This is a genomic window from Pseudomonas sp. PB101 (assembly GCF_009764265.1).
GTDB lineage: Bacteria > Pseudomonadota > Gammaproteobacteria > Pseudomonadales > Pseudomonadaceae > Aquipseudomonas.
On the sequence record NZ_RWIR01000041.1, the window covers coordinates 1 to 55,792 of the forward strand.

58 protein-coding genes and 1 pseudogene are annotated in these 55,792 nt (G+C 58.2%); 28 read left to right on the plus strand and 31 right to left on the minus strand.

The window, feature by feature from the left end:
- The 3 genes and pseudogenes from EI969_RS12075 to EI969_RS12085 form a co-directional block, all read right to left on the minus strand.
- A pseudogene (locus tag EI969_RS12075) lies at positions 1-158 on the minus strand (peptide ABC transporter permease); the annotation flags it as partial.
- Between the two features lie 74 nt (positions 159-232).
- Complete coding sequence (locus EI969_RS12080) at positions 233-1,834, minus strand: ABC transporter substrate-binding protein (protein ID WP_160388008.1); 1,602 nt, start codon at positions 1,832-1,834, stop codon at positions 233-235.
- A 265-nt stretch (positions 1,835-2,099) separates the two neighbouring features.
- Positions 2,100-2,666, minus strand: a complete 567-nt coding sequence (locus tag EI969_RS12085; protein WP_160388009.1) for a helix-turn-helix domain-containing protein — start codon at positions 2,664-2,666, stop codon at positions 2,100-2,102.
- 160 nt (positions 2,667-2,826) lie between these two features.
- Between EI969_RS12085 and EI969_RS12090 the strand changes: the two genes are divergently transcribed.
- Together EI969_RS12090 and EI969_RS12095 are read left to right on the plus strand one after the other, a co-directional pair.
- Positions 2,827-4,044 (plus strand): Xaa-Pro peptidase family protein, encoded by a 1,218-nt coding sequence (locus EI969_RS12090; protein ID WP_160388010.1) that lies wholly within the window; start codon positions 2,827-2,829, stop codon positions 4,042-4,044.
- 104 nt (positions 4,045-4,148) lie between these two features.
- Complete coding sequence (locus tag EI969_RS12095; protein WP_160388011.1) at positions 4,149-5,282, plus strand: aminotransferase class V-fold PLP-dependent enzyme; 1,134 nt, start codon at positions 4,149-4,151, stop codon at positions 5,280-5,282.
- A 121-nt stretch (positions 5,283-5,403) separates the two neighbouring features.
- Here the strand turns inward: EI969_RS12095 and arsH are convergent, their stop codons facing one another.
- Positions 5,404-6,102 carry an arsenical resistance protein ArsH gene (gene arsH, locus EI969_RS12100; protein WP_160388012.1) on the minus strand — a complete coding sequence of 233 codons (699 nt, stop codon included), beginning with the start codon at positions 6,100-6,102 and terminating at the stop codon, positions 5,404-5,406.
- Positions 6,103-6,194: 92 nt separating this feature from the next.
- Positions 6,195-6,542 (minus strand): metalloregulator ArsR/SmtB family transcription factor, encoded by a 348-nt coding sequence (locus tag EI969_RS12105; RefSeq protein WP_160388013.1) that lies wholly within the window; start codon positions 6,540-6,542, stop codon positions 6,195-6,197.
- 147 nt (positions 6,543-6,689) lie between these two features.
- Here EI969_RS12105 and EI969_RS12110 point away from each other — a divergent pair, with 147 nt between their 5' ends.
- A complete protein-coding gene (locus EI969_RS12110) occupies positions 6,690-6,890 on the plus strand; it encodes a MerR family DNA-binding transcriptional regulator (protein WP_160388082.1) in 201 nt (66 codons plus the stop codon).
- On the opposite strand, the gene EI969_RS12115 is transcribed toward EI969_RS12110, so the two are convergent.
- The 5 genes from EI969_RS12115 to EI969_RS12135 form a co-directional block, all read right to left on the minus strand.
- Positions 6,871-7,248, minus strand: a complete 378-nt coding sequence (locus EI969_RS12115; protein WP_160388014.1) for a c-type cytochrome — start codon at positions 7,246-7,248, stop codon at positions 6,871-6,873. The two genes, EI969_RS12110 and EI969_RS12115, sit on opposite strands and share 20 nt — an antisense overlap.
- Before the next feature lie 144 nt (positions 7,249-7,392).
- Positions 7,393-8,199, minus strand: coding sequence for a lytic transglycosylase domain-containing protein (locus EI969_RS12120; protein WP_160388015.1), 807 nt, complete (start codon positions 8,197-8,199; stop codon positions 7,393-7,395).
- 176 nt (positions 8,200-8,375) lie between these two features.
- Positions 8,376-9,776 carry a GABA permease gene (gene gabP / locus EI969_RS12125; RefSeq protein ID WP_160388016.1) on the minus strand — a complete coding sequence of 467 codons (1,401 nt, stop codon included), beginning with the start codon at positions 9,774-9,776 and terminating at the stop codon, positions 8,376-8,378.
- 611 nt (positions 9,777-10,387) lie between these two features.
- Positions 10,388-10,936, minus strand: a complete 549-nt coding sequence (locus tag EI969_RS12130) for an adenylate kinase (protein WP_160388083.1) — start codon at positions 10,934-10,936, stop codon at positions 10,388-10,390.
- Positions 10,937-11,017: 81 nt separating this feature from the next.
- On the minus strand, positions 11,018-11,554 hold the full coding sequence (locus tag EI969_RS12135) for an AAA family ATPase (RefSeq protein ID WP_160388017.1): 537 nt from the start codon (positions 11,552-11,554) through the stop codon (positions 11,018-11,020).
- Between the two features lie 178 nt (positions 11,555-11,732).
- Here EI969_RS12135 and EI969_RS12140 point away from each other — a divergent pair, with 178 nt between their 5' ends.
- Entirely contained in the window at positions 11,733-12,080 is a 348-nt protein-coding gene (locus EI969_RS12140; protein WP_160388018.1) for a YciI family protein, read from the plus strand.
- Positions 12,081-12,173: 93 nt separating this feature from the next.
- On the opposite strand, the gene EI969_RS12145 is transcribed toward EI969_RS12140, so the two are convergent.
- The 3 genes from EI969_RS12145 to EI969_RS12155 form a co-directional block, all read right to left on the minus strand.
- Entirely contained in the window at positions 12,174-13,469 is a 1,296-nt protein-coding gene (locus EI969_RS12145; protein WP_160388019.1) for an OprD family porin, read from the minus strand.
- Positions 13,470-13,600: 131 nt separating this feature from the next.
- Complete coding sequence (locus EI969_RS12150) at positions 13,601-14,056, minus strand: type II 3-dehydroquinate dehydratase (RefSeq protein ID WP_160388020.1); 456 nt, start codon at positions 14,054-14,056, stop codon at positions 13,601-13,603.
- A gap of 15 nt (positions 14,057-14,071) precedes the next feature.
- On the minus strand, positions 14,072-15,427 hold the full coding sequence (locus EI969_RS12155) for an MFS transporter (RefSeq protein WP_160388021.1): 1,356 nt from the start codon (positions 15,425-15,427) through the stop codon (positions 14,072-14,074).
- A 165-nt stretch (positions 15,428-15,592) separates the two neighbouring features.
- Between EI969_RS12155 and EI969_RS12160 the strand changes: the two genes are divergently transcribed.
- Together EI969_RS12160 and EI969_RS12165 are read left to right on the plus strand one after the other, a co-directional pair.
- Positions 15,593-16,477 carry a LysR family transcriptional regulator gene (locus EI969_RS12160; RefSeq protein WP_160388022.1) on the plus strand — a complete coding sequence of 295 codons (885 nt, stop codon included), beginning with the start codon at positions 15,593-15,595 and terminating at the stop codon, positions 16,475-16,477.
- Between the two features lie 77 nt (positions 16,478-16,554).
- Complete coding sequence (locus tag EI969_RS12165) at positions 16,555-17,946, plus strand: MFS transporter (RefSeq protein ID WP_160388023.1); 1,392 nt, start codon at positions 16,555-16,557, stop codon at positions 17,944-17,946.
- Between the two features lie 54 nt (positions 17,947-18,000).
- Here EI969_RS12165 and pcaG read toward each other — a convergent pair whose 3' ends face one another.
- From pcaG to EI969_RS12205, 8 genes are all read right to left on the minus strand, one after another.
- Positions 18,001-18,603: a protocatechuate 3,4-dioxygenase subunit alpha gene (pcaG, locus tag EI969_RS12170; protein WP_160388024.1), complete on the minus strand. Its 603-nt coding sequence runs from the start codon at positions 18,601-18,603 to the stop codon at positions 18,001-18,003.
- A gap of 12 nt (positions 18,604-18,615) precedes the next feature.
- Complete coding sequence (gene pcaH / locus EI969_RS12175; protein ID WP_160388025.1) at positions 18,616-19,335, minus strand: protocatechuate 3,4-dioxygenase subunit beta; 720 nt, start codon at positions 19,333-19,335, stop codon at positions 18,616-18,618.
- A gap of 126 nt (positions 19,336-19,461) precedes the next feature.
- Positions 19,462-20,391, minus strand: coding sequence for a pca operon transcription factor PcaQ (gene pcaQ / locus EI969_RS12180; RefSeq protein ID WP_150700821.1), 930 nt, complete (start codon positions 20,389-20,391; stop codon positions 19,462-19,464).
- Between the two features lie 229 nt (positions 20,392-20,620).
- Complete coding sequence (locus EI969_RS12185; RefSeq protein WP_160388026.1) at positions 20,621-21,133, minus strand: hypothetical protein; 513 nt, start codon at positions 21,131-21,133, stop codon at positions 20,621-20,623.
- 188 nt (positions 21,134-21,321) lie between these two features.
- Positions 21,322-21,987 (minus strand): DUF3313 family protein, encoded by a 666-nt coding sequence (locus tag EI969_RS12190; RefSeq protein ID WP_160388027.1) that lies wholly within the window; start codon positions 21,985-21,987, stop codon positions 21,322-21,324.
- A 98-nt stretch (positions 21,988-22,085) separates the two neighbouring features.
- The gene (locus tag EI969_RS12195; protein WP_256678304.1) at positions 22,086-24,116 is read right to left on the minus strand and encodes an alkyl/aryl-sulfatase; all 2,031 of its coding nucleotides are present in this window, start codon (positions 24,114-24,116) and stop codon (positions 22,086-22,088) included.
- Between the two features lie 277 nt (positions 24,117-24,393).
- Positions 24,394-25,770 carry a diguanylate cyclase gene (locus tag EI969_RS12200; protein ID WP_160388028.1) on the minus strand — a complete coding sequence of 459 codons (1,377 nt, stop codon included), beginning with the start codon at positions 25,768-25,770 and terminating at the stop codon, positions 24,394-24,396.
- Positions 25,771-26,109: 339 nt separating this feature from the next.
- Entirely contained in the window at positions 26,110-27,174 is a 1,065-nt protein-coding gene (locus EI969_RS12205; RefSeq protein ID WP_160388029.1) for an AraC family transcriptional regulator, read from the minus strand.
- Between the two features lie 156 nt (positions 27,175-27,330).
- Between EI969_RS12205 and EI969_RS12210 the strand changes: the two genes are divergently transcribed.
- The 7 genes from EI969_RS12210 (at position 27,331) to tnpB (ending at position 34,486) form a co-directional block, all read left to right on the plus strand.
- Positions 27,331-28,086, plus strand: a complete 756-nt coding sequence (locus EI969_RS12210) for an SDR family NAD(P)-dependent oxidoreductase (protein ID WP_160388030.1) — start codon at positions 27,331-27,333, stop codon at positions 28,084-28,086.
- Between the two features lie 123 nt (positions 28,087-28,209).
- The gene (locus tag EI969_RS12215) at positions 28,210-29,520 is read left to right on the plus strand and encodes an amino acid permease (RefSeq protein ID WP_160388031.1); all 1,311 of its coding nucleotides are present in this window, start codon (positions 28,210-28,212) and stop codon (positions 29,518-29,520) included.
- Positions 29,513-30,802 (plus strand): aspartate aminotransferase family protein, encoded by a 1,290-nt coding sequence (locus EI969_RS12220; RefSeq protein ID WP_160388032.1) that lies wholly within the window; start codon positions 29,513-29,515, stop codon positions 30,800-30,802. The genes EI969_RS12215 and EI969_RS12220 overlap by 8 nt, the downstream gene beginning before the upstream one ends.
- Positions 30,799-31,824 (plus strand): phosphotransferase enzyme family protein, encoded by a 1,026-nt coding sequence (locus EI969_RS12225; RefSeq protein WP_160388033.1) that lies wholly within the window; start codon positions 30,799-30,801, stop codon positions 31,822-31,824. The genes EI969_RS12220 and EI969_RS12225 overlap by 4 nt, the downstream gene beginning before the upstream one ends.
- Positions 31,825-31,965: 141 nt before the next feature.
- Entirely contained in the window at positions 31,966-33,288 is a 1,323-nt protein-coding gene (locus EI969_RS12230; protein ID WP_160388034.1) for a hypothetical protein, read from the plus strand.
- A 427-nt stretch (positions 33,289-33,715) separates the two neighbouring features.
- The gene (locus tag EI969_RS12235) at positions 33,716-34,162 is read left to right on the plus strand and encodes a hypothetical protein (protein WP_178120644.1); all 447 of its coding nucleotides are present in this window, start codon (positions 33,716-33,718) and stop codon (positions 34,160-34,162) included.
- A 120-nt stretch (positions 34,163-34,282) separates the two neighbouring features.
- Positions 34,283-34,486 (plus strand): IS66 family insertion sequence element accessory protein TnpB, encoded by a 204-nt coding sequence (tnpB, locus tag EI969_RS30980; protein WP_160388035.1) that lies wholly within the window; start codon positions 34,283-34,285, stop codon positions 34,484-34,486.
- Positions 34,487-34,866: 380 nt separating this feature from the next.
- Here the strand turns inward: tnpB and EI969_RS12245 are convergent, their stop codons facing one another.
- Positions 34,867-35,340, minus strand: coding sequence for a lytic transglycosylase (locus EI969_RS12245; RefSeq protein WP_160388036.1), 474 nt, complete (start codon positions 35,338-35,340; stop codon positions 34,867-34,869).
- A gap of 548 nt (positions 35,341-35,888) precedes the next feature.
- Here EI969_RS12245 and EI969_RS12250 point away from each other — a divergent pair.
- Positions 35,889-36,299, plus strand: a complete 411-nt coding sequence (locus tag EI969_RS12250) for a response regulator (protein WP_160388037.1) — start codon at positions 35,889-35,891, stop codon at positions 36,297-36,299.
- On the opposite strand, the gene EI969_RS12255 is transcribed toward EI969_RS12250, so the two are convergent.
- The 5 genes from EI969_RS12255 to EI969_RS30525 form a co-directional block, all read right to left on the minus strand.
- Positions 36,300-36,482, minus strand: coding sequence for a DUF1289 domain-containing protein (locus EI969_RS12255; RefSeq protein WP_160388038.1), 183 nt, complete (start codon positions 36,480-36,482; stop codon positions 36,300-36,302). It lies immediately after the preceding gene.
- Positions 36,483-36,484: 2 nt separating this feature from the next.
- Positions 36,485-36,856 carry a hypothetical protein gene (locus EI969_RS12260; RefSeq protein ID WP_160388039.1) on the minus strand — a complete coding sequence of 124 codons (372 nt, stop codon included), beginning with the start codon at positions 36,854-36,856 and terminating at the stop codon, positions 36,485-36,487.
- A 39-nt stretch (positions 36,857-36,895) separates the two neighbouring features.
- Complete coding sequence (gene dmeF, locus EI969_RS12265; protein ID WP_160388040.1) at positions 36,896-37,819, minus strand: CDF family Co(II)/Ni(II) efflux transporter DmeF; 924 nt, start codon at positions 37,817-37,819, stop codon at positions 36,896-36,898.
- A gap of 20 nt (positions 37,820-37,839) precedes the next feature.
- A complete protein-coding gene (locus EI969_RS12270) occupies positions 37,840-38,115 on the minus strand; it encodes a metal/formaldehyde-sensitive transcriptional repressor (RefSeq protein WP_160388041.1) in 276 nt (91 codons plus the stop codon).
- Positions 38,116-38,520: 405 nt separating this feature from the next.
- Entirely contained in the window at positions 38,521-38,808 is a 288-nt protein-coding gene (locus tag EI969_RS30525; RefSeq protein ID WP_256678305.1) for a hypothetical protein, read from the minus strand.
- 193 nt (positions 38,809-39,001) lie between these two features.
- Between EI969_RS30525 and EI969_RS12280 the strand changes: the two genes are divergently transcribed.
- From EI969_RS12280 to EI969_RS12325, 10 genes are all read left to right on the plus strand, one after another.
- On the plus strand, positions 39,002-39,811 hold the full coding sequence (locus tag EI969_RS12280) for a transporter substrate-binding domain-containing protein (RefSeq protein WP_256678307.1): 810 nt from the start codon (positions 39,002-39,004) through the stop codon (positions 39,809-39,811).
- 52 nt (positions 39,812-39,863) lie between these two features.
- Positions 39,864-40,685 carry an amino acid ABC transporter ATP-binding protein gene (locus EI969_RS12285; protein WP_371925930.1) on the plus strand — a complete coding sequence of 274 codons (822 nt, stop codon included), beginning with the start codon at positions 39,864-39,866 and terminating at the stop codon, positions 40,683-40,685.
- Between the two features lie 11 nt (positions 40,686-40,696).
- Entirely contained in the window at positions 40,697-41,368 is a 672-nt protein-coding gene (locus EI969_RS12290; RefSeq protein ID WP_160388043.1) for an amino acid ABC transporter permease, read from the plus strand.
- A gap of 10 nt (positions 41,369-41,378) precedes the next feature.
- A complete protein-coding gene (locus EI969_RS12295; protein ID WP_160388044.1) occupies positions 41,379-42,044 on the plus strand; it encodes an amino acid ABC transporter permease in 666 nt (221 codons plus the stop codon).
- 37 nt (positions 42,045-42,081) lie between these two features.
- Complete coding sequence (locus EI969_RS12300; protein ID WP_160388045.1) at positions 42,082-42,963, plus strand: dihydrodipicolinate synthase family protein; 882 nt, start codon at positions 42,082-42,084, stop codon at positions 42,961-42,963.
- A 59-nt stretch (positions 42,964-43,022) separates the two neighbouring features.
- A complete protein-coding gene (locus tag EI969_RS12305) occupies positions 43,023-44,066 on the plus strand; it encodes a 4-hydroxyproline epimerase (RefSeq protein ID WP_160388046.1) in 1,044 nt (347 codons plus the stop codon).
- Entirely contained in the window at positions 44,063-45,361 is a 1,299-nt protein-coding gene (locus EI969_RS12310) for an FAD-binding oxidoreductase (RefSeq protein ID WP_160388047.1), read from the plus strand. Before EI969_RS12305 ends, EI969_RS12310 begins: the two co-directional genes overlap by 4 nt.
- A complete protein-coding gene (locus EI969_RS12315) occupies positions 45,358-46,839 on the plus strand; it encodes an aldehyde dehydrogenase family protein (protein WP_160388048.1) in 1,482 nt (493 codons plus the stop codon). The genes EI969_RS12310 and EI969_RS12315 overlap by 4 nt, the downstream gene beginning before the upstream one ends.
- 11 nt (positions 46,840-46,850) lie before the next feature.
- Complete coding sequence (locus tag EI969_RS12320) at positions 46,851-47,873, plus strand: proline racemase family protein (protein WP_160388049.1); 1,023 nt, start codon at positions 46,851-46,853, stop codon at positions 47,871-47,873.
- A 71-nt stretch (positions 47,874-47,944) separates the two neighbouring features.
- A complete protein-coding gene (locus EI969_RS12325; protein WP_160388050.1) occupies positions 47,945-48,655 on the plus strand; it encodes a GntR family transcriptional regulator in 711 nt (236 codons plus the stop codon).
- Between the two features lie 111 nt (positions 48,656-48,766).
- On the opposite strand, the gene EI969_RS12330 is transcribed toward EI969_RS12325, so the two are convergent.
- Positions 48,767-49,720 carry a DMT family transporter gene (locus EI969_RS12330; protein ID WP_160388051.1) on the minus strand — a complete coding sequence of 318 codons (954 nt, stop codon included), beginning with the start codon at positions 49,718-49,720 and terminating at the stop codon, positions 48,767-48,769.
- A gap of 343 nt (positions 49,721-50,063) precedes the next feature.
- Here EI969_RS12330 and EI969_RS12335 point away from each other — a divergent pair, with 343 nt between their 5' ends.
- Both EI969_RS12335 and EI969_RS12340 read left to right on the plus strand, forming a co-directional pair.
- Complete coding sequence (locus EI969_RS12335) at positions 50,064-50,501, plus strand: NUDIX domain-containing protein (protein ID WP_160388052.1); 438 nt, start codon at positions 50,064-50,066, stop codon at positions 50,499-50,501.
- A 228-nt stretch (positions 50,502-50,729) separates the two neighbouring features.
- Positions 50,730-51,401: a tetratricopeptide repeat protein gene (locus EI969_RS12340; protein WP_160388053.1), complete on the plus strand. Its 672-nt coding sequence runs from the start codon at positions 50,730-50,732 to the stop codon at positions 51,399-51,401.
- Between the two features lie 64 nt (positions 51,402-51,465).
- Here EI969_RS12340 and EI969_RS12345 read toward each other — a convergent pair whose 3' ends face one another.
- Positions 51,466-52,080, minus strand: coding sequence for a LysE family translocator (locus EI969_RS12345; RefSeq protein WP_160388054.1), 615 nt, complete (start codon positions 52,078-52,080; stop codon positions 51,466-51,468).
- Positions 52,081-52,341: 261 nt separating this feature from the next.
- On the minus strand, positions 52,342-53,274 hold the full coding sequence (argP, locus tag EI969_RS12350) for an HTH-type transcriptional regulator ArgP (protein ID WP_160388055.1): 933 nt from the start codon (positions 53,272-53,274) through the stop codon (positions 52,342-52,344).
- Between the two features lie 188 nt (positions 53,275-53,462).
- Here argP and EI969_RS12355 point away from each other — a divergent pair, with 188 nt between their 5' ends.
- Both EI969_RS12355 and EI969_RS12360 read left to right on the plus strand, forming a co-directional pair.
- Positions 53,463-53,762: a hypothetical protein gene (locus EI969_RS12355; RefSeq protein WP_160388056.1), complete on the plus strand. Its 300-nt coding sequence runs from the start codon at positions 53,463-53,465 to the stop codon at positions 53,760-53,762.
- A 400-nt stretch (positions 53,763-54,162) separates the two neighbouring features.
- Positions 54,163-54,747, plus strand: coding sequence for a hypothetical protein (locus tag EI969_RS12360; RefSeq protein ID WP_160388057.1), 585 nt, complete (start codon positions 54,163-54,165; stop codon positions 54,745-54,747).
- Between the two features lie 92 nt (positions 54,748-54,839).
- On the opposite strand, the gene EI969_RS12365 is transcribed toward EI969_RS12360, so the two are convergent.
- Positions 54,840-55,733 carry a LysR family transcriptional regulator gene (locus EI969_RS12365; protein WP_160388058.1) on the minus strand — a complete coding sequence of 298 codons (894 nt, stop codon included), beginning with the start codon at positions 55,731-55,733 and terminating at the stop codon, positions 54,840-54,842.
- Positions 55,734-55,792: the final 59 nt, after the last annotated feature.

Consider the following 55,792-nt stretch of genomic DNA (forward strand, 5'->3'; position numbering starts at 1 on the left):
ATTGCCTGAGCGTGCATTTCGGGGTCGACTCTGCGTTCGCCCATCATGACTTCCACGGGGTCGCCAGGGATCATGCGAATCAACGCGAATGTCAGCAAGGTGATGCCGAAAAACGTGGGGATCAACAACCCCAGTCGGCGGGTAATAAAACTCAGCATTTGGGCTTATCACTCGTTATTGTTTTTGTAATGCCGGTCTGCGTGCCGGGGGCCGCTTGAGCGGCCCCTGTCACTCACTGTTCGTTGTGGACGCCGTAGAAGCTGCTGAGTCCGAAGGGGCTGATCTGGAAGTCCTGCACACTGGCGCGCATCGGCTGATAGACCGTGGAGTGGGCGATCGGGGTCATCGGCACCTGCGCTTTGAGGACATGCTGCGCTTCTTTGTACAGCGCGGTGCGCTGTTCCACATCGGCGGTGGCCTCGGCGGCGTTCACCAGCTTGTCGTAGCCAGCATCGCACCACTTGGAGAAGTTGTTGCCGTTGACCGCGTTGCAGCTGTAGAGGGTGCCCAGCCAGTTGTCCGGGTCACCGTTGTCGCCAGTGAAGCCGATCAGCATGGCGTCGTGCTCGCCGGCGTGGGCGCGCTTGATGTACTCGCCCCATTCGTAGCTGACGATGTTGGCCTTGATGCCGATTTTGGCCCAGTCGGCCTGGAGCATTTCAGCCATCAGCCTGGCGTTGGGGTTGTAGGGGCGCTGCACCGGCATGGCCCAGAGGGTGATTTGCGTGCCTTCTTTCACGCCTGCAGCCTTCAGCAATTCCTTGGCCTTCTCCGGGTTGTAGGCGGCGTCCTTGATGGTCTCGTCGTAGGACCATTGGGTCGGCGGCAGGCCGTTGACGGCCAACTGGCCGGCGCCCTGGTAAACGGCTTCGATGATGGCTTTCTTGTTTACCGCCATGTCCAGCGCCTGGCGTACTTCGAGTTTGTCGAACGGCTTGTGGGTGAAGTTGTAGGCGATATAGCCAAGGTTGAAGCCGGGTTGACTAGGCATCTTGAGCTGCTTGTCTTCCTGCAGCGGCTTGATATCGGCCGGGCGCGGGAAGGAGGTGATCTGGCACTCGTTCTTTTTCAGTTTTTGCATGCGCACCGAGGCATCGGTGGTGATGGCGAAGATCAGGTTGTCGATCTTCACGTCTTCAGGCTTCCAGTAATCCTTGTTGCCCTTGTAGCGAATCTGGGCGTCTTTCTGGTACTTGCTGAACACGAACGGGCCCGTGCCGATCGGCTTTTGGTTGATGTCCTGGGCCTTGCCTTCCTTGAGCAACTGGCCGGCGTATTCGGCCGACTGGATCGAGGCGAAGCTCATGGCCAGGTTCTGGATGAAGGCGGCGTCGACACCCTTGAGGGTGAACTTGACGGTATGGTCGTCGACTTTTTCGACCTTGGTGATGTTTTCGTTCATCCCCATGTCGGTGAAGTAAGGGAATTCGGTGGGGTAGGCCTTGCGGAACGGCATGTCCTTGTCGAGCATGCGGTCGAAGGTGAACAGCACGTCGTCGGCGTTGAAGTCGCGGGTCGGCTTGAAGTAGTCGGTGGTGTGGAACTTGACCCCTTCACGCAGGTGGAAGGTGTAGCTCAGGCCATCGGGAGAAAGCTCCCAACTGGTTGCCAGGCCCGGGATGACCTTGGTGCCGCCACGTTCGAACTGCGAGAGACGGTTGAACACGGTTTCGGCCGAGGCGTCGAAGTCGGTCCCGGTGGTGTATTGGCCGGGGTCGAAACCGGCCGGGCTGCCTTCGGAGCAGAACACCAGATTGCTGGCCGCGTGTGTGAAGCCGGAGCCGAGGATCAGGCTGGCGGCAATCATGGTCTTGAGCGTGGTCTTTTTGCGCATGCGAACCTCATTGTTGTTATTTTTGAGGGCGGCAGATCAGGTAGTCCATTCCTGGGGGGATGCACCTGATCCTGCGGCTTTACGGACTGCAGGCTGCCCGTCATTTACGAACGGGGAGCCGAAGGCCGACATCCTGGCTCGGGCGCTAGCGCTGAAGGGGGGAAGAGGGATGCTCGCGCCGCCACCGGCCGAGGCAAAACTTAAGTGATTCTAAAATTAAATACAACTTAAATTCAGTGGTACTTACTTTTTTGAGTGCGGACGGTCAGGCCGTGGGGTGGTCGTCGAGCAGGCCGCCCATGGTGGTGACGACCAGCACTTCGGCAACATCGTCGCCGGAGTTGGCGATGGAATGCTGCTTGGTGGAGTCGAAATGCACCGATCCCCCCGGGCCGAGCGGGTAGGTGTGGCCTTCGATGGTGTAGATGATTTGCCCGGAGAGCACATAGGTGAACTCTGCGCCTTCGTGGGAGATGAGTTCGGACTGGTAGCCCACCGCCATGGTCATCTTCATCGCGTTGATCAGGTTGCCGGGGAAGTTGCTGGACAGACGCTCGTAGACCAGCGGCTGGCTGCCGATGGAGTACCGCACGCGCTGGCCCTGATGGGAGTCGGGCTGGGGCTGGGCGGGCTGGTCGAACAGAGTGTTGAGCGGAACGCCCAAGGCACTTGCGATTCTCGCCAGCGAGGAGATGGACACGCCAGTGAGGTTACGCTCCGCCTGGGACAGGAAGCTGGCTGTGAGGCCTGTTTCAGTGGCGACCTGGTTCAGGGTCTTGTTGGCGGCGCGGCGGTGGCGGCGCAACCGTTCCCCGATCTGTTCTACGGTCATTGGCGTGGCTCGTATTCTGAAAGGCGCCAGTATAGCGGGCGGCGCACTGCAGAAAAGGCTTTTCGCCTCATTGAAATTAAGTACCACTGAAAATATGCGTTGACGATGATTTAAGCCTGACTTAAATTTCGGGTGCCAAAACATAATTCGGGAGAACGAGATGACAGTGGGTGTAGGTGGCAAAACTCCGCAACAGGCGCTGGCCGGCCTGGTGAAGATGACCGCGGGCATGCAGCCCATCGGCCTCGACGAATACCAGTCACGCATTGCCAAGGCCCAGAGCCTGATGCTCGAGCAGGGCATCGCTGCCCTCTACCTGAACGCTGGCAGCAACCTGTACTACTTCACCGGAGTGAAGTGGAGCCCGAGCGAACGCATGGTCGGCGCCGTGCTGCCCGCCAACGGTCCGCTGGCCTATATCGCCCCGGCTTTCGAAGAGGGCACCATCCGCGACTTGCGCGAGGTGGATGGGGTTATCCATGGTTGGCATGAGCACGAGAGTCCGTACCTCCTGCTGCTCGACATGCTCGCTGGAATGGGCATCGCCGCCGACGCCGTGGTGGGCCTGTGCCCGTCCCTGGCGTTCTTCATGTTCGACGCCATCCGCCGCCTCGGATCGGGCTACGCGTTCGTAGACGCTTCTTGCGTGACAAACCTGTGTCGCTATCAAAAATCCGCAACTGAACTGGCGCTGATGCAGCGCGCCAAAGACATGACCCTGCAAGTGCACAAGGCTGCCGCCAGCATCCTGCACGCAGGCATCAGCACCACCGAGGTTGCCGAGTTCATCCGCGAGGCGCACCGCAAGGTGGGTGCGCCGGGTTCGACCTTCTGCATCGTGCTGTTCGGCGAGGCCAGCGCCTTCCCCCATGGGGTGAAGCACGCACAGGTGCTCAAGGACGGCGATATGGTGCTGATCGACACGGGCTGCCTGCTCCACGGCTACCAGTCGGATATCACTCGCAGTTACGTGTTCGGCACCCCCAGCGACCGCCAGCGCGCCATGTGGAATCTGGAAAAGGCCGCCCAACTGGCCGCCTTCGACGCCGCCCGCTTGGGCGAACCCTGCCAGGTGGTGGATGCCGCCGCGCGGCTTGGCCTGGAAGCCGCCGGTCTCGGCCCGGACTACCAGTTGCCCGGCCTGCCGCACCGCACCGGACATGGCATCGGCCTGGACATTCACGAAGGGCCTTACCTGGTGCGTGGTGACCAGACGCCGCTGGCCGAGGGCATGTGCTTCTCCAATGAGCCGATGATTTGTGTGCCGGGCGAGTTCGGCATTCGCCTGGAAGATCATTTCTACATGACCGCCACTGGCCCGCGCTGGTTTACCCAACCGAGCCATTGCGTAGACGACCCGTTCGGGTTGGAGGCCTGAGGGCAGGCGACAGGCGTCGTCATTCAATCCCGGGCAATCTTGTCATTTGCCAAGGTTTGGGGCAGGGTCGATACCACTGACATCTCTGCCAAAGGAGTCACCCCATGTCAAAGCTATATCCCGGTATCGATCCTGAGGGGCTGGTCGAGTACTCAGTGGTCTACACCGACCGCTCGCTCAACCACATGTCGCAGTCGTTTCAAGCGGTGATGAAGAACATTTCCGCGACCCTCAAACAGGTCTACAACGCCCAGGCCGTTGCGGTGGTCCCGGGCAGCGGCACATTCGGCATGGAAGCGGTGGCGCGACAGTTTGCCACCGGCCAGCAATGCCTGGTGATACGCAACGGCTGGTTCAGTTATCGCTGGAGCCAGATCCTCGAGATGGGCAACATCCCGGCGGCCACCACGGTGCTCAAGGCCCGACCGGTCGACACGGGTCGCCAGGCTGCCTACGCACCACCTCCTCTGGACGAAGTGCTGGCAGCCATCGCGGCTTCGAGGCCGCAGATTGTCTTCGCTCCCCACGTTGAAACCTCATCCGGGATAATCCTGCCCGACGAGTACCTGCGGGCCGTCGGCGACGCCGTGCATGCGGTGGGTGGCCTGTTCGTGCTGGACTGCATCGCCTCGGGCACGATTTGGGTCGATATGCACAAATGCGCGGTCGACCTGCTGATCAGCGCACCGCAGAAAGGCTGGAGCGCCTCCCCGTGCTGCGCCCTGGTGATGCTCAGTGCTTTGGCCCTCGGGCGCATCGAACAGACGCAAAGCAGCAGCTTCGCCTGCGACCTGAAAAAGTGGCTGCAGATCATGCAAGCCTACGAACAGGGCGGACATGCCTACCACGCGACCATGCCCAGCGATTCCCTCGCGCGGTTCAACGAAGTGATGAGCGAGACGCAAGCCTACGGTTTCGACAAGGTCCGCGACGAACAACAGGCCCTGGGCGATCGGGTACGCGCAATGTTGACCGGCAAAGGCTTCAAGAGCGTGGCCGCCGCCGGCTTCCAGGCCCCAGGCGTAGTGGTGAGCTACACCGATGATGCCGACATCAAGAACGGCAGGAAATTTGCCGACCAAGGCCTGCAGATCGCCGCCGGAGTGCCGTTGCAATGCGACGAGCCGGCCGACTTCCAGACTTTCCGCATCGGTCTGTTCGGGCTCGAAAAGCTGCACAATATCGAGCGCACGGTCAGCACCCTCGAGCAGGCACTGGACGAGGTGATGGTCAGCTGAGCCCTCATCCTGCCCTCGAACCACAAGGGAAAACCCGCGCACGTGTCTTGCTGACACGTGCGCGGCGGCAGCATGACAGGCAGACGTCGGCCAGGAGCAGACATTCGTTGAATGACCGCTCTCAAATAGAACGTTGGTTTACACGTGCCATCAGTTGCTCAGCGCTTTCCTTGCGTTCGGAATAGCGATCCACCAGGAATTCCTGCCGATCGCGCAGCAACACGGTGAACTTCACCAGCTCTTCCATCACATCGACTACGCGGTCATAGAACGGTGATGGTTTCATGCGTCCTGCTTCGTCGAATTCCATGTAGGCCTTCGGCACAGAGGATTGGTTGGGGATGGTGAACATGCGCATCCAGCGTCCCAGCACTCGCAGTTGATTGACCACGTTGAACGACTGCGAGCCACCACATACCTGCATCACCGCCAGCGTTTTGCCCTGGGTCGGGCGTACCGCGCCGAGCTCCAGAGGAACCCAGTCGATCTGTGCCTTGAACACCGCCGACATCGCGCCATGGCGTTCTGGCGAGCACCAAACCTGGCCTTCCGACCACAGCACCAGATCGCGCAGCTCCTGCACTTTGGGATGATCGACCGGAACATCGTCCGGCAACGGCAAACCGCAAGGGTTGAAGATGCGTGTTTCGGCACCGAAGTGTTCCAGCAGGCGCGCGGCCTCTTCAACCAGCAGGCGGCTGAAAGAGCGCTCGCGGGTCGATCCGTAGAGCAGCAGGATGCGTGGTCTGTGATGATCCGGCGTCGACGCTTGCACATTATCGAACAGGGTCAGATCGAGGTTAGGGAGATGTTGAGACATGAATCCTCCTTAGGGAGCGCCAATTCGATCCAGCTCGGTTTTTGAGCTCATCGCGACTGAGAGTATTGAGGGGCAGTTTGAAGAGGGCGGGTTCAGCAGCAGGTTGTTTCACGCACGGGGCGGCCATCCATGTCTTGCAGGCGGCCGACGTTGTCCTTAAGCCAATCGGCGTTGGCCCTGGACGCCACTTGCAGAATGTCGCGGACCCAATCGGGCAGCTCTGGATCAAGCCGGTAATAAACCCACTGGCCCTGGCGACGATCCAGCAACAAACCGTTGCTGCGCAATTGCGCCAGGTGACGGCTGATTTTTGGCTGGCTGTCGTCGAGAGCACACATCAGCTCGCAGACACACAGCTCTCCCTGATCTGCGATCAACAGGGTGGCGCGAACTCGGGTTTCGTCGGCCAGGCTCTTGAAGATTTCTGGAGGCGTGATCATGTAAGCTCCTCACATATGGAAAATCGAATATACGGATATCCATATGTTTTGAGCAAGAAGAAAATTTGACGACTGTCTGCTTTTGGCTGTGGATTCAACCGGTCGATGCAACACAACAAAATTCTGTGTAAGCAGAAGGAGCGTTACATGTACATAGGTGAACTGGCCAGGTTGTCGGGGTGCACTCCCAAAGCCATTCATTTGTATGAGCAACTGGGCCTGCTGACCCCTCAGCGCCATGGCAGTTACGGGTTGCCCCAAGGGACAGAGTCAAGCGCTGGCGTCAGGCCAATCGAAGGTGACAGCGCAGGACCAGGCATTTTCAATATCATCGGTTTTGTGCAATGACGCCGCCCATGTATTGATTCAAATCGCGCAGATCTTGAATGCTCCATGAGTGCGGCGACAGCTTTACACCGTTCTCACGCAAGGTTCTTGGAATCAGGTCTCCATTTGGGCGAAGTATTATCGAGGACACAATCACGCCCGGATAATCAGTCAATCGTTTTTTGAAAGCGGACGTTGTCAGATCAGGCGTGGGCGGATTGCTTTTATTGGCCAGTGGTCCTGTTGCCTTGAGATCCATTCCGTGGCACATGCTGCATCGCTGTAGATAGAGGTTTTTTCCATTGGCATTATCCGCGAAGGATAGTGATGTTTGAGTCAGCGATAAAATTCCTAGCGTAACGATGAATAATGTTTTCATTTTTTTATCTTCCTTGATGGGATCAGCGTTGATTGGACGCGATTTGGAGCGCGGGAAAGATATCAGCCAGCGCGTTGGCACTCACAGTCATTTCTGATGCCCGCCCGGCGTATTACCTGTTCCGGGTTATGCCGCCCTACGGTACTAGCGCTGGTTGCGATAGCGTTCGGTCAAGGACTGCACGAGGGTGACGTAGGATTGCGTCTCGGCGTAGGGAGGCACCCCATTGTGTTCGACCACGGACGCTTCGCCGGCGTTGTAACCTGCCAACGCCAGCATCTGGTTGCCGTTGAAGCGCTTGAGCAGCCAGGCCAGGTAGCGCACGCCGCCACGAATGTTCTGTCGTGCGTCGAACGGGTTGTCCACGGCGAAGCGTTCGGCGGTGGCGGGCATCAACTGCATCAGCCCCTGGGCGCCGGCTTCGGAAATGGCGTTGGGGCGAAACGCCGATTCGGCATGTATCACTGCGCGGACCAGCGCCTTGTCGACACCATAATGACCCGAAGCGGCCTCGATCTCCTGCCGATAGGAATGGGTGTCCAGGCGCAGTGCGGTGACCTTGAAATCCTTCGGCGCCATGCACAGATAGCAGCCCTTGATGTAGTAGAGCTCAAGGACATCGACCCGCGCGGAGATCCCGACGGGGCGCCGGCTCACATATTGACGTTTACCCTTGTGGATGAAGGTGAACACCCGGACCCGCACCGCGCCTGAGTCGTCGGCCTGCACAACCCGTGGCAGGGCCTGTGCCTTGGCGCCGCCAGCGGCACCCGCGATGTCATTCAGGCGGGTGCAGCGGGCGTTGGCGATGGCCTGGCTGGTGTAGCTGATGGCTCCGTCCATGGCCTGGCACTTGAACGTGGCGCTGGCGCACAGTGGCGCGACCAGCAATGCCAGTCCGATGCTGCCAGGAAGGCTCTTGCGAGCCCATTGCCATGCTCTGGAACTCATCACATCGCTCCGCGCCGCAGGCGCCGATCAGGTCTGGGGCGCCTGGCCCGGGCGCTGCCTTTGGAGAGCCTGTTCCGGGTGATGCGCCTTTTGTTCTGATAGTTATACCCCTTGTAACCGGCCGTGGAACTTACGTTGACGTACGGGCCAGGTTCGGCGCAAATGCCGCCGTGTTTTTATCCCGCGGAGGTCACCCTCGCAGCCTGCGCAGGGTGACGCGACGTCACCAGGCCAATAAAGGAAATTGCCAGCGCCAGGCCAATGGTCGTGCTCACTTCGGTACGGTGCTCCGGGGTGATCATCATGACCGCCAGCGCTGCGCAAATGAACACGATCACCAGCCACGTCAGCCATGGAAACAACCACATGCGAAAGGTCAGCTCGACGTTCTGCCGACGCAACATCCGGCGCATGCGCAGCTGTGACACCGCAATGGCCAGGTACACCAGCAGGGCAATGGCGCCGGAGCTGGCCAGCAGGAAGTCAAACAGCCCGGCGGGCATGAAGTAGCTCCACACGGTGATCGCCGCGCCCAGCACGGTGCTGGCGATGACGGCCGCCCGCGGCACGCCTTCGGAGGACGTTGCCTTCAACGCCTTCGGCGCATCGCCACGACGGCCCAGCGAATACAACATGCGCGAAGCGATGTAGATCGAGGAATTCATGCAACTGGCCACGGCGATCAGCACCACCACGTCGACCATGAACTTGGCGTGGGGAATGTTCATGATTTCCAGTGCCCGCTGGTAGGAGCCGACCTGGGCGAGCAGCGGATCGTTCCAGGGCACCACGGAGATGACCACGAAAATCGACAACAGGTAGAACACGCCGATGCGCCAGATCACCGAGCGCGTGGCCTTGGCAATGTTCTGCGAGGGATTGTCGGATTCGGCGGCGGCGATGGTCACGGCCTCGGTCCCGATGAAGCTGAACATGATGGTGATGAAGGCGCCCACCACCGCCGACAGGCCGTTGGGGGCGAACCCGCCGTGTTCGGCCATCAGGCCGCTCAAGCCGCTGACTTCCCGTTCGGGCACCCAGCCCATCAGCACGGCAAAACCCACGCCGATGAAACCGATGATCGCCACGACCTTGGCCATCGCGAACCAGAACTCGAATTCACCATATTTGGACACGCTGAACAGGTTGGTCACCACCAATGCAATGATCGACACCAAAGCGAACAGCCAGGCATCGATCCCGGGAAACCACTGATTCAACACATGACCTGCGGCCAGTGCTTCGATGGGAATCACCAGCACCCAGAACCACCAATAGAGCCAACCGATGGTGAAGCCCGCCCAACGGCCGATTGCCTGGTCGGCATAGGTCGAGAACGAGCCGGTGTCCGGGTTGGCCACCGCCATTTCACCGAGCATGCGCATGACCAGAACGACGAGCAAGCCTGAAAACAGATAGGCCAGGAGGACTGCTGGGCCGGCGGCTGCAATGGCATGTCCCGAGCCAACGAACAAACCGGCGCCGATAATACCGGCGATTGACAGCATCGTTACGTGACGAGGCTTGAAGCCCTGCGCCAATTGGCCACTCGAATCCTTGGAGCTCGGGCTAATCATTGGTTTTTTTTCTCTGCTGATCGACATTTAAGCGAGTTGGCAGGGGCAACGGGTCATCACTGTTGCCTGCCGGGATTCCTGCAAGAGGGACCCTTCAAACGCTGCAGTTCTTATCAAACCCATCATCGCGATGTGGTTATTTAGGATGAAAAGATGCGCCACCTTACCCGGCCTGCCCGACGATTCAGTTACCTGTTCGCGTCACCTCCTTGTCTGATATCGACACCTGCAGATTCAGTGTTCACGATGAGCACCAATAAGTCATGAAATGGCCTGGCGCAGGCATTGTGTTTTGTTGAGGATTCTGCGAGGGCTGGATGTTGATCAGTTAAAGGGTGGGGTCGCGCGGACGTCGAGCTGCGTATGCTTGCGGGGGCTGCTGTTCTGACCGTACCTGGCCTTTCGGATGTGACGACGTTTGACACGAGCTGCATGCCCTGGCTAGTCGGCGCATGTCAGCTCGATGGAAGGGTTAGGTAGTAGCCTGAGGTCAAGAGTAGCATCGCTGAAGGTCAGCTCTTGGCCGATCGCTGCCTGTCACTACAGACTGCAATCGACCCAAAGCAAACATCATTAAACTGCGTTGATCACCGTGCCAATCGCATCCTGGTTCAGGGCTGTTGCGAGTCTTGCGACAACGCATGAATTACACCCGCAACCATTTTTTCAGCACTGTTCATCCCGTCGATGCGCAAGACTGACGCCGTTTGCTCTGATAGCCACGCCTCGTGCCACGCTCGGTTGCGTCCTGAGAAGTTCGGATCATCATACTGCGAGGCCCATTCCCTAAAGGCCACATGTATCCCATGCATGCCCCCTCCAGGCGCTATGCGATCGCCAAAACGTTCCTTTTCACGCCTGGCCAGTCGCTCTAGGCGAACAGGAGTTGGTGTCACAACGAACACAATCAGATCAACAGAGGCAATCAGCGCTTCTCCCCACCCCATACAAGAACCGGTCAGCACCCAGTCTTCGTCGCCGAATGTTTGCTGGATCATTGACACACGCTCACCGGAAGGGCGCTTAGTCGTAAAAGGCGGGTTGGTGGGCATCCAGAAATAATCATCGACATCGACGTGTCGTACGCCGAGCAGAGTTGCGAGGTTTTGACCCAACGTGGTCACGCCTGCACACGATGCACCAGTAATGTAAATCCGCAATTTTTCCTCCATGAATACAAATCGGTTTCAAGGTTCGCGAGAGATCCGTGCCGATGGATCATCGTCCTGCGAACGACTGATCTACTCAAGACAGGCTTCAGGCGCGGCGGGCAAGCTATTGAGAAACTCGGCGATCTGCCGGCTACTGCGCAAGTGCAGCGTAGGAATCTGCGGACCTATGGCCAAGCGCACCGCCTCGATGCCAGGACGGTAGCCGCGATCAAAATTCCATACGAATTTCAGGAAAGTCAGGAATTCCCGATCAAGCTTCTCTGAGCAACCGGCTGCAAGGTCAGCGCGAGGACGGTTCATGACACTGCGCAGGATCACCCTGGTGAAACAGGTGAGTCGCGGTGTGTCGAGCCAGATAATCAGATCGGCACGGGGTAAGCGAAGATCAAAGGTACGCCGCGCATAGTTGCCTTCACAAACCCAGGCATCAGCAGTGATCGCTTCGGTGACCCGTGTGCGGAACTGCTCGGCGTCGGGTTCGACCCAACCGGGCTCCCAGAACAGTTTGTCCAAGTGCACCACGGGCAAGCCAAGGCGTTTGTCGAGGGCGCGGGCGAGCGTCGATTTGCCGCTGCCGGCATTACCCAAAATTACAATCCGTTGCATGGAGACGTCCTGTCGCGAAAAAAGCCGGCAATTGTGCAGTCTTTGGAGGATCAGTCAAAGGCTTATGGGCGCCTGCAACTCAGGAATGTTTTTTATGCTGTGCTATTTGTTGGTAGGCGCAATACGGTCGCCGCACACTCGCTCCACGTCTGATATCAATCTCCAAAGGATTAATGCCATGGCCAAGTACCTGATCTCCTTTCCAAGCGCCGCGATGGTTGTGCCCAAAGGCGAGTTGGAGGCAGTAGGGCACGACGCACACGCCGTAATCGAAGAGGCGAAAGCCGCCGGCGTCTACGTCTTCGGTGGGGGGATCGACGAAGGCGTACCCCCTGTCCTCGTCGCAGCAGATGGTGCAGTAGCCGAGGGCGGCTATCCGTGGGCGCCCACGCTCGATGGCGGCTTCACTGTGCTCGAACTGCCTTCACGCGTAGAGGCGGTCGCGTGGGCCGCGCGCCTCGCGAAGGCCTGTCGTTGTGATCAGGAGTTACGCGTCTTCGGGTTCGACCCGCGGTCTTTGGCGTGAAGGGTTAACGTAATGGGGACTCGACAAAGCGATTCGTCTACGTCCCCACTTTCAGATCACGCGAGTTCCTTCGCGATAACGATGTGATTCGAATTACAGCAACGAAATCGGGTAACTGATGAACAGCCGGTTCTCGTCAAACTCGTTGGTGCTGAAGTCTCTTCGGATGCTGGAGTTGCGCCATTTGACGCTCAGGTTTTTCAGGGTGCCAGACTGAATCACATACGCCAGTTCCGATTCGCGGCCCCATTCCTTGCCATCCGTGATAGCGCCCGTGTGCACGTTATCGCCGCTCAAGTAGCGGTTCATCATCGTCAACCCCGGGACACCGACGGTTGCGAAATTGAAGTCGTGACGAACCTGCCAGGAGCGTTCCTGCGCGTTATCGAAACTGGAGTTGTAGCTGTCGTTCGCCAACGTGCCGCCACTGGCACCGTTAACCCGCATCCACGCGGTATCGCCGGTGAGCTTTTGCAAGCCGACATAAAAGGTGTTGCCCCCCAGTTTTGCGGAGAACAAACCGAAAGCGGTCTTGTTGTCCATATCGCCGGCCAGGCTGGCACCGTTTTCCTTGCCAACGAAGTAGCCCATGTTGGCGCCCAATGTCCAGTCGCCCACCGGTTGGCTGTGATTGAGGCTGAAGTATTGTTGCTGGTAGATGTCTTGAAGTTCGTCGTACCAGAGTCCAACGGTAGTGCGCTTTTCGTTGAACGTGTATTCGCCGCCGCCGAAGTTGAAACGGTCAGAGGTGAACGCCGCTTTGCCGTTCATGGACATGTCTTCCATGCTGGCATCGTTGCGCGGGCTGTTTTGCCTGATTTGACCGCCATACAAGGTCAACCCGCCGATCTCCTGGGAAGTGATCTGCGCACCACGAAAGGTCTGCGGCAACGAACGGCCGTCATCAGAACGGAGAATCGGCAGCGTGCTGACCCATTCGCCGACTTTCACCACCGTTTTTGAAACCTTGGCCTTGGCGGCAACGCCTAGCCGTCCAAAGTTGTCCGCTGGACGCCCATCGTCATGGATCGGCAGCAGTTGCGTGCCGCCCGTGCCTTTGCCCCCGTCGAGCTTCTGCGAATAAAGCCCCAGCACATCAACGCCGAACCCTATCGGACCTTGGGTATATCCGGAACGGGTATCGAGGATGAAGTTTTGCGTCCACTCTTCAGCTTTGCCTTGTGGTGCGGCTGGACGCGGGTAGGCGGGGTTGACGAAGTTGCGGTTGATGTAAGCGTTGCGCAGGTTGAGCGTGCTGGTAGCGCCCTCGAGAAAGCCGCTATTTTCATCGGCATGAACGGCCGTTGCCAGGCCGGCACCGAGTGCTGCGGTCAGGCCGATCAATGCGTAATGCGCGGGAACGTTACGGCGAAAAACAGAGTGATGCATGAGGGGGATCTCGCTGTGAATTATTATTTTTTTGGCGTTTTTTTACAGTTGGCGACTGAATTTCAGGCGCAGGCGGCCCTGGCAAGCATCTGCCGAGGGACCGCCGAGTCAGCGTTGAGCGAAGAGGGGTGTCAGCTGTTGGTTACTTGACGACGCAGCAAGTCGTCGATGGCCCTGATTGCCAGCGGGTAGCCGTCGGCGCCCATGCCGCAGATCACCGCATTGGCCGCGCCAGACATGATGGAATGACGATGCAGCTCATCCCGTGCATGGATGTTCGACAGATGCAGCTCAATCAGCGGTGTGCTGAGCAGCTTCAGGGCATCGAGCACCGGAATCGAATGAAACGACAAGCCGGCCGGGTTGATGATCAAGGCTGCGCCTTGCTCGAAGGCTTCTTGAATCCAGTCGACCATCACGCCTTCGTGGTTGGTCTGGCGAAAGTCGCAAACCAGGTCAAGTTCCTCGGCCAGCCGTTCACTGCGTTGACGAATCTGATCGAGCGTTGTGTGGCCATAGATGTGCGGCTCACGACGACCCAGCAGGTTCAAGTTAGGGCCGTTAAGGATGAAGACGGTGCGGTTCATGATCGTCCTGTTGCGTTATTTGGAAAGAAGGGCTGGAGCGGCAGTCGCGTCCGCGTCAGGTGCTGCGACGGCGTTCAGGTCGATGCCGCGGGTTTCCGGGCCGATCAGGATCATGGCCAGCGAGATCAGGTTGATCACGGCGCACAGCGTCACCAGAGGCCACGGCGAGTTGTTCGACTGACTCATCAGGTAAACCGCGATCATCGGCATCGGACCGCCAATCACCAGGTTGGCGCCGGTGTAGGCCAGTGCCGAGCCCGAGTAACGAACCTGGGTCGGGAAGGCTTCGGCAAATGCCACCGGCTGGATGCCGCTTTGAAACTGGGTGAAGCCCAAAAACAGCCCCATGATTGCCATGATGGCGGCGACGTTCAGCGTGTTGAGAATCGGGAAGTAGACGAACAGGATCAGCAAGGTCATGCACGAACCAAACGCCAGCGCCTTTTTACGCCCCCAACGATCGGACAGATAACCACCGGCCAGTGCACCGAAGATTGCGCACATGTTCGCCACCATCAGCGACATAAAGCCTGTCGACTGGCTGAAGCCCAAGTGCTTGGTCAGGTAGCTGAGGGAGAAAATCACGATCAGGTAGAACAGCGCAGCGGGGGAGCAGAAGAAAAACATCAGGCGCAGGATGGTCTTGTAGTGGCTGCCCACGGCGGATTTGAGCGGACTTTTTTCCTGCTTGACCGGGGTCTTTTTCAGCGCGACGAAGGCTGGGGTTTCATCGACTTTCAGGCGGATGTAGATCGCAACCACCACCAGTACGAAACTCATCAGGAACGGGATTCGCCAGCCAAAGCTTTCGAACCGCTCGCTTGAAAGGGTTGCTGCCAGGCCCATCAGCACCCCGTTGGCCAATATCTGACTCAATGGTGAGCACAATCCGAGCATGCCGGAATAACGCCCGCGGCGGTCGGGTGTGGCGTGCTCCAGCGCCATCAGCTGCGCCCCGGTGGACTCACCGCCCAACGCGAAGCCCTGAATGATCCGCAGCAGTACCAACAGGATCGGCGCCCAGACACCCACCTGACCATAAGTCGGCAGCAGCCCCATCAGCACCGAGGCCAGACCCATCAGGGTGACGGTGGCGAGCATCAGGTTGCGGCGGCCCAGTTTGTCGCCGAGGTAGCCACAGGTAATGGCGCCCAAGGGGCGAGCGGCAAGGCCCACGCCAAAGGTGGCCAGCGAGGCGAGCAGGCCGGCCGTCGGCTCCATGGCCGGGAAAAACAGCTTGGGCAGAATGGTCGCAGACACCGCGCCATACAGGGTGAAGTCAAACCATTCCAGGGCAGTGCCAATGGTCGCGGCGGTCACCGCTTTGCGAGGCATGCGCAAATCATGAGTCTCGTGACTGGTTGTGCTCATTGAGGTGCTCGTCATTGTTTTTATGGTTACGGGTTACCCCTGCGGTTCCGTTCGGCATAGGCGCGGGCAGGAAGCGTCGAAGTGAGTAGACATTAGCGCATCCCGTGCGCAGAATAATTATCGAAATCCAGACAAATAGATAAGCTGGCCTTATAGGTAGGGTTCATGGAACTGCGTCACCTGAAAGCCTTTGTGGTCGCCGCCGACTTGCAGCACTTCAGTCGGGCAGCGGAACAACTGGGTATTGCGCAACCGGCGCTGAGCCAATTGATGCGTACGCTTGAGTCCGAACTGGGGCTGGCATTGTTCCGCCGGGAAAACCGCGGTGTCGCGTTGACCGCGGCCGGTGAGGCGTTTTTGCCCCATGCGCGGCAGTCAATCGAGTCCAGCGAACTGGCGATTGCCGCCGCCCGGCGTGCTCGGCGCGGCGAGGTGGGCGAGATCAACATCGGCTACCACTCAGCGTTGTTCGAGGCCAACCTGCCGCAATTGCTGCGGCATTACTTCAGCACGTTCCCCGAAGTCAAAGTGTCGCTGGTGGACGCGGGGATCCGCGCGCAGTTCGATATGTTGCTGGACCACAAACTGGACCTGGCCTTCGCCAGGGTGTTCAAGGATCACCTGCCGGATCGTCTGCGCACCCATCACTTCAGTCAATCGAGGCTGGTTTTACTGATCCCGGACAACCATGAACTGGCCGACTGCTTCACCGGAGAACTGGCGACGCTGCGCCACGAGAAATTTGTGTTTTTGCAGGACAGTGCCGGCATCGGCCTGACGTCGCACACCCTTCAGGCGTGCCGGCAAAACCAGTTGCACCCCGAGAACATCATGCATGTGCCGTCACTGATGAGCATCCCCGGGTTGGTGGCTGCGGGTATCGGCCTGAGCATCGTGCCGGAAACGATGACCCGGCTGACCATGCCCGGCATCCGCATTGTGCCGCTGGTTCAGCCGGAAATGGTCAGTGAACTGTCGCTGATTTCACGCATCGATGAGCGTTCCAGTGCGGTGCTGCACTTCATCGAGGAGGCACATGGATGGGGATGATCGCGATCCGTCCGATGATGCGCGCCTCTGTCGATAGTAAAGTGGCAGTCGAAGTCTTGACTCAACAGGGATGACCTATGTCTCAACGCCGTTCGATGTGGATTGCCCTGTTGGTCGCCGTCACGTTTTTCATGGAGAACCTTGATGCCACCGTGATCGCCACGGCGCTGCCGGACATGGCCAAAACGTTTGGCGTGCCGGTGGTGGATGTGAACATCGGGATGAGCGTCTACATGCTCGCGGTGGCGGTGTTCATCCCCATCAGCGGCTGGTTGGCGGATCGCTTTGGCTCACGGCTGGTCTTCAGTTCGGCGATCGTGCTGTTCAGCCTGTCCTCGCTGATGTGCGCAATGAGTGGCAGCCTCGAAACCTTTGTCGCAGCCCGCGTGCTGCAAGGGATCAGCGGCGCGATGATGGTCCCGGTCGGGCGCCTGGCCGTGCTTCGCAGCACCGAGAAGAAAGACCTCGTGCGGGCGATATCCTTCATTACCTGGCCCGGTCTGGTGGCGCCGGTGCTCGGCCCGCCCTTGGGCGGTTTCATCGTCACCCACGCTTCCTGGCCGTGGATTTTCTACCTCAATTTGCCGTTGGGCGTGCTGGCGTTGGTGGCCGCGCTCTGCCTGATTCCCAAGCAAGAAAACGTCGTCCCGCGAACCTTCGATTTCAGTGGTTTTCTGCTGGCGGGCAGTGCCAGTGCCGCGTTGCTGTTTGGCGTAGAGATGCTGGGGCAGGGCCAGGCCAATCTGCTCCACGCACTGCTACTCAGTGGTGCAGGTCTGGTGCTCGGCGTGCTGGCATGGCGGCATATGCGTCGACATGCGCAGCCGTTGCTGGCGCTGGGTGTTTTGGGTATCCGTACTTTCAGCGTGTGCCTGTGCGGCGGGTCGATTTTTCGGATCGCCATCAGCGCCTTGCCGTTTCTCCTGCCGCTGATGTTTCAACTGGCCTTTGGTCTTTGCGCGTTGGATGCGGGCTTGTTGGTGCTGGCAGTCTTTGCAGGCAATCTGGCGATGAAACCGTTCACCACAGCGGTGATGCAACGCTGGGGTTTTCGCCCGGTGTTGATGGTCAATGGTGTCCTTGGCGTTATGGCGATTGCAGCCTGCGCCTTGCTCGATGAACAGATGAGCAGGGCGCTTATCCTGGTGATTTTGTTTGTCGGTGGCTTGTCCCGCTCGATGCAGTTCACCGCTTTCAACACATTGGGATTTGCGGACGTGCCCAAAGAGCAGATGAGCGATGCTTCAACCCTGTTCAGCATGTTCTTCCAATTGAGCATGGCAATGGGGGTTGCCGTGGGCGCGTTGCTGTTGCGCCTGGCCATGAGCATCCATGGCAATACCGGGCAAGCGGCGACGGGGGACTTTCAGCTGGCGTTCCTGTGTGTGGCGGCGATTGGTGCGATTGCACTGCTGGACAACCTGCGATTGCCGCCGAAAGCGGGCGAGTCGGTCTTGCAGCGGGCATGAGAAAACGCAGGGCCGGGTGTTGAGCGCGAAAGTCTCAACACCCGGCCCACTCGTTTAGAAGTCGAAGAACACGGTTTCCGATGCGCCTTGTACATGTATATCGAAACGGTAGGCCAGCTTACCGTCGACCGTGCAGCGCTTGGCTACCAAGGATTCGCGTCGATGGGGTTGTTCGATCAGATTCAACACGGGATCCACGGCATTCGCCTCGGGTTCGTCGTCGAAATACAGTCGCGTCTGCAAGTGAATGTTGATGCCCCGGGCAAACAGCGAGACGTTGATGTGCGCGGCCATGGGAACGCCCGATGCGTTTTTCACCACGCCCGGCTTCACAGTATTGATCGTCCATTCGCCGACATCGGTCGTGGCGGTACGGCCGAAGCAGTTGAAGGGTTTTTCCAGATCGAAACCACTGTCGTAGAGACCGTCGTGATTGGCCTGCCAGAACTCCAGAAACGCATCGCGAATCAAGTGGCCGTTACCGTCATAAACGTGGCCCGTCAATAGGATGTGCTCGCCTGGCGCTCCAGGTTTTGCCATCCGGTTCCAGATCTCCTGTTCGCGTGGCGCGTTGCCGGCTGCCTCCAGTGCCAGTCCGATATGAACATAGGGGCCGGCGGTTTGCGATGGCGTTTCGGGCAGAAGTTGAATGGGCATGTGCAGGCCTCCTCAGCGGTTTTCGAAGTGGGTTTTGCGCTGACCGCGCAGGACGATATCAAAGCGATACGCCAGGCAATCCATAGGATTGGCCATGCTCATATCAAGCTTGGCGATCAGGCTATGCACCGCTTCCTGATTGGCGATCGACTTGACGATCGGGCACATGGGGATCAACGGATCGCCTTCGAAATACAACTGGGTAATCAAGCGCGTGGCAATCGACGGGCCACTGATGGACACATGGATATGCGCCGGCCGCCAATCGTTGGGACCATTGCGCCATGGGTAGGGACCGGGTTTGACGGTGCGGAAACTGTAGTTGCCATCGCGGTCCGTCAAGGCACGGCCGACGCCGCCGAAATTCGGATCGAGAGGGGCCAGGTAACTGTCTTTTTTATGGCGGTAGCGGCCACCGGCATTGGCCTGCCACATCTCCACCAGAGTGTGGGGAATTGGCTTGCCGTACTGATCACAGACACGACCGGCAACGATGATGCGTTCGCCGACGGGCAGGCCGCCGTGGTTGAAGTTCAGCAGCAGGTCGTTGTCGTACTGGCCCATCTTCAGGTGAGAAAAATCCGGGCCACTGCTTTCCGAGACGGACTGGGGGATGCTTACCAAGGCCTGGCGTGGGGATCGCAGGATGGAGGTCTTGTAGTCGGGCGTCAGGGCTTTGGGATGCCAATTACGGTCACGAATGACGAAGCGGCTGTCGTGCGCATCAGACATGTCGTTTTTCCTGTTCTTATGGTTGGACGGAGGCGGGCGCTGCGTTGGCAGCGACGTGACACCCAGTTTCCGCTTGTGCGGCCCAACCAAAAATTGAAAAAACCGACTTGATCCATATCCAAATGGTTATGGATATGTTCCCTCGCGATATTCCTCTCCGACCTCGCGCAGTGCTTCTACGCACCACTGGGCCGCCGTGGTCACGGGCAACACAGGGTTGGTGCAGAGCCCCACTGAGCCGCCAGGTTCACGCATCCCCAGATCCAGTTCCACCAAATCGCCTTGCCTCAAATCCAGTCTGACCGCATCAAAAGGCGCAACCCAGACGGCCTGACTGCATTGCACGTAACGTCGGCTCAGGGCCACCGAAAGGGTTTCCAGGCGTTGCCGTGAGGGCGTTATCCCGTGCTGCACAAACAGACTGTCGGCGAATTTGCGGATCGTCGTCCCTGCCGACGGCAGTACCAGCGGATAGTCTTCGAGGTTTTTATGCCCCAGTGGATCAGCCAGCAAGGGATGGCCGTTACGCACCACCAGGGTCATGGATTCGCTGTAGAGATGTTCGAACGCCAGCCCGAGAATCGCTGGGCTATCGGTCATTCTGCCCACCACCAGATCCAGTTCCCCGACCCGCAATCGGGACAGCAAATAGGCACTCGGCCCGGTCACAACACTGACCACCAACGCCGGATGTCGCTGGTGCAGACGGGCGACCACCTCAGGCACCAACAGGCTTTCGACCGTAGACAGCGCCCCGAGCTGAACAGTAATCGGCTCATGCGCCCCGGAGCGCAAGCTGTTAACCCCTTCGCGCAACGACTGCACGCTCGGCCCTGCATAACGCAAAAAGGCCACCCCGGCCTCGGTCAGCGTCGAACCCTTTTTACCGCGTTCAAACAGCGTGGCTTGCAGCAGGGACTCCAGCTCTTTGAGCGTTTTGGAAAGCGCCGGCTGGCTGATGGCCAACGTGTCGCAAGCACGCGCCAGACTGCCCTGGCGCGCCACTTCGAGAAAACACACCAGATGACGGAATTTGATTCGGGTATCGATATTCAATCGGCTGCTCTGCGTTTTTTGTGTGGGGTCTATTGTTGTTGATTGCGATGAGTTTGGGCAGTTGTAGGGTACTGCGTGGAATATTTTTTTGCGTTTGATGTTGCCCGTCGGGTTATGAGTGACGGCTAAAGCCCAAAGCGGACGGAGGTAGCAGGCAACATTCAGCCGAGTGCTGCATGTCTCTGTCAGCGAAAATTGGCCGAGATTAGTTTCGGATACTTTTCGGACTTCAGTTTATAGGGGGAGGAAGTGGACCCAGGAACATTTTTTTCAAGCGATCATGCCCCAAGGCACGTGCCAGTTCCGAAATGACGCAATACATGAATATCAACGTAATGAGCAAAATCTGCACTGCCCAGAATTGCGGCCAGTTCATGGAGGTCCATAGCTGGGTGTTGGCATCCATGAAGCTGTGTGCTTCTTTCCAGTATTCGTACAGCCGTTCCAGGTAATGAACGACAAGCGCGACCAGGGCATACATGAGCGTCTTCCAGCTGACGTTCCAGATCAACGGTTTTTCCGGAAATCGGTTGATGAAGGGCAACATGTCAGCAACCAATACAGATTTGCCGAGCACCAGCGAGGCTATCAGCACCGATGCGGACACCGGCATCGAAATACCTGTGCCCTTGATCATCAGCGCACGAATGAAAGCGACTATGTGCAGGATGATAAAAAAGAACAGGGTTGGCGGGATTGCCTTGAGGGCTTCCTCTTTTATCGTGTGCATGACAGCTTTCATATTGATCCCCTGAGAAAGTACAGCGCAAAGTTTCGCATTCCTGATGCGAAACCCTCTGGCACGAAGGAAAGGTTGAACACCTGGTTGTCCAAGGGAAACAACCAACAGTACTGCGCTTGTTTCAGCCTGGCTGCATCATACCTCGCAGTGAGCTTACGTAAGGCAATCCTGTTGGCTGTATCAGGGTGCTACTTGGTTTTAAGCTCTTTGTAGGATTTGACGATGTCTTGTGCCCAAATATCGAGTACTCCCCTGAAGTCTTTGGCTTGCACGACTTCTGAGGAGTTTGCCAATTCAGCCCCAGCGCCTTTACGAACCAATTGGGCCACTACTTTATTGTCGCCTCCATCAATAAATGCCGCTTCCGTGGCCAGCGTGGTGTCCTGGTCGCGAATGCCGGTCGCCGCACTGACGCCGGCGGCGACCAAGGCAATCGGGATGATCTCGTAAGGTTGCAGTCCCTTGGTTTTGGCACTCACGGCCGTAATGGCCGGACGCACGACCAGCACGCCCGGGCCTGGGCCGGTAGCCAATGGAAGCTCCCTGGCAAAGGCATTTTTCAAGGCTTGATCGTAGAACTGAGTAATGCCGTTGAGGGCAGTCTGCGGGATTTTCTCGGTCGGTTGCGGTGGGGGATACAGCTGGCTGTGTTCGACGAACACGCTGGTGTAGCGGTCCGCGTCAACGTCCGGGTCGATCCAGCGCATGACGGGTTCGCCCGACGGCGATTTTTCCTCTTTAAGCGCGCTGTAATCCTTGAGAAACCCCGAGTATTGGTCAGGATCGACATAAGGGCTGGCACAACCCGCGAGCGCCAGGGTCAATACACATGCTGCGAGCGGTTTGATCTGCATGAAAAAGCTCCAGAGTGATTGCTTGAAGCGAAACACTTCGCCGAATCAAGAAGGACGGCAACGCCTTTGAACGTTGCCGTCTGCTGAAAGTTGAACCGTTATGGCGTCACGATATTGAACCAGAAGTCAAAGTCATCCATATAGGACACCAGTTCCTCCAGCTTGCCCTTCGTCCCGTCTTCTTTGATGTCACCCGAAGCCAGCGCATCTTTCAGCGTGGTTTCCTTCAACACGATCTTGTTCAGCGTGTCGCGGGTCAAACTGATCGTCGCATCGGCGTCTTTTGCTGCAACGCCCTCCGTGTGGTTGAGCACGCCATTGACCATCTCCACGGAATATTTTTGCTTTAGATCGGTGAAATCAAAGTTGAGCGACAGATGTTTATCTTCCGCTTTCGGGCCATTCAGACGCATGGCCAGGAAGTCGAAGAACAGATCCAGATCCATGGCCCGCACCGTGTCCGGGCTGGCAGTGTCTGGAGTCGGCAGTTTCATCACACCATCGCGCAGTTCCTTGGCGCCGGTGAGGTAGAAGTTACGCCACGGCCCGCTTTCGGCCTGGTAACCCAGTTGCTCCAGGGCATCGGCTTGCAGGTTCTTCGCCGCCTGGCTGCTCGGATTGGCGAATACAGCGTGGTTGACCACCTCGGCGACCCAGCGGAACTCGCCTTTGTCGTAATACTCCTTGGCTTTCTTCAGGAGCGCCTCTTCCCCGCCCATCATCTCCACGTAATGCTTGGCACCTTCTTCCGGTGGTAGTTCGTTCAGCGTGGCAGGGTTGCCGGTGAACCAACCCAGGTACAAGACATATGTGGCTTTGACGTTGTGGTTCACCGAACCGTAATAGCCACGGTTGGAGAACTTGGTCGCGATCCCTTTCGGCAGTTTGAACTGCTCGGCGATCTCGACCATGGTGTAGCCCTTGTTGGCCAGACGCAGGGTTTCGTCATTGATATAGCGGTACATGTCGCGCTGGGAAGACAATTGCTCGCGCACCTCTTTATTGCCCCAGACCGGCCAATGGTGCATGGCATACATCACCTGCACGTCATCGCCCCAGAGCTTGAGTGTTTCGTTCAGGTACTTTGACCAGGCCAGCGGGTCACGGATCTTGGCGCCCCGCAGGGAATAGGTGTTGTGCAAGGTGTGGGTAGAATCTTCTGCGGTGTTGAGCGCTTTCTTTTCCTTGATGTAATAGAGCATCTCGGCCGGTGCTTCACTGCCGGGCGCATACAGGAACTGATAGGTCAGGCCGTCAATGACATGGGTTTCACCGGTGGTCTTGATGATGTCGGTGGGCGGGATCAACGTCACCGTACCGGCCGAGGTGGTGGTACCCAAACCTGCGCCCAACTGGCCGGTCGGCGAAGGCGGAAGCAGGTTGCCATACTGGTAGCTGGCGCGGCGACTCATGGCTGTGCCAGCCATCACGTTTTCGGCCACGGCATGCTCAATGAAGCCCAGGGGCGCATAGATCTTCACCTTGCCGGCTTTCACATCTTCTTCGTTCACCACGCCGCGTACACCACCGTAGTGGTCGATATGGCTGTGGGTATAGATCACGGCCACCACCGGTTTTTTCGGCCGATGCTGGTAGTAGAGATCGAGTGCGGCCTTGGCGGTTTCGGTGGAAATCAGCGGGTCGAAGACAGTGATGCCGTCCTTGCCTTCGACGATGGTCATGTTCGACAGGTCATAGTTGCGAACCTGGTAGATACCGTCAGTTACCTCGAACAAGCCAGAGATGTTGATTAGCTGCGACTGCCGCCAAAGGCTGGGGTTGGTTGTGTCCGGTGCAACCTCGCCTTCCTTGATAAATCCGTATTTCGTTGGATCCCAGATTACATTCCCGGAGGCGCCTTTAATGACCGTCGACGGCAGAGGGGCAATGAAGCCTTTATGCGCCAGTTCAAAGGATGTCTTGTCGTTGAACGGCAACTCTTTGAGCAGCGCATTGTTGGCCGCCTTGGTGGCCTCGGAGGCGGGTTTCGCTTTCTCTGCATCGGCTGCAACCGCCTGGGTGGCCAATGCAATTGCTGCCACAAGTGAGCAAAGGGTTCCCGCTACTTTGAAGGGACGCCAGTCGCTTTTTGTTTCGGCAGACATTTTCGATTGAATGTGTTGATTCATTCTCCAGCTCCTTCTAGTGGCAATGCGCTATACCCGACGAGGTAAAAGCGGATCCAAATAAAGGTAGTAGGAATCGAGGAGATTTCGAGTATTACAGTTTGTGTCAGATAACAGAGGCGAGAGGACGTTTGAACTAAATCAGTTGCAACGGTAGCCGCGAATGAGCGTCCGCTATTGGCCGATTTCTGCCTGTCGCGATAGGCTGGAAACGACCCTTTGCAGCCTGTCGCGGTAAACGGCAATTTTCACCAGAAACTGAGGGGCTGGGGAGTCCGTCTCAATCGCTAATGTATCGGTCACGCCCTTGTTGTTTAGCTTGGTAAAGCAGCGAGTCAGCCCGGATCAGCATGTCCTGAAACGTGTCATCAGCGCCCCTCCAAGCGGTGACGCCCAGGCTGCAAGTGACCTTGATACGGGAAGTGGCGTAGTCGAGCGACAAAGTGTGCAGGGTCTGTATCACACGTTCGGCCATTAGTCGTGCGCCGGAGATTTCCGTGTCTGGCAGCAAAATGAGGAACTCTTCCCCGCCAAAACGAGCGGCCAGATCCTGTTGGCGAATAGTCCGGATAAGTAGCTGCGCGAAGAATTTCAATACCTCATCACCTCCGTCATGCCCGTAGGTGTCATTGACCTTTTTGAAGTGGTCGATATCCAGCATCAGCATGCACAACGAACCGTGTCTACGCGACGTTCTCGCCAACTCGGCGCCGGCTAATGTCATCGCTTCCCTACGATTGTACAAGCCAGTAAGAAAATCGCGGGTAGCGGCTCGATACTGCAACAGATAGGCATCGATCAGTTGTGCAACAAGCCAGTTGATGAGAAACAAGCAAGCCAGTATGCCAACCAACAGTAACAATCCGAGACCATTCCAGCTCAGGAATAGAGCGTTGAACGTCGGTATGAGTGGTTCGCTATAGAACTGCACCCGTAGAGCAAGCTGCGGATCGACGAAGTCTCGGACAAAACGCTCCTCGTCCTGCTTATTCGAGGCAGAAGTCGAACGCCAACCGGCGGCTGTGCCAGGAAACAGGTCAGCTTTGTCGTCGGTGAAACGAACATCGACATATAAGGGAGGAGTCTGACCCTGCGTCGCTGCGACATGCACAATCAATGCATCGATAAACGCTGGGCCGATCGCTGTGCGAGGAGGCAGTGGCGGTGGCCGTATTTGCGTTCGCGTTTCACGTATCACTGCAAAATGCCCATTACAGCTATAACCGAGACGTTGACGGCTGGTTAATTCGATGACACCCCTGAGCAGGCGCATGCGAGGCGCTTCTGGACTGAGTAACGGGGCTACCTGCTGAATGGGGACACGTAAAGTAAATTGAGACAGCCCCTCAACATCCTCAGTCTGAACCACCGTGGCGCGCTGTTGCTCGGCAATGTACTGGTCTGGAAGGCACCCTGCCGGAAGAGGATTTGCCAAGAGCAGGGATTGTTGAAGCTTGTGGGTCGTCAGTTGGCGCACCAGGGTGGTAAAGCCCCAGGCGCTGCGCTGGGCGAGCAATGCCTGTTGCCCCTCTAGCAGCAACAGACGCTGCCGCTGGTAGCGGTCGACCACCCCGATAATCGCGACAAGGGTCAACAGCGCCACTATCAACCAGCAGCCGACTTTGATCACCCGTGTGTGCTCGAGCATCCACTTCATGTCGATTACTCCAGCGCTATATTGGGAGGCGTTTGTCTGGCATCACAGGGCTAACGGCCAAGTCTTCTGATGGTTTTATAGGTATAGACGCTTTGTCTCTGTTTCCTGTGTTTACGCCTCATTTCCTTAACTGACCCATGACACACAAACCTTTGGTACTCAAACATCGCGCGTCGAATGGGTCCGGTCAGTGAAGGCTAGTGAGGATTTCTTTTTTGAAAGTCTGCTCTTGGCCGACCTCAGCCTGTTGCGACCGGCAGAAGTCGACCCAAAGCCGATATTCAAGGCGTCCTGTAGAGTTACGCCTCTCGACTCGTAAGACGGGAACCTATTGCGCCCTTAGCCCTGCTGATGCAACTGCTGTTGACGATACTCGCCGGGAGTAATGCCGACCCAAGCCTTGAAGGCTCTGCGAAAATTACTGCGGTCCGAGAAATTCAGCAGCCTGGCGATGTCGTCTATGGGGAGACGTGTCGAACTGAGGTAGCTACAGGACAACTGCTTGCGCGTGGCGTCGAGTAGTGCCTGGAAGGAAGTGCCATGGTGCTTCAAGCGATTGCGCAGAGTTCTCGACGAGATGTTCAGCTTGGCCGCTATTTGTTCTGCACTCGGAAAGTCATTTCCCGTTAGCAGGATCAGGTTACGCACCTGGGTGATGAATTCCGTCACGTAAATCTGCCGCGCCAGCTGTTCATTGCAGACCTGCTGAGCGAGCTTGGCACCGAACGGGTTGCTGCGCGAGATGGACTGCTCGAGGAAGCTTGCGTCGAAAATCAGCTGATTGCGCGAGGATGAAAAAAGCACTGGGCAATCAAAAAAGCGCTGATAGAGACGATGGTAGTCCGGTCGGTCGTAGCCCAGGTTCAGTTGCACCATCGGCAAGGTCCTTTCTGCCAGCAATTCGAGCAGCTTCTTGGTAGCTACCAGATGCTCTTCGAGAATCAGGGGCAGTGCCGCATGGAGCGGTTTGGGAGGGCACAGGTCCAGGATCGCCAGGTTACCCTCCTGGATCAGGAAGATTTCGACCATGCTGGCGGCGGTCTGATGGAACTTCAGTATGGTTCTGATGGCTTCGCCAATGGTCGTGCAACTGAGCAGGGCATAGCCAAGTGTGCCCCAGTCCGAAAGGGACTCACGGCTGCCTATGATCAACCCCAGTCCTGGTGTACGGGTCAGCCGGGCGGCGTTGGCCATTATCGATGTCACCTGGTCGAAGGTGAGCAGCGCATCGTTGCTCTGAATGTCCCGCGGGGAAGTCCCGGTGCCCCTCAAAAGCTCAAACTCGCTGACATTTTCGGCTTTCAGCATGTCGCGCACGAGCAGCACGTTGATGGCTGGAACCATCCAGGTTTGCTGTGGTGCGTCTACAACGCCCGGTGGAAGGGAGCCTTGGTCACGCGCCATGTGGATGCTTGCCGCCCTGTTGGTCAGGTTGATGGAGTGCTTCCGAATATAACCCTTAGCCTTTCCGAATTCGACACCACTGGTTCAAAAAGTTTGGTTAGCATCCGAGCCAGCACATATGCCTTTGCGCCCAAACAATAATAAAGGAGTCGACAAATGTTCAGCTTGAAAGGCAAAACCGCATTCATCACAGGCGGCACAGCAGGCATCGGCCTGGCGTGTGCCAAACGCTTGGTCGCAGCCGGTGCGAAGGTCATGATCGTCGGTCGGCGGGAGGAGGGTGTCAGGATCGCGGACGAGATCGGCGCGCTGTTCCACAGGCTGGATGTGTTGGATGAGCGCAACATCGTGACGGCGCTGGATGCCGCTGTCCAAGCCCTGGGAAAGATCGACATCCTGCTGAACAACGCGGGCATCGAGAACACCGGCCCGACCATCGAAGAAGCACCGACGTCTGCACTCCAGGTCCTGTTCGATTGCGACCTGAAAGCCCCCTACGCCCTGTTGCACCATGCACCCTCGCGCATGCGTGACGGTGGCGCCATCATCAACACGGCATCGGTCGCCGGGCTGATCCAGCTGCCCGGTTATTCGCAGTATTCGGCGATGAAGGCGGCTGTCATTTCTCTTACCCGTACCGCCGCGCTGGAACTGGCGCCGCGCGGGATCCGGGTGAACGCCATCTGCCCTGGCTCGATCTGGTCCGAGATGCTTCCAACCGATCATCCCGAGGTGGATATCGTCAAGACCCTGTGCCCCCAACAACGTATCGGCGAACCTGAGGAGGTGGCGGCGCTGGTGCATTTCCTCGCCAGTGACGATTGCCGCTATCTCAACGGTGCGGCCATTCCCCTGGACGGTGGCCTGAGCGCCGGATTTGGTTATCCGCTGCTGGAAAAACTGATGGCGTAGGGCAGACCAGCCCAAGGTCATCGCATGAGCTGATTTTTTCGGCACCGAGCCCACCTCAGTGGGCTCAGGCTGCCTTGTCGTGACGTTATTCCCTATACAAGAACATAAGAAGGGTTCGCCTCCATGCTCAAACAAGGTGTTCTTCGCTGGCCCCAAATCGCCGGGCTTGGCATTTCTCTGGTCATTGCCGGGCAGTTCTCCGGCTGGAACTACGGCCTGGCCAATGGCTGGACCAACATGCTGATGGCCATGTTACTGATGGCTATGCTCTGCGGTGGCCTGGCACTGTGCGTTGCCGAGCTCTCCACCGCCCAGCCGCACGCCGGTGGGGTGTTCGCCTATGCGCAGCTGGCCTTCGGCCCCTTCGTTGGCTACATGGTCGGCGCCAGCTGCGCACTGGCACTGTCGATCGGGACCGGCACGGTCGCCAACTTCCTTACTGCGTACGTGGACTCGGTTTTCGGCTTCGGTGGCTGGCCGGTGCGTATTGGCCTGTTCATGTTGATCATCGGCATTCACATTGTCGGTGTCGGAGAGGCACTGGGCCTCACCCTGTTCGGTGGCGTGGTGGCGGCAGTCGCGTTGCTGGTGTTCGGCGGCACCATGTTGCCGCACATGCAATGGAGCAACCTGTTGCCCGCCACCGGCCTGGTCGAAAGCATGAGCCTGGCTGGGGTGTTTGCCTGTGTGCCCTTTGCCATCTGGATGTTCTTTTGCGTGGAGCAGGTGAGTTCTGCTGCCGAAGAAGCGGCCGAGCCGGGTCGCACGATGCCCCGGGGGATCATCGCCGCCATGCTCACAGTGTTGGTGACCGCGCTGACCGTGGCGGTCGCCGCCCCGGGTGTGGCAGGCCTGGCAACCGTCAGCGCTGCCGCCGACCCGCTGTATGCCGCGATGACCCACGGCGGCCAGTACACAGAGCAGGACTGGCTGCCGCTGTTGGTAGGCTCCGGCGCCGTATGCGGGCTGCTGGCGACCCTTTTCTCGCTGGTCTATTCCGCCTCCCGGCAGATCTACGCCCTGGCTCGCGACGGCTACTTCCCGGTGGTGCTGACACGTACCAACCGTCGTGGCTCGCCTTATGTCGCGCTGCTCGTGCTCACCCTGATCGGCCTGCCGCTGACCGTGGTGCCGCCGGAGCAGATGATGCTCGGCCTGGTCCTGCTGATGTGCAGTTGCTACCTGGTACTTTTTGCCGCCTACCTGCGCCTGCACCGCAGCCAGCCGCAGCTCGTCCGGCCATTCCGTTTGCGCGGCGGCCCGGTGATTGCGTCCGTCGGCATGCTGCTGACGCTTGTGGTGATTACGGCGTGCTTCCAGCTAGAGCTCTTCCTTCTCAGCGCCCTGGCCCTGGTGGTCATGGTCCTGATTCTCAACTACCTGCTGCGCGACAACAACGCCGGCAAGGCCCTGGAGGTTTCCAAGCATGTCTGAAGCAACCCTGCTGCACCGTCGGCACCAGGTCATGGGCAGCGCATCGCCGCTGTTCTATGACGAACCGCTGGAGCTGGTGAAGGGTGAAGGTGTCTGGCTGATCGACAGCAACGGCAAGCGCTACCTGGACGTCTACAACAACGTCCCCAGCGTCGGCCACTGCCACCCCCGAGTGGTGGAGGCCATGGCCGGGCAGGCGGCGATGCTGAACATCCATACCCGCTACCTCAACGAACGCATCGTGAACTATGCCGAGCGCCTCACCGCGACGTTCGCCGAGCCGTTGAACAGTGTGATGTTCACCTGTACCGGCAGCGAGTCCAACGAAGTGGCGTTGCGCATGGCACGCTTTGCCAGCGGCAACAGGGGGGTGATCGTCACGAACCATAACTACCACGGCAACACCGCCAGCCTGGCCGAAGTGACCACTGCCATCTCCGGTTCCGAGCCTTTCGCGGCGCATGCCCGTGCTGTGCCGATTCCCTGCCTGTACCACGCCGAGGGCGGCGACGAGCAGGTGGCCGAGCGCTATGTCGCCAAGGTCGCCGCAGCCATCGCCTCGCTGCGAGCGGCGGGCGTTGGCGTGGCGGCCATGCTGATCGACACGCTGTTCGCCAACGAGGGCATTCCTCGCCTGCCAAGTGGCTACCTGGAGCGCGTCGCAAAGCTGGTACGTGATGCCGGTGGCTTGCTGATTGCCGATGAAGTCCAGGCCGGTTTCGCCCGCACCGGCGATCACATGTGGGGCCACCAGGCCTACCCGGTGGTGCCGGATATCGTCACCCTGGGCAAACCCATGGGCAACGGCTTCCCCTTGGCGGGGGTGGTGGCACGGCGCGAGCTGGTCGAGTCGTTCGGCCAGAGCAACATGTACTTCAACACCTTTGGCGGATCGCCCGTGGCCGCCGCTGTCGGCCTGGCCGTGCTCGACGTCATCGAGGACGAAGGGCTGCTGGAAAACGCCCGGCGGGTCGGCGCACAACTGCAGGCCGGGTTGCAGCGGCTGGCGTCACGCTACCCGGTCATCGGTGATGTGCGTGGCAAGGGCCTGTTCTATGCCGTGGAGCTGGTCCGCTCCCGCCAGACCCGCGAGCCGGCGGGAGCCGAAGCGCGGCACATCGTCAATGAAATGCGCCGGCGCGGCGTGCTTATCAGCAAGATCGGCGCGGGCGACAACATCCTCAAGGTTCGTCCGCCGCTGGTGTTCAGCAGCGCCAACTGCGAGTTCTTCCTCGAAACCCTGGACAGTGTCCTGGGCAGTGCCCAAGGAGCAAAGCAATGAGCGTCTTCTCCACCCTCGATCACGACCAGCAGGTGGCCAGCCTGCAACGTCTGGCGCAGAGCGCGCTGGCCCAATGGGAAGGCGATTTCGTCAGCCTGGAGCTGATCAAATACCGCGAGAATGCCGTGTTCTGCGCCACCCGCGCCGACGGTGTGCGCAGTGCGCTGCGCGTTCATCGCCTCGGCTATCACTGCGAGGCGTCGCTACGCTCAGAACTGACCTGGATGGAGCAACTCGCTGCCGGCGGTATCGGCGTGCCGCAAATCATCCGCACCCGCGAAGGCGACCACCTGGCCTACGTGCACAGTGAAGAGCTTGACGAGTCGCGCCATGTCGACATGCTCGGCTGGCTTGCCGGCAGCACACTTGGCTCGGCCGAGCAGGGCATTCGAGCGGATGCCGATGTCGGTGCGCTGTTCTTCGAGGCCGGCGCGGTGGCGGCGCGCATCCACCTGCAGTCAACCCAATGGCGTCAACCCAACGAGTTCACGCGCCATGCCTGGGACGAGGAAGGGCTGGTTGGCGCCGACCCGCTATGGGGCCGCTTCTGGGACTTCGAGATGCTCGATCCACAGCAGCGCCGGCTGATCCAGGACGCCCGCCTGGAAGCGCGACTGGCGCTTCGCCGGTACGGCCGCACGCTGGACAACTTCGGCATGATCCACGCGGACTTCATGCCTGAGAACCTGATGCTCGACGGCGCGCGCCTGCAGTTGATCGATTTCGACGACTCCGGTTTTGGCTGGCACATGTTCGAACTGGCCACCGCGCTGTTCTTCTGCCTGGATGACCCACGCTTCGACCGGATCGAGGCTGCTTTGCTCGAAGGCTACCACTCTGTCAAGCCGCTGACGCCGGCCGACCGCGCCTCCCTGCCGCTGTTCCTGGCGCTGCGCGGGATGACCTACCTTGGCTGGCTGCACACCCGGCAGAACGTCGAGATCAACGCCGAGCTCGGCCCGCTGGTGGTAGCGAGTGCCTGCCAGCTCGCCCGCGAGTTCCTGAACAGCGCGACCGACTGATCCGCCCAAGGGCAATCCTGCACACAAACAACCGTTGGCCCGCTTGCGAAGGGGCCACCGGGGGCCGCGCCTTGGCCTAGAAACCCTGCGCGCCGGAGTTCACGCACGTCAGCAGATCCTAACAAGAACGGATGTCTCTCCATGAGCAAGTCGCCCCTGCTTCGCCTGTCTATCCTCGCATTGCTGATGAGCGCCGCCAATGCCGGTGCCCATGAACTCTATTCCGATGACGACACCCACCTGAACGCCAACCTGGAAGCTGTCTATGCCCTGTTCCACAGCCAGGAGAACTACGCCACGGCGGGAACCCTGGAGGAAGGCTCGTCCGCCTGGCAGGAGGGCTATATCAAGTACGGCCTGAGCTTTGACCAGGGCCTGGCGGGCGCCGGCACCGCGTATGGTGCATTCGGAATGCTCAGCAGCGCCTCGTGGGGCGACGGCGATGCCGCAGGGATCAGCGACGGCTCCGAACGCACCACCAAGATCGAGGATGCTTCCCTGGGCTGGCGCTCCGCCAACCTGATCCCGGCACTGGGCGAAGATGGCGTGGATGTGTCCTTCGGTCGGCAGAGCATCACGGTCGGGGACGGCTTCCTGATCGGCGGTGATGCGCTCAACCTGGGCAAGCGGGTCGCCGACGGCGAGCTCAATCGTGGTGGTGGCTACTACCTTGCGCCGCGCAAGAGTTTCGACGAAACGGCCGTGCTGCGCTTGGGTGGCAAACAGGGCTGGCGCAGCGACCTGATGAAGTTGAAGTCGGACAACCGTGGCCAGGCGAAGTCGGAACTCTATGTCGGCACCCTGGAGCATGTGGCGGATGCAGGTACCATCGGCCTGACCTACATCGATGTCACCGATGTAGACGAGGCGTTCGTCACGCCGCTGCAGCTCGATCGCAGGGATATGAAGACCTACAGCCTGCGTGCGCAGGGTAATGCCGGGGTGGAGAACCTGTTCCTTTCCGGCGAATACGCCTGGCAGGACAAGCGCGATGCTGGCAATGAGAGCGGCTGGTACCTGGAAGCCGGCTGGACGTTCAAGGACACGCTCTGGTCGCCAAGCGCCAGCTATCGCTATAGCCGCTTCTCCGAAGGTTACGACACCCTGTTCTTCGGCCAGTTGCGCGGTTACGGTACCTGGTTCCAGGGTGAGGTGGCCGCCAACTATGCCGGGCCGTTCAACAGCAACAGCGTGATTCAGCAGGTCGCCTTCAAGGCTTCTCCGCTGGAGACGGTGAGCCTCGGCCTGCTGTGGTATGACTTCAATACCCTGGACAAGAGCCTGGGCAACACCGACGGCAATGAGCTCGACCTATACGCCCAATGGTGCATCACGCCCAACTTGATCGTGATGCCGCTGGTAGGCCTCTACCAGCCGGACAAGAGCTCCGAGAAAGGCGGTACCCAGCTCGGTAACAATGACCGCAACCTGTACAGCCAACTGATTCTGGGCATTACGTTCTGAGCCGCGCTGCACAGCGTTTACGGTGCGGTTGCCGAGAGGGGCCACATCGTTTGTCCCCCAAGCAGCCCTTCGTGCAGGGCAGCTGACGGCCAAATGAGGGTATCCCGTAAATATCAAAAAGCTCAGAGCCGATTCAAGCTGTGGGACGAAAGCCCCGAAAATTGGGCTTCTGAGGCGTGAGCAACTCGGCGATTTACTACCAAATGCCTACCCCGTGACTACGCAACTGGATTGCCCCGGCTTTCCTGGAGATTTTTCAGCCTAAATACCGTCCTAATGTAACGAACTCAACCAACGGCGGCTTCTGGCCGATTTCTGACTGTCGTGACCGGCAGAGATCGACCCATAGCTGACGCTGGGTGGGTCCTCGATTGCTCAGGCAGCCTCGGTTTGGCATCATCCCATCTGAGTTGATCTAGGGAAGGGAATGAAAGTGGATGGCATTGAATACTCGCCCGAACATTTGTTGGCACGGCGAATCGCAGGTTTTGACGCGTTCAGGTTAGAACGTCTTCCGGTACTTCGTGATTTCAGCAAAATCCTTGGTTTTGACCAACCCCACGAGATTTTGATTATGCCGCAGAAATTCTTGCCCCAACTTGACAGTTACTTCAGAAATGCAGTCGTCAGTGATGAAGATCGAGTCTGGATCATTACACGGATCGGCTACTACATCGGAGAGTACCTGGTGACTCTTTATGACGGGTTTTGGCTGGTTGATGAAGACCACGCGTCACCTACCTTCAGCCGATACATCGTTGGGGACGAATCCGCTTTAAAGGTCGACCCATTCGAAATAGCGCAAAAATATGCAGATACGCCTGTGCCTAGATCTTTGATTCAGGAGCTCGAAAATGCTTTGGTGAGGTATTGAGAGAGCTGATACCGTCATTTCCCAGAGACTGCTGTCGACCCTTTGCAGACAGTCATAGCGTTTGAGATGAGAGATGAGAGATGAGAGATGAGAGATGAGAGATGAGAGACGTGAGGGTGTTTGCCGGACGTTTACTTCGGTGCGGCGAAGCCTCACTGTGTTTATCTGTTTTTCATCTGCCGCGCCAATCGTATGAAAGTGCTGGTGCATGACGGCGTGGGGGGCTGGCTCGCAGCGCGGCGCTTGCATCAAAGGACATTTCTTCTTGCCAAAGTTGAGTTGGGTGCCGAGCAGCTTCAGGTCTTGGTTCTTGGTTTACCTTAGCAGAGCGGTCAGCAAATTGAGATAATCCTTCCCGCTTAGAAATTAAGGTAACTTCTCCACAATTGGTACACTCGCATGGCCATGTGATTCATAGCGCTCCAACCATCTTTGACAACAGTCCCTACACTTAAATGTCGTCTCCCATTTCTTAAAGTCGGTGCGTATTGTTTCAATAAATGGGGCAAGGTTACTGAGCTCTTCCACCCTGGCGCCATCCATTCGGTCAGGCATATTCACGCACTCGCACATATCATCCCCCTAGATAAATAACCCTAAAGATTAGGTTATCCCATCTTCGTGCCAATTGGTGATTAACCTTTAGCTTTGCACCATTTTTACGCAAGAAACGCTCTAACGATGTTAAGAGGCAGCCAAACAAATTAGCCGCGCTCTACTCGAATCAACTCATCGTAGTCGCCAAATGACGGTACTCGAGAATAATTTGACGAAACATCGATATGAGAGTTCGCAATTTCAAGCTTATGAGGATTGAATGATTCTTTCCTGATAACAACACCCCCGCTGCGATCAAATAAATATGAAGCGCCACTAATCACCTTGTCTGACTCGCCATCGAACTCTCGGTATATCGCCGTAGTTAAAAATAACATTTCAGGCTCAAACTCCTGAAAAGCGTACGTCAGCGATACACGCAAATTCTCATCAAGAAATCCTACACCTATTACCTTGTCAGAAATATCGAGAAAGCAGTATGGCTGACTGACAGAGTCAACTAATACCGTATAAGTTTTCTTGTTGGTATGAGCAAGCTCAGCCTGCTCTTTAGACCAAATTTCTGTCGGCTTCTTCTTCGCTCTAAACCATGACTTGCAAAAATAAATTTGACGATTCATAAATAAATACCCCCATCAACATCTCGAATCAGCATGCCCGCTCGATCAGCAGTACTGGATAAATGCTTTCAGAATTGGTCACACCTGATCAGAAATCTCAAGATAGTGCTGACCAAGCAACGTCTGCCCTGCCAATTCATCACTTTAGGAAAACTTGCGATTCTCCCATTCACCGGATGCTTCGAAGGTAATTCGTTTACGCTCCAGCCGTATTTGTCTCAGAGGTGGTCGCGGCAAACGCGACATTGCTCAAGGAGAAATGTGACATGGATGACGGCAAGCCCTACGGCCTTCAAGATTCGAAAACAGCACCGGTGAAGCTACCAATTTGACATCACTGTGTCTACCGTCCGCTCTTGGCCGATTTCTGCCTGTCGCGAAGGGCAGTTACCGAACCATGGCCGACAATCCCTCAACCATTCACAACAGGCCCACTTATGGCATTTTCCCCGCCGATTGGATCCGTAGTACCGGGTAGAAAGCACCTACACTGGACACGTTATCTCTGCCTGTTTTTTCGGAATACGAACCCGATCAAGGAGCCATGCGTGGACAGAGAATGGGGAAAGCTCTCGATGGTAGTGGGGTGGGCGATCGTTGTTGAGGACGATCCGGCAGTTCGCAAGCTGATAGTCGATATCTTGAAGGATATCGATCTCCTTTCCCTGGATTTCGACTCTGCCGACGAAGCTTTGAACTACCTGCGGAGCATGCCGGACGGTTGCCCACTGGTGATCGCGGATCAGGTTTTGCCCGGTCAACTCCAGGGTGCGGAATTCATAAAGCTGGTGAAGGCGAAATGGCCCGCTACCGCTACGATTCTCACCTCCGGTTACGAGCTGGATGCCTCAATAGTGCCTTACTCAACTACGTATCTGGCTAAGCCCTGGTCTACAGATGATCTGGTGATGACTGTAGTAAACCTGCTTCAGCCTGATCGCCCCCTCAAAAAACACTGACTATCCCTGTACTTTCTTCAGCCTTTTCAAGCGCACATTCGCCCTTTGCACAGCGGCCATTTTTTCAGGCCGCTTCATGCGTTTCCACTTTCTGATGTCTTCCTTGCTTCGTCCGCAGCTCACGCACAGATCACCACTGAGCTGGCAAACCGAGATGCAAGGATTTTCGATTTCTTCAGCCATTGTCAGCCACCTTTAGTCACACGTGATCGAGTCAGGCGGATTTTCCAGTCGCCGCCATGGGTTCGCTGACACTCCTCCTCAGAGTCGAAGCGGACACTATGGTCTGAAGGGGTCAGGTCGATGTTCGCCTCTTTCAGCGCGATGGCCGTCAACTCAAAGATGCGCGCCTTGGCGTCAACCTGGGCGAGCTTTCGGTCCGCCAGGGTTTCGAATACCCAGATTACCTTCAGGGTTCCTGCCAACGCGTTCAGGTCAGCGGTGTGGGTGAGCCAGGTAAAGCCCTTGATTTCACCTTTTGCTGTTTCGCACGCTTCGGTGAGTGTGGTTATCAACCGGCGTTCGATTCGCGCCAGTTCACGTTTGCCTGGAGGCATTTCGGGTTCCTTTGGAGACAAGGGTGGGGGAGCGCTGCATCAGACCGGTCGAAACTCAACCGTCAGATGGCCGATTTCGTGCACCGGCTTGAGACGTTCACGAATGCTATCGGCGTTCGCAGTGGCCTCACCAAGGACGCTGACGATGGCCGCATGGGCTTGCGGTCCAACCCGCCATACGTGCAAGTCCGTGATAGTGGCATCCCCCGGTTTCTCGACCCGTGCGCGGATTTCCTCGGCAACGTGCGCATCTGTCTGATCCAGCAGTACACCTGCTGTGGTCCCCATCAAGGTCCATGCCCAACGCGCGATGACGATGGCGCCAACGATGCCCATGACCGGGTCCAGCCACACCCAACCGAGATACCGGCCGGCGAGCAGTGCAACGATGGCCAGCACCGAAGTCAGCGCGTCTGCGATGACGTGGACGTAGGCCGATTTCAGATTGTTGTCGTTCCCGTGATGCGCATGGGGATGGCCATGATCGTCATGATCGTGCCCATGACTGTGCCCGTGGCCCAGCAGCAGGGCGCTGACAATGTTGACGATCAGACCGGCGATCGCGATGAGCGTGGCGGTGCCGAACTGAACCTCCGTTGGCTGCAAGAGGCGCATGACCGACTCAACGCCAATGCCCAGGGAAACCATGCCGAGAATCAGCGCCGAAGCGAACCCGCCCAAGTCGCCAACCTTTCCGGTACCGAAACTGTACCGCTGGCTGCAAGCGTGGCGTTTGGCGTATCCGTAAGCGGCCGCCGCGATGCCCAATGCGCCGGCATGAGTCGCCATGTGAAAGCCATCGGCCAGTAACGCCATCGAACCCGTGACATACCCGGCGGTGATCTCGCCAACCATCATCACAACGGTGAGTGCAACTACCCAAAGCGTACGCTTGGCATTTTCATCGTGCGCCGAGCCCAGGAACACGTGGTCGTGCGTGTAGTTGATGTTCGTCCTGTTCATGAGTGTGTGCCCGGATGCGTTCACTTGGAGTAACGGCGAATGGCTTCAAGAAGCTCTTCGACACCCTTGTTGCGCTCTTCTTCGCTGAGCCCTGGGTTCGCAACATGCTCGCGCGCGTGATCCTCGATGATTTCCTCCATCAAGCCGTTGATGGCCCCGCGAGTGGCGGCAACAAGGTGCAGTGTCTTGGCGCAATCGAGATCCGATACCAGTGCCCGTTCAACGGCCTGGATTTGTCCGGCGATCCGTTTTACGCGTTTGAGAAGATCGTCTTTGTTTGCTGCGATATGGCCCATCGGATACCCCCCCTACCTATGTATTGCGCATGATAGGCATACCCCCTATACCTATGCAAGGTTGCTGGCTGCTGAGATCATCTACAGCTTGTGACAGGAAAGATCTACTACACCGAAAGCCAGTAAACTGCGGCGAGCTGCTGGCAGCCGCTGTTGCAACAACAGATCAACCAGCAATTCGCGCTCAAGTCAGCGCCTGGCGCTGCGCCCGCTATCAGCGCGCCAACAAGTGCGCAAACGCCTGCTTGAGAGCGTTCTGTGGCGAGCGCGGCTGGTAGCCCAGCTCATTGATGGCCTTGTCGATGTAGTAGACCTGGCGCACCCCATAAAACATCCGCACCTGGCTGAGCAGCAGCTCGGCTGGCTGACCGGTGTAGCGTGCCCGCTGTTCCTGCAGTCAGGCGATCAACAACAGCAAGGCTTTTGGTGCGCGGCGCGGCAGACGATAGCCGGGGCATAAGGTGTTGAGCGCCGCCTCGGCAGCCCACAGGCCTCGGCGGTCTCCCAGGCGGCGCGTTCAGAGAGGATTTTTGAGCGGTAGTACGGGTTGTCCTGATCGGTGTTCCAACTGGTTTCATCCAGGCGCCGCCCGGCGTGCTCATCCTCGCAGGCCACCATCCTCGCCCGATTCTCGACCCTTTCCTCGAAGCGTTGCAGCAACCGCGACAGTCCCTTCCTGCCCAGAGCGGTCATTCGACCGCTCAGTCACTTTGCCGATTAATTTTCCCGACCTGTGTTGACAGTTCGATTCGTTCGATTCTAATCTGCATACAGCGCTGCACACATGACGGCGCACAACGTTGTAGATTTGTACCTTCCTGCCTACAAGAACGAAATCATCGGAGAGGTCAAAATGGCTCGGTTCCTTCCTCGCACCATCCGCAACATGCTCGTTTGTGCATCCGCAATTGGCGCACTGCTCACTCAGGTCCCAGCCCAGGCGGCTGATGTTTCACTCTGGAAAGACATTCAGAAAGCAGGCGTCCTGCGTTGTGGAGCGGCCGTCGCCGCGCCTTACGTCATGCGTGATGCTCGCTCTGGTGAATACAGCGGCTATTTCGTAGACCTGTGCCGTGACTTCGGCGAGAAGGTGCTGAAGGTCAAGGTCGAGTTCGTCGACACCAACTGGGACAATCTTGTGGCGGGCTTGCAAGGTGGTAAGTGGGACATGGCCATGGCGCTCAACCAGACGCCTGAACGCGCGCTGGCCGTGAGTTTTTCGGTGCCGGCGACGGACTACCAGGTGTCGCTCCTGGTCAACAAGGACAACCCGAAACTGGCCAATGCCGGCAACAACCTCGGCGATTTCGACAAGCCTGACGTGACCTTCGCCGTCATGTCCGGCACCGCTCAGGACAAGGCCATCTCGGCGGTCATCAAGCAGGGCAAGATCATGCGCCTGCCGGGCATGGATGAGGTGCGTATGGCGGTGATGTCAAAGCGCGCTGATGTATTGGTCGATGCCAGCGACACCAACCACTTGTTCGCCGTGGCCAACCCCGGTTGGACCAAGGAAGTGTTGCCCAAACCCGCACTGGCCAAGCAAGGCGTAGCGTTCGGCGTGCGTCGAGACGTCAGCGCCGCTGATTTGCAGACGCTGAACATCTACCTCTCCCAGCGTCGCGAAACCGGTGAAATCGACGCCTTGGTCGATAAGGCCTCGCAACTGGCCAACGCCGACAAAACCCCTCAGTAAATCCCGCCGATGTCGAGCGCGCAGCGGGCTGCGCGCTCCCGGAGAATCTTCGATGAAAGCTTCCAATCTGGCGGCGGTGCCGCCACGGCCTCTGCACGCCTGCGAAAAGATGAACGGTGAGTTCATTCAACTGCGCGACGTCTACAAATCCTACGGCGAAAACCTGGTGGTGATGGATCACCTGGACCTGGACATGCGGGCCGATGATCGCCTGGTGATCATTGGCCCCAGCGGTAGCGGCAAAAGCTCTTTGCTGCGAGTCATGATGGGCCTTGAAAGCATTCAGGGCGGCACCATCCGCTTCCAGGGCAAACCGTATATCGACGGCAATGCCCGGGGTAAGGGCAAGCCCATGGACAACACACTGCAGACCCAGGTCGGCATGGTGTTTCAGCATTACACGCTGTTTCCGCATTTGTCGGTGTTGGGCAATCTGATTCTGGCCCCGATGAAAGTGCATGGCCTGTCGAAAATGCAGGCCACCGAGAAAGCCAGGACGCTGCTCGCCCGATTGGGCCTGGAGAGCAAGCTCAACGTTTATCCCAGCCAATTGTCCGGCGGCCAGAAACAGCGTGTGGCGATTGCCCGGGCGCTGATGCTCGAACCCAAATTGATGCTGTTCGATGAAGTCACTTCAGCACTCGACCCCGAGATGGTCATCGAGGTGCAGAACGTGATGCTGCAATTGGCCGAGCAAAAGATGGCGATGATCATCGTCACCCATGACATGCACTTCGCCCGGCATATCGCCACCCGCGTGGTGTTCTGCGCCAACGGCAAAGTCGTCGAGCAAGGCCATCCTGACCAGTTGTTCACCCAGCCCAAGGAACCGCGCACTCGCGAGTTTCTGGAAAAAGTGCTGCACCTGGACTGAGGAGCACAGCCATGAATTATCAATTCGACTTCAACTTTCTTAGCGGTAATTTTGGCCTGTTATGGGACGGGTTGAAGGTCACTCTGCAATTGGCCCTTGTGTCGAACATCGTCGGGCTGGTGCTGGGCTTCGGCTTGTGCCTACTGACCTTGAGCCGCTGGTTTTTCCTGCGCTGGCCGGCGCAGTTGTTCATCGAATTTTTTCGCTGCACACCGGTGCTGCTGCAAATCGTCTGGTTCTTCTACTGCGTACCCATGCTGTTCGACGTGTTCATCGACCCGATCACCATGGGCGTGCTTGCCCTGGGCCTGAACCTTACCGCGTTCAACGCCGAGGCTTATCGGGCCGGTGTGCAGGCGGTGCCTCATGAGCACCTGGACGCCAGCATCGCCTTGGGCCTGCGCCCTTGGCAACGAACGCTTTACGTGATTCTTCCGCAAGCATTGCGCAGTGCCATTCCGGTGTTGATGACCAATGGCATCTCGATCCTTCAGCAAAGTGCGCTGGTGGCAATCGTAGCGGTCGGCGACCTGATGTACGTCGGCAAAAGCATCGCTACCGAGGCTTATCGCCCACTGGAAACCTACTCGCTGATCGCGCTCATCTACTTCGCCTTGTCGTTGCCCATCGCACAGTTCGTGCAGTGGCTGGAACGTCGCCAGGATACCGCGCTCGCGCGCTGAGGAGGCTGTGATGAACCTTGATTTCACCGTGGTGTTTTCTTACTGGCAGGCCTTGTTGCAGGGGCTGGCGCTGACGCTGGTGTTCACCGTCGGGTGCGCGATTCTGGGCAGTCTGTGCGGCTTTCTGTTGAGCCTGTTGCGGGCCTCTCGCAGTCGCTGGTTGAGCGTGCCTGCCGGTCTTTACGTGGAGCTGTTTCGCGGTACGCCGTTGTTGATCCAGCTGTTCTGGGTGTTCTTCTGTTTCCCGGTGGTGTTTGGCGTTGATATCCCGCCTTACCTGTCGGTGTTACTGGCGCTGACCCTGTACATGACTGCGATCACCAGCGAGACCTTTCGCGGCGCGCTCAAGTCCATCCCGGGCGAACAGCATGATGCCTGCGTCGCATTGGGCCTGGCTTCGTGGAATAAAACCCTCTTCGTGGTGTTTCCCCAAGCCTTGCTTCGGGGCATTCCGCCACTGCTCTCCAACGTGGTTTCGCTGTTCAAGGAGAGCGCGCTGATCTCTTCGGTGGGCATCGCGGACTTGATGTTCGTCGGCCAGAACATTTCCAACAGCACGGCCCGCCCGGTCGAGTTTCTCTCGGCGGTGGCTGTGATCTATTTCCTCGTGGCGTTCCCGCTGACCCGTCTGGTCGGTGTGATCGAGGCGCGGATGCTGCGTCGTTATGCGTACTAACCCCAACCCTCATATCCAAATCCGTGGAGTGTCTGCAATGACTCAACTCAAAGGTATCCTGCCTGCTCTGGTCACCCCGTTCGACAAGGCCGGCAAAGTCAATTACGACATGCTCGGCAACATCATCGAGCATCAACTCAAGGCGGGCGTCAAAGGTTTCGTGCCACTGGGTTCCACCGGTGAGTACTACGCCCTGACCAACGAAGAGCGCCGGCAGATTCTGGCCACTGTGCGCGAAATAGTCGGCGACCGTGGCGTGCTGATTGCCGGTGCCAACGGTTCCTGCACCCGTGAAGTCATCGAGCAGGTCAAGCAGACCCGTGATGCCGGCTACACCAACCTGTTGATCGCACCGCCTTATTACGCACTGCCGTCCCAGGAAGAGCTGGTCGGTCACTACCAGGCCATTCTCGATGCCGTGCCGGACATCGACCTGGTGCTGTACAACTACCCGGTGCGTACCAACGTCGAAGTCGGTTTCGGTGTGCTGGATGCGTTCAAGGAAAACAAACGCGTGATCGCGATCAAGGAAAGCAGCGGCAACCTGCTGCGCGCCATCGAAATCGGCAACACCTACAAAGACAACTATCAGCTGTCTTGCGGTTCCGATGACCAGGCGCTGGATTTCTTCCTGTGGGGGGCGAGCAGCTGGATCTGCGGCCCGGCCAACTGCCTGACGCAACAGGTCTGTGATTTCTACACCAAGTACACCAGCGGCGACCTGACCGGTGCACAGGCCATCGTGCGCTCGCTGTTCCCGGTACTGGCAGACATGGAGTCGGGCAAGTTCATCCAGAAGGTCAAGTACGGCTGCGAACTGGCAGGCTTTGACGCCGGTGCTGCGCGCATGCCGCTGCAACCATTGACCGACGACGAGAAAGCCAGCTTCCGCAAGGCTTTCGAACTGGCCCAGGGCTGATGTTGCCCGCCACATCAGTCGCCACGCCCGACTGATGTGGCTTTATCGGAGAGAGTGAGATGACCCGACACGTTTTCAGCAGCATCGAAGGCCATACCGAAGGCATGCCTGTGCGCATGGTGATAGCCGGTGCGCCCGCGCTCAAAGGGCGAACCATGAGTGAGCGGCGTGAATATTTCATGGCCAACTTCGACTGGATTCGCCGCAGCCTGATGCTCGAACCCCGTGGCCACTCGCACATGTCGGGTACGATCTTCTACCCGCCGATGCGCGCTGACAGTGACTTCAGCCTGCTGTTCATCGAGACCTCCGGCTGCCTGCCGATGTGCGGGCATGCCACGTTGGGTTCGATTACCTTTGCGCTGGAGGCCGGGCTGATTGAGCCCAAGACCCCGGGCAACGTGGTGGTGGACGTTCCGGCAGGGCAGATCCACGCCACCTACACCCGCAGCGGCGACAAGGTCAGCTCGGTGTGTTTCACCAACGTCCCTTCATTCTTGCTGCACCGTGACCTGGAAATCGATTTTCCGCCACTGGGGCCATTGAAGATCGACATCGCCTACGGCGGCAATTTTTACCCGATTATCGAAGTGCAGCCCAACTATCCGGGTTGTGAGCATTTCAGCGCGCAGCAACTGCTGGAAATGGGCCGGCAAATGCAGGATCTGCTCAACCGGTCGGTGGACGTGGTTCACCCGGAAAACCCTGCGATCAAAGGTGTCAAACACTGCATGTGGACAGGCGCGCCCCTGGCTTGCGAGTCTCAGGGCCGGGCCGTGGTGATTGCCGGTGAAAGCCTGATCGATCGGTCGCCGTGCGGCACCGGAAGTTCGGCCCGGGTCGCCCAGCGCTATGCCCGTGGCTGGTTGGCCGAAGAGGGCGCCTATCGCCACGAAAGCCTGATCGGCAGTTTTTTTGTCGGTCGCGTGGCGCAGACGCTGCACCTGGAAGACGGCAGTGCCGCTATTCGCCCGAGTATTGAGGGAAGGGCATGGATCACAGGGCGCGCTGAGTTTATTGTCGACGATACCCAACCCTGGTGGGACGGCTTCAGTCTGGAAGATTATGCCGCTCCGGCCTCTGCACAAGAGACTTCCCTATGACACCTGCGCAGCCCGTTGCACAAATCCCGGTTCCCGGAGAAAAGGTAGTCGTGGTCGGCGGCGGTATCGTCGGCGTCTGCTGTGCCCTTTACCTGCAACGGGAAGGCTATGCGGTGACCCTGATCGACCCGGCCGCCGCGGGCGACAGCACCGCCAAGTGGAGCTGCGGGCAAATGGCGGTCAGCGAGGTCATCCCGTTGTCCAAGCCCGGCATCCTGAAGAAAATCCCGGGCTGGCTGCTCGATCAGAAGGGCCCGCTGGCGCTCAGGCCCGGTGCGTTACCTGGCATCCTGCCGTGGTTCCTGCGGTTTCTGGCTTGTGCCCGCCACTCGAAAATTGTCGAAATTTCCGAAGACATGGCGACGCTCACTCACCATGTCTACGAGGACTATGCGCCCTTGCTCGAAGCGTGCCCGGACAAGACCCTGATGGGCGAACGGCCAATCCTCGAGCTGTTTGATTCGGCTTCAGGCATCGAACACGAACGGGAGCATCTGGCGCTGCGTCAGGCGCTGGGCTTCAAGTCCGAAGTGCTGGATGCGGCGGCAATCTCGGATCTCGAACCGTCATTGGTCGGCAAATTCAGCCATGGCTTGCTGTTCCCAGACTGGCGGTCGGTTAATGACACCAAAGGTTTTATTGCCGCGCTGACGCAAAGTTTTCTCGACCAGGGCGGCGTGCGTGTACGTGGCCAGGTCAAGCGCATCGATGAGGTGGCCGATCGCGCCAGCGGCGTCACCCTCGGCGATGGCCAACGCTACGCCGCGGATCATGTGGTAATCGCTGCCGGCACTGGCTCGCGTCAGTTTTTCGAGCAACTCGGTGCGCAGGTTCCGCTGGCCGGTATCGCCGGTTATCAGGTGCTATTGCCCACCCCCGGCGTGGAGATTCGTCACTCGGTGATTTATGCCGACGGCGGTTTCTGCTTCAGCCCGATGACCCGTGGATTACAGATTGGCGGCACCATCGAATTCGCCGGCCCCAATGCCGAGCCGAACTTCAAGCGCGCCGACATCATTCTTGAGAAGGCGCGAAAAATACTTCCCCGGTTGCAACTGGATAACGTCGAGTACGGCGTCGGCTATCGCCCGTTTTTGCCCGACACCAAACCCGTTATCGATCGCAGCACTCGACTGTCGAACGTGTTCCTTGCGTTCGGTCACGGCCAGCTCGGCCTGACATTGGGAGCGACCACCGGACGACTGATCACTGACCTGGTTGCCGGTCGAAAACCTGCCCAGGACCTGACCCCTTTTAGCGCCCAGCGCTTTGCCCTTGTTGGAGGCCATGCATGAAATCCTATGACCAGCTCTATATCGACGGCCAGTGGGTTCGTCCGAAGAACGGCGCAACCTTTGACACGATTGATCCGAGCAACGAGTCGGTCATCACCCAGGTCGCCGCGGCCACCGCAGGCGATATCGACCTGGCGGTAAACGCCGCACGCCGTGCATTTGATGAGGGGCCATGGCCGCAAATGACCGGGGCCGAACGCGCGACGATTCTGCGGGCCATCGCTCGTGGTATCCGTGAACGTCAGGACAAACTGGCCGAACTTGAGGTGCGAGACAACGGCAAACCGTTGCCCGAAGCGCAGTGGGACATCGCCGATACCGCAGGCTGCTTTGACTACTATGCCGATCTGGCCGATGACCTTGATGGCCATCGTGAGCAGAATATTTCCCTCGCCGATGAGCGCTTCACGTCCATCGCGCGCAAAGAACCGGTGGGTGTCGCCGGGGCCATTATTCCCTGGAACTTCCCGATGTTGATGGCCGCCTGGAAAGTCGCGCCGGCATTGGCCGCTGGTTGCTGCATGGTGCTCAAACCTTCGGAGCTGACGCCGTTGACCGCCCTGGAGCTGGCGGACATCGCCCATCAGGCCGGTTTGCCTGCTGGCGTGCTCAATGTCGTGACCGGCCTCGGTCCGGATGCCGGCGCTCCGCTGAGCGAGCATCCAGGCATCGACAAACTGGCGTTCACCGGCAGCGTGCCAACGGGTACGCGGATCATGCAGGCCGCCGCCCGCGACATCAAAAACATCAGTCTGGAGCTGGGGGGCAAGTCGCCTTTCATCATCTTCGACGACAGCGATATAGAAGCGGCGGTCGAGTGGATCATGTTCGGGATCTTCTGGAACCAGGGGCAGGTCTGTTCGGCAACTTCAAGGGTGCTGGTGCAACGCAACCTGTACGAACCACTGCTCAAGCGACTGGTGGAGCAGACCCAGCGCGTCAGCATTGGCAACGGCATGGACGAGGGCGTACTGCTCGGCCCGCTGGTCAATCGCGGCCAGTACGACAAAGTGCTGGCAGCCATCGCTCAGGGTCGGGAGGAGGGCGCAACGCTGCTTGCCGGCGGTACGCGTCCGGCGAATTGCGAGAAAGGCTACTTCTTGACCCCGGCGATTTTTGCCGACGTGCCGCAAGACAGTTGGATCTGGAAAGAGGAAATCTTCGGCCCAGTGGTATGCGTGCGACCCTTCGATGATGAAGCCGAAGCATTGCGCAGCGCCAACGACTCGCGCTTCGGACTCGCTGCTGCCGTGATGTCCCATGACCTTGCCCGTGCCGAGCGCGTTGCCCGCCGACTGCGAGCGGGCATCGTCTGGATCAATTGCTCACAACCGACTTTCACCGAAGCTCCTTGGGGCGGTTACAAGCAAAGCGGTATCGGCCGTGAGCTGGGTGAGTGGGGGTTGAGCAATTACCTGGAAACCAAGCAGATCACCCGTTACGACAGTCATCAGCCGTGGGGCTGGTACATCAAGTAAAGGAGCCCGTCATGCGCTGGAAAAAGACGCTGCAAATGGCTGATGTGCATTGTGAAGGTGAGATCGGCAAGGTCATCACCGGCGGGGTCATCGATATCCCCGGCAAGACCATGCTCGACAAGATGAACTACATTAACGAAGTCGATGACAGCCTCAGACGCCTGGTGATTCTGGAGCCGCGTGGTTGCCTGCAAATGTCGGTGAATGTGCTGTTGCCGCCGACGCGGCCCGAGGCTCAGGCCGGGTTCATCGTGCTGCAAGCGGACAAGGCTCACCCCATGTCCGGCAGTAACTGCATTTGCGTGGTAACGGCGTTGCTGGAGCTTGGCATGCTGGAAATGCTCGAGCCGGTGACTACGGTGGTGCTGGACACTCCGGCCGGCCTGGTTACCGCCCGTGCACAGTGTGCGGACGGGCGCTGCCAGAGTGTTTCGCTGGACATGGTGCCGTCGTTTGTCGAGCAACTGGATGCCAAGGTCGAGACCGCAGACTTTGGTGTGATCAAGGCAGACATCGCGTTCGGCGGTGTCTATTACGCACTGGTGGACGTTGATCAGATCGGTTTGACCATCGCCCCTGAGAACGCTCGTGAACTGGCCACTCAAGGCGTTCGTCTCAAGGGGCTGATCAATGTGCAGGTGAAGGTCTGTCATCCGCTGTTCAAGGCGCTCAACGAGGTGGCCTATGTGATGTTCCGCAACCGCGTGGACGCGAAAACCTACCAGACCTGCACGACACTGCCTCCGGGGCGAGTCGACCGATCGCCGTGCGGTACGGGCAGTTCGGCGAATCTGGCGACCTTGAACGCAAGGAATCTGGTCGAAGTGGGGGATAAACTCACCTCGCGGTCGACCATTGGCGGCGAGTTTCAGGTTGAGTTGCTGGGGCTGACGCAAGTGGCCGGAAAACCGGCGGTCCTGCCCAGAATCACGGGGAGGGCATGGATTTACGGATTGCATCAGATCGGGGTCGATCCGGATGACCCTTTGGCGGATGGTTTTATGCTGAGCGATACTTGGGGTGAGGGTTTTTAACTGACCCCGGGTGGATGTTAAAGTTGTGGGCTGGCCGGATAACCGGCCTGCACTGCCGAGAGCATGACCTGATGAGCAAAGAAACGACTGAAGTTACCGGTGGTGCCAAACGCCATGGCGGTCGCTACATCTACGAAGAGTTGCGCAAGCAGATCCTGACGCTGAAGCTCAAGCCCGGTATGCCGCTGGACGAAGTGTCCCTGGCCGCGCAGTTTGGTCTTTCCCGTTCTCCGGTGCGTGATGCGCTTGCGCGTTTAATCAGCGAAGGCTTGGTCACCATCCTGCCTAATCGCACGCTGTTGGTGACGCCCTTCGAAATCGAAGAGTTCCCCAATTACATTTCGGCCCTTGACTTGATTCAGCGCGCAGTGACTCGCCTCGCGGCGCTGCATCGTACGGATGAGGACCTGATTCGTATTCGTGCTGCTGATGCCGCCTATCTGGACGCAGTCAGCACCGGGGACTTCCAGGCGATGTCCGAAACCAACAAAGCCTTGCATATGGCAATTGCCGAGGCCGGAAAAAACCCGTACTTCATCAGTTATTACGAGAAGCTGTTGGGTGAAGGTCAACGATTGCTGCACCTGCACTTTGACTACATCATCAGTTCAGCCAATACCTCTTCTTCGATCGGTCGCGACCACGATGAAATCGTCGATGCCATTGCTGGGCGCAAGCCCGACGAGGCTGAACGGGCGGCGCATGAACACACGATGTTGTTCCAGCGACGTTTCCTGGCGTACCTGCAACAAAACCTTACCGAGAAGATGTCTGTTGGTTGAGATGCGCTTCGACCTATTGAAAACCTACCTTTTGATATAGCTTTCGGGCGTCGGTAAGCACGCTGGTTGTCCAGAACATCATGCGCTTGTAACCAGCGGCCTTAGGCATTCTCACACCACAGCTTTGGCGTCAGCCTTGATAGCTGATTTGCGATAGGTCAGCAAAACGATGCCGGTGACCACAATTGTCCCGCCCAGAATCTGCCCCGCACTGAGCATTTGATCCAGCACAATCCAGCCCATCAGCAACGTCGCCAATGGCTCGATGTTCATCACCGGCGCATTGCGTGGCATGTCCAGCCGAGGCACTGAAATGAACAGCACGATAAAACCGGTGCCGTACAACACCACCAATGTGGCGAGGGCCAGCCATCCGGTCGAGGTCGCGGGCAGGTTCAGTCCGCCTGGCAGGGCGTCAGCCAGTCCTGCCAGATTGACGCTGCTGAAGACGATAAAAATGGTCAACAGACTGCGCACCGAACCACGTACCTGAGGCAACTTGTGGTCGGTAATCCACAGCGCGCAGGCGAACACGCTGGCGGCGCAGAACGCGAGCCCGACGCCCAGCAGCCATTGCGGGCCGACGTTGGCCGCGGTCGAAAGACGCCCGGGGACGTCCAGCACAAATACCAGCCCCACCAGAATCAAACCCATCAACATAGCGGTGCGCGCAGTGGGTCTCGGGCCACCCAGCGCCCAGGTGAGCAACGCCAGCAGGATGGGAAACACGTTGGCCACCAGCAGCGCCAGCGCCACCGGGACCCGTGCGACGGCGGAGTACAGGCACAGGCTCTGCGCGGTAATCAGAAGGCCCAACAGCAATTGCCAGCGCCAGGCACCCGCCGGCAGACGCAGACTTTGTCTTTGCCACAGCACCAGGATGGCGAGCACCAGCAAGGTCCCGCCAGAACGCATCAAAATCGCCAGCAATACACCCGCGCCATCGTCAAACGCGACCCGCGCCGCCACATGGTTACCGGCGAACGCACAGCCCATGCACAAAAGAATGATAACGGCGAGATGGCGGGGGAAGGGCGGCGATACGGACTGCGTAGGGCGAGGCATGGCGGATCTCGAAGGGTGACAGGCCAGTTCGGGGATGGCGTCGGGTTTTTATTATGTTGTCGTACAACTTGATCGATTTGTACCGTAATCGGATAGGTCGGGCAAGAGAGATTGGGTGGCCTGTAGCCTTTGACGGTCACACCATGGTGAATCAGTACATGCGTCATTCGTGTGTTTTTGATGGGCTGGACGGCTGTTACTGGCCGATTCTTGCCTGTCACCAGGGGGCAGAAAACAACTCATTTCAGCCGCTCACAACGCCATTCAGGATCCAGTCCACACCATTTGCGCAATGGCTGAAAGCGTATGATGGCGAGCCTTCATTACCGATAAGGAAATCGTCATGCGTCCTGACAAGGCGTGTTCAGTAGTTCTCTGTCCCGCGCAGCCCCCCAGGATCCTTTTGTTCCGTCATCCTCAGGCTGGAGTGCAACTGGTGAAGGGAACCATTGAAAAGGGAGAAACACCGGGCCGAGCAGCCCTGCGTGAACTGGCGGAAGAGTCTGGTATAAGCGCGGCCGCAATCGAAGACGACCTGGGAAGTTGGGAATCCGGTCATCTCGGCCAGATCTGGTCGTTTCAACTGTGCCAGGCGGGTGGGCCACTACCTGAACAATGGTCACATCAAACGCTAGATGACCATGGTCACCTCTTCGAGTTTTTCTGGGCTTCGCTCGACCATTTACCTTATGACGATTGCCACCCGGTTTTTCGTCGGGCGCTGGTCTTTTTGTGCGAGGTCCTGGAAACGCGTGGGCACTTGATGGGCAAGCATCTTTGATTCAAATACGGAACGACTGTTTTTGGCCGATGGCTGCCCCGTGTGAACTGCAGCAACTCATCGTACTTAGATGGGAGAGGGTAAAAAGCGGTACTCATCGCGACGGCCGTTGCACCTGGAACTTCAGGGTGTAGGCCGGGTCAATAGCGGCCCTGTATCGCAATTGCCGAACAGCGGTGTGGTCTGTTTACGGCAGTGCCGTCCGAGTTCAGTCGAGTCCGCCCCCTCATGCAAACCAAGAGTGTTCTACCGAGACTCATCGTGGTGTTCTGCGCTATCGCCTCGTTTTGTTCTGTCGCTGCCGAGCGAAGAGCGCCCGCTCAAAGTAACAGTGCATCAACCGCCCTGATCGAAACAGCCTCGCGGCAGTATGAAAATGGTCAGTTGGACCAGGCCGCTGCAACGTTGGAGCGTGCCCTGCATATCCAGCCGAACAATCCCGCGACGCTGCATTACCTCGGTGTGTTGCGTCTTCAGCAGGGGCAGTTCCAGCAGGCTGAAACCTTAGCGGCGCGCTCGAACATGCGAGTTGGTGGAAACGTCCAATTACGCAACCGAAACTTTCAATTGATCCAGGCGGCGCAGCAGGCCCAATCTACGGGTACCCCACCCAATGCCAAAGAGGACTTGGCCGCAGTACAGAAAGGGCTGGAAGAGGAGGCTCAAAGGCGCCGCGAAGCGGAAATGGCGATTGTTGCGCAACGCGGCGCAGACAACATCGCTGGCGCAGAGACAGAGCATGCGTACGCCGAGCTTGGGATTCCTCGCGGTCATATGCCGCCTCCGGGCAAATGTCGAATCTGGTTTCCTGATCGTCCGCCAGGGCATCAGCCTGCACCCGGTAAATGCAAGAAGCTGCGCCATCGGGTTCCCGCTGGGGCCTATCTGGTGCACGGTTGAGTATTTGAGTGTCCGCTGCTGGCCGAGAGCGGAGTCTCCCCACCTCTCGGGGTCGATTCAATACTTAGATCAGCTGTCGTACTCCCAGGCCCAGAATCAGACCACCGCACAGGCGATCAATCACTTTCCGAGCCTTCTGATACGCCGAGGAAATCCTTGGTTGCGACAAAGCCACCGCAACCAGTCCATACCAGGTCAGCGAAACGACCACCACAACCGCCAGCATTGAGACGAAGGTGCTGACCGAGGGGTGGGCGGGGGCTGCTGCTGAAAAGACGGCGGCGTAGAAGGCCATGGATTTAGGATTACCGATGTTGGTGACGACACCCTGAAAGAAAGATTTCCGGACGCTGCCAGCCGTGCCCTCACAAGGCCGTAAGGCGGGGTGCTTGCCTGCTTTAACGATCAGGCGTACGCCAAACCACATCAGGTACGTCGCACCCATTATCTTCACAACCAGTACTGCCCATGGGAAGGCTGCAAACACAAGGCCCAGGCCTGTGATCGCACAGCCAGACCAGAGCAGGTTCACGGTCACTATACCGGCGACCAAGGCCAACGCCTCGGCACGTGTCGCGGCTACTGCCTTGTGAACAACGGCGACGAAGTTCGGCCCCGGAATCACTACGCCCGCCAGATAAACCCAGAAAACAGTAAGCACCGCAGTACTGTCGAACATTTCGATGCCTCTTAGCGCTAATCGGTATCAGCGTCTGGTTGAAGATTTCATCACGTTTGTCGCCGCGAGAGCATCCATGCTAGCGAGCGAAGGGGCCGACAGTCAGACACAGATTCCACAATAAACTCCGATACAGTGACCTTTTATGCCAAGTAAACCCTGCCCGGCGATGAGATGGTCGGGGATCGCTATGGCCTGGCGAGGAATGCTTCGCTGTTAAGGGCGGATGTGTGCTGTCCGCAATTGGCCGATTGCTGCCTGTCACGTGGGGGTTGGAACAGTGCCTCCGGCAGCGGGGCCCCCCTCCAGAAGTAGTCTGCGCCGTGCGGTTTCCACACTGCGCTGGGACAGGGCCTGCATACGCGGGGATTGCACGGCCCACGAGTGCCAATACAACGCCACGTCGGTGAAGTGCCCCGGTGCGACGTCCACAAGCTCTCGGTTTTTTAGCCAATCACGCAGTTGTATTTGCGGCACCATGCCATAGCCCAGGCCGCGGCGAATCGCTTCAAGTCGGGCCTCGGGCAGTGACAAGTAATGCGTAGGATAGGCATCTGCGCGCAGGCCGAAGTGTGATTGCATGAACTGATCCTGCAGTGTGTCCTTGCGTGAATAAGCAAACACGGGGGCCTTGTGCGCCGCCTCCCGAGTGAGTCCGTTGGGAAACCACCGCGCCTGGAAATCGGGCGACGCTACGAGGCGATAGCGAACAGAACCCAGATGGAGGGCGAGACAGCCACGCATGGGTTCCGCACGTGAGCTGATGCAAGCGATGACCTGACCACTTTCGAGCAGCGTGTACGTATGGTCCTGATCATCGACGACCAGGTCGAGCAGTATGCGTTCGCTGACAAAAATGGCCGCTAGAGCGGGGAAAAACCAGGTCGCGAGGGTATCGCCGTTGGCTGCGATGACAACCCGTAGGTGCTCGTCTTGATCGCCCGAGAGCTCGTTGAGCAATTCCTCCTCGAGCACGGTTGCGCGTCGAAGATAAAGCAACAGCCTCCGTCCCCTCTGGGTCGGCTCGCAGGGTCGACCTCGGACCACGAGCGGGCTGCCCAGGTAGGCCTCCAACGCGTGTATTCGCTGGGAAATAGCCGAGGGCGTTATCGCGAGCCTCTTTGCGGCCTTCTCAAAACTGCCGTCGTCGACGACTGCCAGGAACGCTTGCAACTGCTTGGCATCGAGTTTCACCGCGCGGCCTCATTAAGTTTTGCTAAGCAATGCTGAAAGTTACTTCATTATTCTTAACCAGGAAACCGCTAACGCCGATGATGGCTTCACGGCGACATCGCTCCTCTGATCACCAGAGTCGCCGTTTCACGAACCAGTCGGCGCAGGCGACTGATTTCGCGCTCACTCATCAAGTTCAGGAGAAACTCATGACACTCAAAATTGTTGCTGCTATCGCGGCGTTTGCAGTGCTGTCCGGTTGTGCTTGGCAAACACCAGCGTTGAAGCTCGATAACCAGTTGTATCAGACCTCGGCGAACGCTTCGCTGGCACGCGGCGCACAAACCGGAGCCCGCCGCCTTGCGCTTGAGGCGGCGAACGCCAAGTGCACCTCGCTCGGCAGCGACATCAGCGTTCTGGATATTCAATCGCGCTGGTCGTTTCCGGTTAATGGCGTTGCCTTCGTGACATTCCGTTGCAAGCCGGTTGCGAGTCACAAGGTGGGGTAGCCGAGCCTGGGGGGTGTGACTCATTTATCGCTGAAGGCATTGCCCTGGGGGATCGGCAAGCGCCGCACCACTGACCGTGAGGGCGGTGGTTGCTATCGTGAACAATGCCAACGCATTGCGCATCTTTTCACCCTCTGGATGGACTTGGGTTACTGTGGATTTGTCAAGGGGCCGAATCGATGGGTGACGGAATCGTCTGCGAAAAAAAGCCGTATAACGTCATCGATGCCCATCTACGCTAAGACCCAAAGGGCAAAGCGGTCGTTGTGCAGTATGGATCGCAGTGCGGTTGCAACCCATAGGTGCACGCGGGCACTTACCTGCGTCGGTTCTTTTCCTGAAAGCCCAGGACTCGACGCCCAAGTGTCGTAGCAACGCTTCAGAAATTCGGCGCAGTGAGATGACCCCAGACCAAATCTATTCGCATATCCGCATCGTCCTCAGCATCATTCTGGGGCTGGGCATAACGACGTTGCTCAAGGGGATCGCATCGATCATCGAGCACCCGCGCCGTTTCGGATGGTCCTGGATACACATGAGCTGGGTGGTGTGGGCGCTCATTTCAATCATGACGTTCTGGTGGTGGGAGTTTCGTCTTACGCAGGTACCGGTATGGACGTTCGAGTCTTACTTTTTCATTGTTTGCTTTTGCGCCCTCTACTTCATGGTCTCGACGATGCTGTTTCCGTCCGACGTGAGAGAGTTCGGCAGCTATGAAAACTACCTGCTGGAACGACGTGCCTGGTTCTTCGGGCTCATCGCTCTTCTTACGGCCATGGACCTTGTCGATACCTCCCTCAAGGGTAACGCCCGCTGGCAGACGTTGGGAGCGGCGTATACCGCCCATACCGTCATCATGCTGGGCATCGTGTTGATTGGCATCACACAGAAGCGGCGTCGAGTACAACTGGCACTTGCACTGTTTAGCCTGATCTATCAGCTCGGCTATTTTGCGGTCGAGTACTTCACCCTTATAGCGGACTGACTCAGAAGGACAGCCGGCGTTGTGCAATGGTTTTTTCCTGACCGGGTCGGTTGGAGTGACCGCTTCTGGCCCCGCGCGCCGGTACACAAGGCTCAGCGTCTATATCGCAGCGCCTCCACAAACGCAGAAAAGGCCGCAGATGGCTGGCGTCTGTTGGGGTAGTACAAATGGTAGCCCTGAAACTCGGGACACCAGTCGGCCAGGACTTCCTTGAGTCGGCCGTCGGCCAGGTACGGTGCGACCAATTGCTCTGGTACGTAGGCCAGACCAACGCCATCCAGGGCGGCATTGAGAACATGCATGATGCTGTTGAAAACGAGTTGCCCGTCTGCCTTGACCGTAAACGCCTGGCCATCTCGTTCAAACTCCCAGGCGTAAATCGCCCCTGATGGCCGGTGACGGATATTGACGCAGTCATGGGCAGTCAACTCATGAGGTGTGGCGGGTACCGGGTGATGTTCGAAATACGCCGCAGATCCCACCACCGCCAACCGCCAATCCGGTCCTATGCGAACCGCAATCATGTCCTTGCTGATCGATTCGCCCATGCGAATGCCGGCATCGAAGCGTTCCTCGACCACGTTGGTGAATCCATAGTCGACGTAGAACTCCAGTGTGATATCCGGGTAATTCTTCAGGAAGCCGGCAAGCATCGGCCGAATGCACAACTCTATCTGATCGTCAGTGCAGGAAATACGAATCGTGCCACTGGGCTTGTCCCGTAATTCGCTCAAGGCTTCAAGCTCAACAGCGATCTGGTCAAAAAGCGGGGTGATCGAGCGCATCAACCGTTCTCCCGCTTCTGTCGGCGACACATTGCGTGTCGTGCGGGCCAGCAGACGTATCCCCAGTCTTTGTTCAAGTGCCCGGATCGTATGACTCAGCGCAGAAGGCGTAATGCCCAGTTTGGCGGCGGCTTTGGTAAAGCTTTGATCGCGCGCCACTGCCAGAAAAGCCTGGAGGTCGTTGACTTTGGTATTGGCCATTGCTGAGTTTTTCTCAAAACTACATGAAGATTATGCCTACTAATCAGGGTATCTCGAAT

Coding starts and splice junctions, on each gene's coding strand:
- EI969_RS12080 (WP_160388008.1), bottom strand. CDS start 1,834: ATGCGCAAAAAGACCACGCTCAAGACCATGATTGCCGCCAGCCTGATC.
- EI969_RS12085 (WP_160388009.1), bottom strand. CDS start 2,666: ATGACCGTAGAACAGATCGGGGAACGGTTGCGCCGCCACCGCCGCGCC.
- EI969_RS12090 (WP_160388010.1), top strand. CDS start 2,827: ATGACAGTGGGTGTAGGTGGCAAAACTCCGCAACAGGCGCTGGCCGGC.
- EI969_RS12095 (WP_160388011.1), top strand. CDS start 4,149: ATGTCAAAGCTATATCCCGGTATCGATCCTGAGGGGCTGGTCGAGTAC.
- arsH (WP_160388012.1), bottom strand. CDS start 6,102: ATGTCTCAACATCTCCCTAACCTCGATCTGACCCTGTTCGATAATGTG.
- EI969_RS12105 (WP_160388013.1), bottom strand. CDS start 6,542: ATGATCACGCCTCCAGAAATCTTCAAGAGCCTGGCCGACGAAACCCGA.
- EI969_RS12110 (WP_160388082.1), top strand. CDS start 6,690: ATGTACATAGGTGAACTGGCCAGGTTGTCGGGGTGCACTCCCAAAGCC.
- EI969_RS12115 (WP_160388014.1), bottom strand. CDS start 7,248: ATGAAAACATTATTCATCGTTACGCTAGGAATTTTATCGCTGACTCAA.
- EI969_RS12120 (WP_160388015.1), bottom strand. CDS start 8,199: ATGAGTTCCAGAGCATGGCAATGGGCTCGCAAGAGCCTTCCTGGCAGC.
- gabP (WP_160388016.1), bottom strand. CDS start 9,776: ATGATTAGCCCGAGCTCCAAGGATTCGAGTGGCCAATTGGCGCAGGGC.
- EI969_RS12135 (WP_160388017.1), bottom strand. CDS start 11,554: ATGCAACGGATTGTAATTTTGGGTAATGCCGGCAGCGGCAAATCGACG.
- EI969_RS12140 (WP_160388018.1), top strand. CDS start 11,733: ATGGCCAAGTACCTGATCTCCTTTCCAAGCGCCGCGATGGTTGTGCCC.
- EI969_RS12145 (WP_160388019.1), bottom strand. CDS start 13,469: ATGCATCACTCTGTTTTTCGCCGTAACGTTCCCGCGCATTACGCATTG.
- EI969_RS12150 (WP_160388020.1), bottom strand. CDS start 14,056: ATGAACCGCACCGTCTTCATCCTTAACGGCCCTAACTTGAACCTGCTG.
- EI969_RS12155 (WP_160388021.1), bottom strand. CDS start 15,427: ATGAGCACAACCAGTCACGAGACTCATGATTTGCGCATGCCTCGCAAA.
- EI969_RS12160 (WP_160388022.1), top strand. CDS start 15,593: ATGGAACTGCGTCACCTGAAAGCCTTTGTGGTCGCCGCCGACTTGCAG.
- EI969_RS12165 (WP_160388023.1), top strand. CDS start 16,555: ATGTCTCAACGCCGTTCGATGTGGATTGCCCTGTTGGTCGCCGTCACG.
- pcaG (WP_160388024.1), bottom strand. CDS start 18,603: ATGCCCATTCAACTTCTGCCCGAAACGCCATCGCAAACCGCCGGCCCC.
- pcaH (WP_160388025.1), bottom strand. CDS start 19,335: ATGTCTGATGCGCACGACAGCCGCTTCGTCATTCGTGACCGTAATTGG.
- EI969_RS12185 (WP_160388026.1), bottom strand. CDS start 21,133: ATGAAAGCTGTCATGCACACGATAAAAGAGGAAGCCCTCAAGGCAATC.
- EI969_RS12190 (WP_160388027.1), bottom strand. CDS start 21,987: ATGCAGATCAAACCGCTCGCAGCATGTGTATTGACCCTGGCGCTCGCG.
- EI969_RS12195 (WP_256678304.1), bottom strand. CDS start 24,116: ATGAATCAACACATTCAATCGAAAATGTCTGCCGAAACAAAAAGCGAC.
- EI969_RS12200 (WP_160388028.1), bottom strand. CDS start 25,770: ATGAAGTGGATGCTCGAGCACACACGGGTGATCAAAGTCGGCTGCTGG.
- EI969_RS12205 (WP_160388029.1), bottom strand. CDS start 27,174: ATGGCGCGTGACCAAGGCTCCCTTCCACCGGGCGTTGTAGACGCACCA.
- EI969_RS12210 (WP_160388030.1), top strand. CDS start 27,331: ATGTTCAGCTTGAAAGGCAAAACCGCATTCATCACAGGCGGCACAGCA.
- EI969_RS12215 (WP_160388031.1), top strand. CDS start 28,210: ATGCTCAAACAAGGTGTTCTTCGCTGGCCCCAAATCGCCGGGCTTGGC.
- EI969_RS12220 (WP_160388032.1), top strand. CDS start 29,513: ATGTCTGAAGCAACCCTGCTGCACCGTCGGCACCAGGTCATGGGCAGC.
- EI969_RS12225 (WP_160388033.1), top strand. CDS start 30,799: ATGAGCGTCTTCTCCACCCTCGATCACGACCAGCAGGTGGCCAGCCTG.
- EI969_RS12230 (WP_160388034.1), top strand. CDS start 31,966: ATGAGCAAGTCGCCCCTGCTTCGCCTGTCTATCCTCGCATTGCTGATG.
- EI969_RS12235 (WP_178120644.1), top strand. CDS start 33,716: ATGAAAGTGGATGGCATTGAATACTCGCCCGAACATTTGTTGGCACGG.
- EI969_RS12245 (WP_160388036.1), bottom strand. CDS start 35,340: ATGAATCGTCAAATTTATTTTTGCAAGTCATGGTTTAGAGCGAAGAAG.
- EI969_RS12255 (WP_160388038.1), bottom strand. CDS start 36,482: ATGGCTGAAGAAATCGAAAATCCTTGCATCTCGGTTTGCCAGCTCAGT.
- EI969_RS12260 (WP_160388039.1), bottom strand. CDS start 36,856: ATGCCTCCAGGCAAACGTGAACTGGCGCGAATCGAACGCCGGTTGATA.
- dmeF (WP_160388040.1), bottom strand. CDS start 37,819: ATGAACAGGACGAACATCAACTACACGCACGACCACGTGTTCCTGGGC.
- EI969_RS12270 (WP_160388041.1), bottom strand. CDS start 38,115: ATGGGCCATATCGCAGCAAACAAAGACGATCTTCTCAAACGCGTAAAA.
- EI969_RS30525 (WP_256678305.1), bottom strand. CDS start 38,808: ATGACCGCTCTGGGCAGGAAGGGACTGTCGCGGTTGCTGCAACGCTTC.
- EI969_RS12280 (WP_256678307.1), top strand. CDS start 39,002: ATGCTCGTTTGTGCATCCGCAATTGGCGCACTGCTCACTCAGGTCCCA.
- EI969_RS12285 (WP_371925930.1), top strand. CDS start 39,864: ATGAAAGCTTCCAATCTGGCGGCGGTGCCGCCACGGCCTCTGCACGCC.
- EI969_RS12290 (WP_160388043.1), top strand. CDS start 40,697: ATGAATTATCAATTCGACTTCAACTTTCTTAGCGGTAATTTTGGCCTG.
- EI969_RS12295 (WP_160388044.1), top strand. CDS start 41,379: ATGAACCTTGATTTCACCGTGGTGTTTTCTTACTGGCAGGCCTTGTTG.
- EI969_RS12300 (WP_160388045.1), top strand. CDS start 42,082: ATGACTCAACTCAAAGGTATCCTGCCTGCTCTGGTCACCCCGTTCGAC.
- EI969_RS12305 (WP_160388046.1), top strand. CDS start 43,023: ATGACCCGACACGTTTTCAGCAGCATCGAAGGCCATACCGAAGGCATG.
- EI969_RS12310 (WP_160388047.1), top strand. CDS start 44,063: ATGACACCTGCGCAGCCCGTTGCACAAATCCCGGTTCCCGGAGAAAAG.
- EI969_RS12315 (WP_160388048.1), top strand. CDS start 45,358: ATGAAATCCTATGACCAGCTCTATATCGACGGCCAGTGGGTTCGTCCG.
- EI969_RS12320 (WP_160388049.1), top strand. CDS start 46,851: ATGCGCTGGAAAAAGACGCTGCAAATGGCTGATGTGCATTGTGAAGGT.
- EI969_RS12325 (WP_160388050.1), top strand. CDS start 47,945: ATGAGCAAAGAAACGACTGAAGTTACCGGTGGTGCCAAACGCCATGGC.
- EI969_RS12330 (WP_160388051.1), bottom strand. CDS start 49,720: ATGCCTCGCCCTACGCAGTCCGTATCGCCGCCCTTCCCCCGCCATCTC.
- EI969_RS12335 (WP_160388052.1), top strand. CDS start 50,064: ATGCGTCCTGACAAGGCGTGTTCAGTAGTTCTCTGTCCCGCGCAGCCC.
- EI969_RS12340 (WP_160388053.1), top strand. CDS start 50,730: ATGCAAACCAAGAGTGTTCTACCGAGACTCATCGTGGTGTTCTGCGCT.
- EI969_RS12345 (WP_160388054.1), bottom strand. CDS start 52,080: ATGTTCGACAGTACTGCGGTGCTTACTGTTTTCTGGGTTTATCTGGCG.
- EI969_RS12355 (WP_160388056.1), top strand. CDS start 53,463: ATGACACTCAAAATTGTTGCTGCTATCGCGGCGTTTGCAGTGCTGTCC.
- EI969_RS12360 (WP_160388057.1), top strand. CDS start 54,163: ATGACCCCAGACCAAATCTATTCGCATATCCGCATCGTCCTCAGCATC.
- EI969_RS12365 (WP_160388058.1), bottom strand. CDS start 55,733: ATGGCCAATACCAAAGTCAACGACCTCCAGGCTTTTCTGGCAGTGGCG.